This is a genomic window from Pseudomonas sp. VE 267-6A (assembly GCF_024126555.1).
Lineage (GTDB): Bacteria > Pseudomonadota > Gammaproteobacteria > Pseudomonadales > Pseudomonadaceae > Aquipseudomonas > Aquipseudomonas palmensis.
The window spans coordinates 1-57,671 of record NZ_JAMYBY010000010.1 but is presented as its reverse complement, the minus strand read 5'-3'; the positions used below and the strand labels follow the sequence as shown (position 1 = coordinate 57,671).

Below are 57,671 nucleotides of genomic sequence, written 5' to 3'. Positions count from 1 at the left end.
CGAGTGGGTCAGCACCTCCGATTGCAGGGCGTGACGGTCTTCGAGGTTGGAGAGTATCAGCACGCCCACATCGATTTCGCCGCTGACCAGCAGGTGCTCGATGTACGGTCGCTCGTCTTCCATCACGCGGATTTCGACGTTGGGGTAGGCACGCTGGAAGCGCGTGAGCAGGTCGGCCAGGTAGTAACCCGCCACCAGGCTGGTCACCCCCACCACCAGCTGGCCGGCGACCTGGTCGGTGCTCTGCTGCAGGCTGCGCTTGGCGTTGTCCACCGTGGCCAGGATCAGGTGCGCCTGGCGCAGGAACTGATGGCCCTGGTGGGTCAGGTGCATGCCCTTGGCGTGGCGATTGAACAGGCTCACGCCGATTTCCTGTTCCAGCTGCTGGATGGCCAGGGTCAGAGTGGACTGGGAGATGTACACCGCCTGGGCCGCAGCCGAGATCGAACCGGTCTCGGCCACGGCAATGAAGTGGCGGATCTGACGCAGAGTCATCATTGGCATTACCCGGGTACGTTGTTTTTATAGATGCGGGCGAGTGTATATCTTTTTTATCGATGGCTTGGTGAAAACCGCCGCGCCTGCGGTTCAACGTGAAACCGCGTGGTCGGCCCCGGGTGGTTACAAAAAGGTGCGTACTTGTGGGGATCTGGCGCCCGCCCTAGATTGCCCGCCTCAATCACTGGAGTCCCGAGCCATGCGCACCCTGATCATTCTCGCCCACCCCAACCTGGAAAAATCCGTGGTCAACCAGGCCTGGTTGAAAGCCCTTGAAGCCAGCGACATGAACGTCACCCTGCACCGCCTGTACGAGGTGTATCCCCAGGGCGGCGCGCTGGACGTGGAAGCCGAGCAGGCACTGGTTCGCGCCCATGACAGCATCGTGTGGCAGTTCCCGTTCTACTGGTTCAGCACCCCGCCGCTGCTCAAGCAATGGCAGGACGAAGTGCTCACCCACGACTTTGCCTACGGCCACGGCGAAGGGCAGCGCCAGCTGGCGGGCAAACGTGTTGGCATGGCGATTTCTGCCGGCATCAGGCAAGACGATTACAGGGCCGGCGGGCGTTACAGCTACAGCCTGGACGAACTGCTGCGCCCGCTGGAAGTCACCCTCCGCTACATCGAAGCACTGCCGGTACGCCCGTGGGTGTTCTATGGTGCCGAGTACGCCATCGACCCGGCGGAGCTGGAGGCCAACGCCGAAGGTTACCTGGATTACCTGCGCCAATTTGCCCAGGCGGCCTGAGTTCAGCCTTCGGCGGGCGCCGGCGGTGTCTCGGTGGCCAGCGCATTACCTGAATGCAGGGCACCCCACTGGCACATCGCATCGATGATCGGCTGCAAGGTGCGGCCGTGCTCGGTCACCCGATACAGCACCTTGGGTACCTTGCCAGGGAAGGCTTCGCGCTCGACCAGCAGATCGCCCTGCAACTCCTTGAGTTGCTCGGTGAGCACCTTCGACGACAAGGGGCGCATCAGGCGCAGCAGCTCGCCTGTGCGCTTGGGGCCTTCCATCAGGTGGCACAGGATGGAGCACTTCCAGCGCCCGCCGATGGCCTCGATGGTAGCGTCGATGGGAAAGTTGAACACGCGGTTGACCATGTACTTCTCCTGACAAAAGGCGCGTAGCAAAAAGCCCGCAGTTACGCGGGCTTTCGGCTGTAGGTCGCTAGCGGGTTCCGGCGGATGCCGGACGCCCGATCATTCCCACTCGATCGTCGCAGGCGGCTTGCTCGATACGTCGTAGGTGACGCGCGAGATGCCTTCGATCTCGTTGATGATGCGGCCGCTGACGGTTTCCAGCAGTTCGTATGGCAGGTGCGCCCAACGCGCGGTCATGAAGTCGATGGTCTCGACCGCACGCAGCGCCACCACCCAGGCGTAACGACGGCCGTCACCGACCACGCCCACCGATTTCACCGGCTGGAATACCACGAAGGCCTGGCTGACCTTGTGGTACCAGTCGGCCTTGCGCAGCTCTTCGATGAAGATGTGGTCGGCACGACGCAGCAGGTCGGCGTATTCCTTCTTCACTTCACCCAGGATGCGCACACCCAGGCCCGGGCCCGGGAACGGGTGACGGTAGACCATGTCGTACGGCAGGCCCAGCTCCAGGCCCAGACGACGGACTTCGTCCTTGAACAGTTCGCGCAGGGGCTCGACCAGCTTGAGGTTCATTTCCTCCGGCAGGCCACCGACGTTGTGGTGCGACTTGATCACGTGGGCCTTGCCGCTCTTGGCACCGGCCGACTCGATCACGTCGGGGTAGATGGTGCCCTGGGCCAGGTACTTGATGTTGTGCAGCTTGTTCGACTCGGCATCGAACACGTCGATGAAGGTACGACCAATGATCTTGCGCTTCTTCTCGGGGTCCGCTTCGCCGGCCAGGTTGTTCAGGAACTGGTCCTCGGCGTTGGCACGGATCACCTTGACGCCCATGTTCTCGGCGAACATGGCCATCACCTGCTCGCCTTCGTGCAGGCGCAGCAGGCCGTTGTCGACGAACACGCAGGTCAGCTGGTCACCGATGGCCTTGTGCAGCAGCGCCGCAACCACCGAGGAGTCCACGCCGCCGGACAGGCCCAGCAACACGTTGTCGGTGCCGACCTGGGCGCGCACCTGGGCGATTGCGTCTTCGGCGATCTTCGACGGGGTCCACAGTGCTTCGCAGCCGCAGATGTCGAGGATGAAGCGCGACAGGATGCGGCCGCCCTGCTTGGTGTGGGTCACTTCCGGGTGGAACTGCACGCCGTAGTAGCCGCGATCATCGTTGAACATGCCGGCGATCGGGCAGCTTGGGGTGCTGGCCAGGATGTGGAAGTCTTCCGGGATGCGGGTGACCTTGTCACCGTGGCTCATCCACACGTCCAGGCCGAATACGCCGTCAGCGTCGACGTGGTCTTCGATGCCGTCGAGCAGGCGGCTCTTGCCGACCACATCGACACGGGCGTAGCCGAACTCGCGCAGCTCGGAACCTTCAACCTTGCCGCCCAGCTGCTCGGCCATGGTCTGCATGCCGTAGCAGATACCGAATACCGGTACGCCCAGGTCCCATACGGCCTGTGGCGCGCGCGGGCTGTCGGCTTCGTGCACCGACTCGGGGCCGCCGGCGAGGATGATCCCGCGGGGGGCGAATTCGCGAATCGCCTCGTCGTCCATGTCGAACGGGTGCAGTTCGCAGTACACGCCGATTTCGCGCACGCGGCGGGCGATCAGCTGGGTGTACTGGGAACCGAAGTCGAGGATCAGGATACGGTGAGCGTGAATGTCGAGGGCCATGACTCAATCTCGTCAGTGGTAATCGGAAACGACGCGGGGCTGTCGTGAACAGCCCCGCTTACAGGTATTGCCAGGAGCATCAACCTACGCGGTAGTTTGGCGCTTCCTTGGTGATCTGCACGTCATGCACGTGGGACTCGGCCATGCCGGCACCGGTGATGCGCACGAACTCGGGCTTGGTACGCATTTCTTCGATGTTGGCGCTGCCGGTGTAACCCATCGAGGAACGCAGGCCGCCCATCAGCTGGTGGATGATCGCGGTCAGGGTGCCCTTGTACGGCACGCGACCTTCGATACCTTCCGGTACCAGCTTCTCGGCACCGGCCGAGGAGTCCTGGAAGTAGCGGTCCGAGGAACCCTGGGCCTGGGACATCGCACCCAGCGAGCCCATGCCGCGGTAGGCCTTGTAGGAACGACCCTGGAACAGCTCGATCTCGCCCGGGGCCTCTTCGGTACCGGCGAACATCGAACCCATCATCACGGCGCTGGCGCCGGCGACGATGGCCTTGGACAGGTCACCGGAGAAGCGGATGCCACCGTCGGCGATCAGCGGTACGCCGGTGCCTTCCAGCGCGGCAGCCACATTGGCGATGGCGCTGATCTGCGGCACGCCGACGCCGGCGACGATACGGGTGGTGCAGATCGAGCCAGGGCCGATACCGACCTTGACCGCGTCGGCGCCGGCTTCGGCCAGGGCCTTGGCGGCTGCGCCGGTGGCGATGTTGCCGCCGATCACCTGCACGTCGGGGAAGTTCTGCTTGACCCAGCGCACGCGGTCGATAACGCCCTTGGAGTGGCCGTGGGCGGTGTCGACCACCACCACGTCGACGCCGGCAGCAACCAGTGCGGTCACGCGGTCGCCGGTGTCCTTGCCGGTACCCACTGCAGCACCGACGCGCAGGCGACCCTGGTCGTCCTTGCTGGCCAGCGGGTAGGCCTTGGCTTTCTCGATGTCGTTGACGGTCATCATGCCCTTGAGGGCGAACTTGTCGTCGACGATCAGTACGCGCTCGATGCGGTGCTTGTGCAGCAGCTCGCGGGCCTCGTTCTTGTCGGCGCCTTCGCTGACCGTGACCAGACGCTCTTTGGGCGTCATCACTTCACGCACGGTGGCGTCGAGGCGGTTTTCGAAGCGCACGTCACGGGAGGTGACGATGCCGACCAGGTCGCCGTTGTGCAGCACCGGCACGCCAGAGATGTTGTGCAGGCGGGTCAGTTCGAACAGGTCGCGTACGGTGGCGTCGGCCTCGATGGTGATCGGGTCCTTGACCACGCCGGCCTCGAACTTCTTGACCTTGCGCACTTCGGCAGCCTGCTGCTCGATGGTCATGTTCTTGTGGATGATGCCGATGCCGCCTTCCTGGGCCATGGCAATGGCCAGACGGGCTTCGGTCACGGTATCCATGGCGGCGGAAACCAGTGGAATATTCAGCTCGATGCCACGGGTCAAACGGGTCTTGAGACTGACTTCGTTAGGTAGCACCTCGGAGTAACCGGGTACTAGGAGAATGTCGTCGAAGGTCAGGGCTTCTTGGCTGATACGCAGCATCGCGGGGGCTCCCGGGCGGGAAAATGGAAGCGCGCCATTATACTCATGCGCGCCGTGTGACTCAATGTAAAGATGGGCCTTCGGTCAGTTGTCTTGCAGCTTTACCTGCACCACTGCCACCGGCTGGTCGAGCCAGTCGGCAAAGGCATCGATGAAAGACGGCTTGAAACCGGCCTCGCCCCAGTTGTTGAAGATGAACCCCAGGTTGGAAAAGGCACAGGGCTGCAGGTAAAGGAAGCCGTTGATGTCGTCTTCATGGCCGCAGCGCGGGCAGGTGAAGTTGTCGCTGATGCCGGGCATCCACTCTTCCAGGCTGGCGAACAGTTCCACCCCCACTTCCCGGCGGCACTCGGCGCAGCCGGCTTCTTCGAGAAAGCCTTCAGTGGGCGTATAGATGCAGCGCTTGTAGATGACTTCCAGGCCATTGACGGGCTGGCCGTACGGTAGCAGCTGCGGCCGCTCGACCACCTTGCGCGCACCCTCGGCGATGGCATAGCCCATGCGGTTGCCGGTGCGCCCGCAGGTGCTGAGCTGTTCCTCGATCACCTTTTCGCGTACCAGCCAGCGCAGGATCGCGCGGGCGCGCGGCTCGTGCACCGGCACGGTGGAGATCTTGGGGACGATGATGCTCTGGAATGTCATGAAGGCGGCCGAACAGGTTAAAGGTGCCAGTTTACCTCACTCAGGTAGCGCGCGATCAGCGCGATGCCGCTGGCCAGCACCAGCCAGGTGACCAGCCGCACGAAGGTTTCGCGAGACATCTTCAGGGTCAGCCGGCGCCCCACCCACAGGCCGGCGAACATCATCGGCAGCAGGCACAGGGCAAGCAGCAGCAACGGCAGGTCGGCGTACACCCCGGCAATCAGGAACAGGCTCAGGCGCACCACGGTGCTGCAACTGATCAGCGCGCTCTGGGTCGCGCGCACCTGCTCCTTGGCGTCGAGCCGGGCATTGAGGTAGATGGCATAGAGGAAGCCGCCGCTGCCGAACAGCGCACCGAACAGGCCGCCGGTGATGCCCATCGGCACCGACCAGCCGGCATTCAGGCGCGCCGGCTTGACCTTCACCGCCAGGCTGTAGAGCGCATAGGCGCTGATGAACAGGCCCATCAGCAACAGCAGCAGGTCGGACTTGAGGTTGAGCAGGAACACCACGCCCAGGGTGCAGCCGATGGCCATGCACGGCAGCAGGCGCAGCAGTTCGCCGCGCACCACGGCCTTGCGCGCCGGCAGCCAGTTGCCGAAGGCAGCGACGAAGTCCAGCAGCACCAGCAACGGGATGATGCGCGACAGCGGCATGAAGTTGATCAGGACCGGCCCGGCGACCAGTGCGGTGCCGAAGCCGGCGATGCCGAACACGATGTAGGCGACGCCGATGCCAAGCAGTATCGGCAGCCATTGGAGCGCAGTGAAAGGGAGCGAGTCGAGCAGTGTGGAGAGCATGGTGTATGCCTGAGTCGTGAGTGAGGCAGCGTTCAGACCAACTTTAGCCATTGGCCAGCCATGCCGACTAATATGCAATTGCGCCATCAGCCATCTCGAAAAGGCATCCCTCATGATCTCCACCCGACAATTACGCTACTTCGTCGAGATTGCCGAATCCGGCAGTTTCAGTGCTGCCGCCGAGCGCCTGTTCGTCGCGCAGTCGGCGCTGAGCCGGCAGATAAAGGAGCTGGAGAGTCAGCTGGCCACCCCGCTGTTCGAACGCACCGCCCGCCAGCCGCGCCTGACCGCAGCGGGCCTGGCGTTTCTGCCGCGGGCCCGCAACCTGCTGGGCGAGCTGGAGAAGGCCTGCCGCCTGGCCACCGAAATCGGTCAGGGCCTGCGCGGCAGCCTGCGCCTGAGCCATTCGAGCACGGTGCCGCTGACCGGCGCGCTGCTGGATCGGCTCACGGGCTACCTGCAGCACAACCCCGGCGTGTCGATGGACATCGCGCAGCTGTCTTCCGAGGCGCAACTGGAGGAACTGGCCGAAGGTCGCCTGGAGTTCGGCCTGCTGCGCCTGCCGGTGCTGCGCCAGCACGAAGGGCTGTGCGTGCAGCCGCTGTTCGACGAACCGCTGCTGCTGGCGGTGGCCGCAGACCACCCGCTGGCCGATGAGCCCAGCGTGTACCTGGCGCAGTTACGCGACGAGGCGTTCATTTCCATCCCGCACCGCCAGCGCGGTGGCTTGAGCTACCTGTCGGCCGAGCTGTGCATGCGTGAAGGGTTCTTCCCTCGGGCTGCGCGGGTGGTGTCGCGCAAGACCACGCAGTTGCAGTTGATCCAGGCCGGGTTCGGGGTGGCCTTGCTGCCACGGTGCATGCGCGATATCGCGCCAGCGACGCTGCGCTTCGTGCCGCTGGCCGACGCGGGGTGCGTGAGTACGGTGGCGCTGGCCTATCGACGTGATGCCGGGCCGTTGGTGCATCAGTTTGTGGAGCACATGCAGGGCTGAGCCGGCAACGTCGTCTCCTGCAAGAGACCGCGCATGACCTGTAGGAGCCGGCAAGCAGCGCCGCCACCTGCCGGGACTGCAAAGACCGCACGATTCCCTTTATGATGCCCCGCATGATCAGAGACCCTTTCGAAAGACTCGGCCTGGACCGCGAGGTCCTTACCGTCAGCCAGCTCAACGGCCGCGCCCGCGTGCTGCTCGAGGACGTGTTCAGCAACATCTGGGTCGAGGGCGAAATCTCCAACCTCGCCCGGCCCGCCTCCGGCCACGTCTACTTCACCCTCAAGGACAGCGGCGCCCAGGTGCGCTGTGCACTGTTTCGCAACAACGCCGCCCGCGTGCGCCAGGTATTGCGCGACGGCCTGGCGGTCAAGGTGCGTGGCAAGGTCTCGCTGTTCGAGGGGCGCGGCGACTATCAGCTGATCCTCGACACCGTCGAACCGGCCGGTGACGGCGCCCTGCGCCTGGCCTTCGACGCGCTCAAGGAAAAGCTCGGCAACGAGGGCCTGTTCAGCAGTGAACGCAAGCGCGCCCTGCCCGCCCACCCGCAGCGTATCGGCATCGTCAGCTCGCCCACCGGCGCGGTGATCCGCGACATCATCAGCGTGTTCCGCCGTCGCGCCCCGCAGGTGGAGCTGACCCTGATACCCACCGCCGTGCAGGGCCGCGAAGCCATCAACCAGATCGTGCGGGCCCTGCAACGCGCCGATGCGCAAGGCTTCGACGCGCTGATCCTGGCCCGTGGCGGCGGCTCGCTGGAAGACCTCTGGTGCTTCAACGAAGAAGCCGTGGCCCGTGCCATCGCCGCCTGCGTCACGCCCATCGTCAGCGCCGTGGGGCATGAAACCGACGTGTCGATCAGCGACTTCGTCGCCGACGTGCGCGCCCCCACCCCTTCGGCCGCCGCCGAACTGCTGGCCCCCGACAGCAGCGACCTGGGCCGACGCCTGGAAAGCCTGCAACGCCGCCTGCTGCTGCGCATCCAGAACCGCCTGGCCCATGACCGGCTGCGCCTGGACAGCCTGGCGCGGCGTCTGCGCCACCCCGGCGAACGCCTGCGCCAGCAGGCCCAGCGCCTCGACGACCTGGACATGCGCCTGCGCCGCGCCTTCGAGCAGCGCCTGAACCAGCGCCGCGAACGCCTGGCACGCCTGGATACCCGCTTGGCCGCGCAGCACCCCGGGCGTGCCCTGGCGCTGCTCAAGCAACGCCTGGACAACCTCGCCGAGCGCCTGCCGCGAGCCATGCGCCAGACCCTCGCCACCCGCCGCCAGCACCTGCAGGTGCAGGTGCAGACACTGCAGGTGGTCAGCCCGCTGGCCACCCTCAGCCGTGGCTACAGCATCCTGCTCGACGAGCGCGGCCAGGCCATCCGCAGCGCCGCGCAGACCCGCAACGGCCAGCGCCTGACCGCCCGCCTGGGCGAAGGCGAGCTGCAGGTGCGGGTCGAAGACAACCACCTGACCCCGGTCACGCTCTCTCTACTGGACTGACTCATGCCCCGACTGTTTGCCCCGCTGCTCGTCCTCTGCCTGGCCTTCGCCGGCAGCGCCCAGGCCAGCTACATCACCCGCCAGTTGAACAAGCCGGTGCCCGGCGGCGTCGCGGTGGTCGACCTCGGCCCCGCCGCCCAGGCCCCTCAGGCGCGCTTCGACGGCAAGCCAGTGCTGGTGGTACGCGAGCAGGACACCTGGCTGGCCATTGTCGGCCTGCCGCTGACCCAGAAGCCCGGCACCGCCAGCCTGACCCAGGGCGAGCGCACCCTGAGCTTCACGGTCGCCAGCAAGAAGTACCCCGAGCAGCGCATCACCCTGAAGAACCAGCGCCAGGTCAACCCCAACCCGGCCGACCTCAAGCGCATCGACGCCGAGCTGGCCGAGCAGATCAAGGCCTACCGCAGCTTCAGCCCCAACCTGCCGAGCAACCTGCTCCTCGACAAGCCGGTCAACGGCCCGCTGTCGAGCAAGTTCGGCGTGCGCCGCTTCTTCAACGGCGAGGAACGCAACCCGCATGCCGGCCTGGACTTCGCCGTGCCCGCCGGTACCCCGATCAAGACCCCGGCCAACGGCAAGGTGATCCTGATCGGCAACTACTTCTTCAACGGCAACACCGTGTTCGTCGACCACGGCCAGGGCTTCATCAGCATGTTCTGCCATATGTCGAAGATCGACGTGAAACCCGGCCAGCAACTGAGCCGTGGCGCCATCGTCGGACGGGTGGGCTCCACCGGCCGCGCCACCGGGCCACACATGCACTGGAACGTCAGCCTGAACGACGCACGGGTCGATCCGGCGATCTTCATCGGGGCCTTCCAGCCCTGATCAGCGTCTTGCGCCAATCAAAAAGACCGCGCAACTGGCGCGGTCTTTTTGATTGGTCGGCGCTATAAAATCACGACATTCTTCAGTTTTTAAGCATTCCTCTCAATTTTTTTGCAGTGCTTGCCATCGTTCACCCCACTGGTTAGGGTTGAACCCATGAAAACCACGCACACCCTCATCCTGCTTCGCCAACATCGCAGCCTTTGCCTGGTCAGTGCCCGACTACCAAGCTGAATCGCGTCGCCTCGCCCATTCATCACTTGTACGTTCGGCGGGCCCCTTTCAAGGCCGCACAATAAGGATTGCTTTCATGACCATGCTCAAAGACCCTTCGAAAAAATACCGTGCCTTCGCTCAGGTAAACCTGCCTGACCGCACCTGGCCCTCGAAGACCATCACGGCCGCGCCGATCTGGTGCAGCTCGGACCTTCGCGACGGCAACCAGTCGCTGATCGAGCCGATGGATGCGGTCAAGAAGCTGCGCTTCTGGAAGACCCTGGTCAGCGTGGGCGTGAAAGAAATCGAGGCCTCCTTCCCATCGGCCTCGCAAACCGACTTCGACTTCGTGCGCACCCTGATCGAAGACGGCCACATCCCGGACGACACCACCATCCAGGTGCTGACCCAAGCCCGTGAAGACCTGATCGCACGTACCTTCGAATCGCTGCGCGGGGCCAAGAAGGCCATCGTGCACCTGTACAACGCCACCTGCCCGGCATTCCGCCGCATTGTCTTCAACCAGGACAAGCAGGGCGTCAAGGACATCGCGGTGAACGCGGCCAAGCTGTTCGTCAAGTACGCCGCCCAGCAGCCGGAAACCCACTGGACGTTCCAGTACTCGCCAGAGACCTTCAGCGCTACCGAACTGGAGTTCGCCAAGGAAGTCTGCGACGCGGTGATCGAGGTGTGGAACCCGACCCCCGAACACAAGGTGATCCTCAACCTGCCAGCCACCGTGGAAGTTTCCACCCCGAACATCTATGCCGACCAGATCGAGTGGTTCGGGCGCAACGTGTCGCGCCGTGACAGCGTGATCATCAGCCTGCACACCCACAACGACCGTGGCACCGGCGTGGCTGCCACCGAGCTTGGCCTGATGGCCGGCGCCGACCGTGTCGAAGGCTGCCTGTTCGGCAACGGCGAGCGTACCGGCAACGTCGACCTGGTGACCCTGGCCCTGAACCTCTACACCCAGGGCGTGGACCCGGAGCTGGACTTTTCCGACATCGACGGCGTGCGCAAGGTGGTCGAAGAGTGCAACCAGATCCCGGTACACCCGCGTCATCCGTATGTGGGCGACCTGGTGCACACCGCGTTCTCCGGCTCGCACCAGGATGCGATCCGCAAGGGTTTCACCCAGCAGAAAGAAGACACCCTGTGGGAAGTACCGTACCTGCCGATCGACCCGGCCGACATCGGCCGCAGCTACGAGGCGGTGATCCGCGTCAACAGCCAGTCGGGCAAGGGTGGCATCACCTACCTGCTCGAACAGGAATACGGCATCAGCCTGCCGCGTCGCATGCAGATCGAGTTCAGCCAGGTGGTACAGGGCGAGACCGACCGCCTGGGCCTGGAAATGACCGCCCAGCAGATCTACAAGCTGTTGCAGAGCGAGTACCTGCAAGCCAACGCCCCGTATGCGCTGGTCAGCCATCGCCTGCAGGAAGAGAACGGCCACAGCGCCGTGGAAGTGGAAGTGGCCGGTGAAGGCGAAACCACCCTGCACTGGCGCGGCAAGGGCAACGGCGCCCTCGAGGCCCTGGTGGCCGGCCTGCCGGTAGCCGTGGAAATCATGGACTACAACGAGCACGCCATCGGTGCCGGTACCCACGCCAAGGCGGCGGCCTACATCGAACTGCGCGTGGCTGGTGGTCGTCCGGTGCACGGCGTGGGTATCGATGAAAACATCACCACCGCCAGCTTCAAGGCGCTGTTCAGCGCACTGAACCGCTCGCTGAGCCAGCAGGCTGCTAAGGCGGCGTAAACGCCAACTGACACGCTGCTGCATGCAATGCCCGCCTCTGATACGGAGGCGGGCATTTTTTTTGGTTGTGCGAAAGCCTGCGGGGCGCTGGCGTGCTCGGTATACTGCCGGCCTCATTATTTTTGCCACACCTGTAAGGACACTCAATGAGCCACTACCTGGAACGGGCACTCACCAGCCTGCGCACCATCGGCATCAACTTCATCCAGCCCGTTCAGGATGCCCCGGTTCTGGTACTGCTGGACCGCGTGGCCCACTACGACACCACCAAGGTCACCTCCATCGCCACCGTGCTGCAGCAGGCCACCAGCTTCAACAGCATGGTGCGCGAGCAGATCGAAGGCATGGACATCTCCACGCGCTTCATGGACATCACGCAGAGCTTCACCTCCATCCGCGAGGACGCCGCCGCCATGGCCGGCTGGATGGATGACGGGCGCCTGGACGCGATGGAAAAGATCAAGCTGACCTGGATGAACGTGCGTCGCGGCTCCATCCCCAGCCGCTTTGCCGATATCCGCGAAAACTACCTGAAGGTGTGCAAGTCGGCCAACGACCAGATCGCCCGCGAGAGCGTGATCCTGGAGTCGTACATGGACTTTCGCATGGCCATGAAAGCCGCCGAGGTGGAAGCCCAGCAGGTGCTGGCCATCGCTGGCGAGGCCCTGCAGCAGCGCACCCTGGCCCTGAACGAGGCCAACGCCCGGGTCGCCGACGCCGAAAGCGCCGAGCCCGCCGCACGCGCCGCGCTGGAACTGGGCCGTGATGAAGCCGTGCGCGCCCTGCAGGACGAAGACAAGCGCTACCAGATCATCAAGGACATCGCCGATGACCTGAAGGTCGGCTACAACACCGCCGAAATGGTCTTTGCACGCATCAATCAGGTGCACGTGATCAAGGAGCGTCAATACCAGCGCATGGTGTCGTTCTTTTCCACCAACGAAGTGGTGCTCACCGGGCTTGCCGTGTCGTTCACCGCCAACAGCGGCCTGGCCGAAGCCACCCACACCCTCAATGCCACCACCGACGGCATCAGCCAGGGCCTGGAGTCGCTGGGCAGCACCGGCAACCAGCAGCTCGAAGCCGCGGTCAAGGCCAGCTATGGCTCGACCATCAAGGTCGACTCGGTGCGCGCCCTGGCTGACGCCACGCTGTCGTTCCAGACCGACATGAAGCAGATGGCCGACACCTACCGCGCAGAGTCGAGCAACGCCGCCCGGGATATCGCCGAAGCCGTCGAAGAGGCCAAGCGCAAGTTCGCCGCCCTGCTGACCAAGGCCGCCTGATGAGCAGTGTTCCTCTGTCCGAACAGCTGGGCGCGATGGCGGTGGTCGACCAGCTGCGCCATCAGCAGATGCAGGTGCAGGAGCACCTGAACCTGCCGCAGCGCCGCGCTGAAGTCGCCGAGCGTATCCGCACCTACTACCAGGCCCAGGGCATCGCCTATGACGATGCGCTGATCGAACAGGGTGTGCGGGCGTTCTTCGCCCGGCGCCTGGCCTTCGAGGCGCCCGAACAGACCGCATTGCAACGCCTGACCACGCGCCTGCTGCTCAACCGCAGGAAGCTCATGCGCATCCTGCAACTGATCGTCGTCGCGCTGCTGGCCGTACAGTGCACCCGGGTGGTGAACGACACCGCCAAGACCTCCAAGGTGCAGGACAACGTCCGTACGGCCGAGTATCGCAGCAGCGATCTGAGCGCCGACCTTGCGCAGCACCAGTCGCGCCTCGATGCGCTGCAGCAAGCCGTCGCGCAACAGCCCGAGCCCGCGGCCACGCGCCTGCTGGGGCCGCTTGCCGAGCGGCTGACGCAGGTTCAGACACTGCTGACGCACCGACCGTGGCCGCAACTGATCGACAGCGACAACCGCGACAGCGTGCAGCAGGACCTCGATACCTACGAACGCAACACCCAGTCGGCGCGCGCGCAACTGAGGCAGGCCGACAAGGGCCTGAGTAACGTCCAGGTCATTATCGATGCCCGCAGCCGCCTGCAGGCCGTACTGCACAACCCGGCGTTCACCGCAGGCGCCAAGCGTTTCGGGGTGATGGCGCAGCAGGCCCGGGTGGCCGACCAGGCCATCGGCAACGCCGACACCCAGGGCATCGAGGTGGTCGACCGTGAGGTCGGTGAGCTCGAAAGCCAGCTCGATCGCATTCAGCAGGTCCAGCCGCTGATCCGGCGCCTGGACGAAATCGAGCAGCAGTTGCCCGCCCTGCGCCTGCCGCCGAACGACCTGCGGGTGGTGCGTGCCCAGGCCGCCCAGGTCGACAAGGCCATCGACGCCCTGCAGGCACGCCAGGCCAGCGACCACCTGTCGACGCTTGACAGCCTGCTGGTGTTCGCCCGTCAGGCACTGGAGCTGCGGGTGGTGGACCGCTACGGCGTCAAGTCGGGGGTCGAGCGCTGCTATGACCAGGCGCTGTGCAACCAGGGCGGTGACTCCCTGCAGGGCAAGAGCTGGTACCTGGTGGTCGAGGCCGTGGACGCCGCCGGCAACCCGATCAGCGTGCCGGTCACCAGTTCGGAAACCGGCGAATCGCGCTGGGCGTCCTACTTTGGTGTGCGGGTCAGCCAGGCCGAGTACCTCAAGGTCAAGGAAGACAAACTCAGCGACGGCCACATCGACGACCTCGCCATGGGCAGCAAGCCTGCCAACATGCTGAGCCTGAAATTCAACCAACGTGTCGCCAAACCCGACATGATCCTGGACTGGTGATGACATGAGACCCAGCAAGCTCATCGGTATCGTCGCCGACAATGCACGCAGTTTCGAGCACGTGCTGCGCGACGCAGAACAACAACTGGCCAGTGCCACCGAGCGCCAGATGGCGCTCGAACAGGACATCCTGACCCGCCTGCGCAGCATCGCGACCCTGCAGCTGGAGCACGCCCCGTCGCTGCAGGACGAGGTGGTTCAGGCCCTGCACGAACGCCAGCTGGCCCAGGGGCAGTTGCGCCAGCAACTGCTGGAGGTCGAGCAGCAGATCGCCCAGTCGCTGGAGGAGACCGCGCAGGTACAGGAGCGCCTCGACGACCTCGACCGCCAGGCCCGCGACCAACTGGCCCAGGACCCGACCTACACGGCGCAGATGCACCAGCTGGAACAGGCCATCGCCGCCAACCTCGAAACCGTCACCGGGTATGCCGACATACGCCAGGAGTGTGCCGACAAGCTGCCGATGTTCGGCCGCAACCCGATCTACCACTTCCTGCGTGATCGCGATTTCGGCACCGAACAGTATCGGTTGGGCCGCATCAGCCGCTGGCTCGATGGTTGGCTGGCCAGGCAGGTCGACTACAGCGGCAACCGCAGCAACGAGCTGAACCTGCTCAACATGCAGCAGCGCAACGAGGCACTGCAGCTCGAACGCGACGCGCACATTGCCGCGCTGGAGCAAAGCACCGGCCAGCAACTGGCCGACGCCCAGCAGCAGGCAGGCATGGAGCCGCTGCGCGAAGCGCACAAGGCGTTGTACAAGCAGACCGTGGCCAGCAAGCAGCAGGCCAACGACATTCACGCGCAACTGACCGCATTCACCCACAACCAGGACCCGCACTACCTGCGTGCCCGCCAGTGGCTCACCGACCAGTTGCAGGCCAAGAGCATCGAGCAACTGCTCGAGCAGGTGAAGAAGACCCCCGATACCGCAGACGACCAGATCGCCTTGCAGCTGCAGCGGCTGTACCCGCAGGTCGACGGCGTGGAACGGGCACTGGCCGAGGCGCGCCAGACCCATGGCCTGGCCCAGCAGTCCTATGACCGGGCCAAGGAGCTGGAGCGCGCGCTGCGCACCGACTTCTTCCGTGACGACGGCTATCAGTACAAGGCAACGCTGGGCATCGAACGTCTGCTGTCGGACTACATGACCCGCGATGTCACCCTGGGCTATCTGGTCGGGACCATCCGCGAACACCGCGAACTGGTGCCGCGCGTCGCCGTCGAGCGCAACTCGTACAGCAGTAGCAGCTCGGGGTCGAGCTGGAGCAGCTCCAGTTCCAGCAGTTCGAGCAGCAGCTCCAGCAGCAGTGGCGGCTTCTCCAGCTCCGACAGCAGCGGGGGCGGCGGCTTCAGGACCTCGGACAGCTTCTGATGGCATGCCCGCTGGCCTGCCGACGCAGGCCAGCGCGGCGCATCACCCGCGCGGGTAGCGCTCGTTCACGCTGAAATCGAAGCGCCAGCAGCCCGCGTTCTTCCGGGAACTGTAGTGCTCGAACAACACCTTTTTCTGCAGTTCGTCCCAGCCGAGCGGGTCCACCGAGGCCTCCTCCAGCACCGTGACCAGCGTGTCGGTGGCAACCGACGACAGGTAGATCAGGTCTTCGCGCATCACCTGCGCGTCGGCATCGAGAATCGGCAGCACCTTGTTGTGCTCGAAGTAGTAATCGATCTCCGACGCGCCCATCACACAGTGTGCGTACAGGATGTGCACCTGATAGGCATAGAACACCCCGGGGCCGACCAGCTTGCGGGTATGCTTCTGGGTGGTGGAGTCGTTCCAGCTTTGCGCAGCCTGGAACGATACCCGGACCTCTGAACTCACCCCCACGCCCTTGAATTCCAGCTGCACGCCACCAGACACTTCGGTGGTACGGCTGAAGCTTCGGGTAAAGCCATGGGTGACCTCGAAGGTGCGTTCATCCTCGCCGTTGCTCGGTACCTGGACGGTGCCGACATGCTCCACGTAAGCGGCAACCGGCACCGAATACATGTCCCACCAGCGCTTGCCGTCGAACATCTGGCCGAACTCGGTGGCATCCTTTATCCAGCAGGCCTGGCGTACCTTGTCACCGCCAAAGAGGTACTTGTCGATGTGGTAGCTCCCGCGCTGTGCGGGGGAGTCGGCGCCAAACACGTTGTCTTCACTCATGACGGTTCCCTCAGTACTTGTAGTGAATCTTCTGGCTTGCGGAAAAATCGAACGACCAGGCGCCGGCATTGCATTCAACCTCGTAACCTTCGGTCAGCACCTTGCGCTGCAGGGCATCCCAGGCAATCGGAGGGGTGGCCGCGGCATCGGCCACCGCCACATACACGGCCGTGCTGATGGCCGACAGGAAGTACAGGTCGGTACGCCCCTGCGTGGCCAGCGTCTTGCTGGTGCGAAACGCCTTGCTCAGCTGTCCGGCCGAGGTCGCGCAATGGGCATACACCAGGTTCATCTGGTAGATGGCGAACACCCCGCTGCCGGGCAGCAGCAGCGTCAGGCGGTTGTCGTTCGGCGCCCCCCAGGCGATGTCGTCGACAAAGCCGGTGTGCAGGCTGGAGAGGATATTGACCCGCTCGATGGCCGACGACACCGAATAGGGCGCGTCCACTTCACGGATGAACTGCTTGCTGTGGCCCTGGGCAAAGGTGATGGCATGGCGCTGGTTGCTCAGGCCGTTGAGCCGCAGGGTATCCACCGCTGACAGGTAGGCGAACACCGGTCGGGTGTAGGTGGCCCAGGCACTGGAGCCAATGCGGATATCGCCGTAGACGGTCTTGCCGTTGACCCAGCAGCCGGGTGCCAGGCGCTTGCCGCCGATCAGGTGGCGCTCGAGCGAATAGGACCCGGTCTTGACCGCGTAGCCGCTGAGTCGCGGATTTGTAGCGTGTTCGATTTCGTCGTCCAAGGTATGCACTCCCTGCAGAAAACCCATGAGTTTTCGATACTAGGGAGGCCGCGACAGGCTCGGCAGCGGGACGTGCTTCCTGGATGGGCAGCGGCCTTGCCGGTCAATGGCGCCGGCAAAAAAAAAGGTGCGCCGACCAAGCGCACCTCAAAGCCGTACAGCACACAACGAATTCTCTAGTCCAGCAACGCCAGCGCCTGGGCACTGCACGCCTGCACGCGTGCCCACTCGCCGTTCTTGATCCAGCTGCTGTCGAGCATCCAGGTTCCGCCCACGCACATCACATTGGCCAGGGCCATGTACTGCTTGACGTTGCCCGGGTTGACCCCGCCGGTGGGGCAGAAACGCACCTCGCCGAACGGCCCGCCGAATGCCTTGATCGCCGCCGCCCCGCCGCTGATCTCGGCCGGGAACAGCTTGAAGCGCCGATAGCCCAGCGCGTAGCCCATCATGATCTCCGAGGCGCTGCTGATGCCCGGCAACAGTGGCAACGGGCTCTCGACCCCCGCCTCCAGGATGTCCTGGGTGCACCCCGGCGTGACCACGAACTGCGCACCGGCCTGTTCCACCGCCGCCAGCATGCTGCGGTCGAGCACCGTACCGGCTCCGACGCACAGCTCCGGGCGCTGTTCGCGCAGCAGGCGGATGGCGGTCAGGCCGTGTTCGGAACGCAGCGTCACCTCGAGCGTCTTCAGCCCCCCGGCCGCCAGCGCATCGGCCAGCGGCAGGATGTCCTGCTCGCGGGCGATGGTGATCACCGGCAGAATGCGCGCCTGGCCGCAGATGCGGTCGATCAGGGCAATCTTGTCGGCCATGGAAATGCCCGGCTGTGAAGGTTCAAGGGTTGTCATAACGGCGTGTCCTTGGTTCATGGGCACCAGTAGATTTCCAGGGGGTCTTGAAGAAAGGCGCGAATCGGCATCTGCGCCGGGTCGTCACCGCCCAGCGCGGCGCGCAGGGTAGCGAGTTTGCCCGGCCCTTGCACCGACAACAGTGTCGCACCTGCACCGGCCAGCACACGCCGGGTCAGGGTCAGGCGCTGATGCGGCACGCTCGGCGCCAGCATCGGCAGTACCCGGCGCTGGCTCTGGGCCTGCAGGCCCTCGGCCAGGTTGGGGCTGCCCGGAAACAGCGAGGCGGTGTGACCGTCATCGCCCATGCCCAGCACCAGCACATCGATCGGCGGCAGCTGGGCAAGCGCCTGGTCCGCCTGCTCGGCAGCGGCTTCGAGGCTCGCGGCGGGACGGTACAGGCCGACGAACCGCGCCTTGGCGGCCTCGCCCTGCAACAGGTGCTGCGCCACCAGGCCGGCATTGCTGTCGGCATGTTCCACCGGCACCCAGCGCTCGTCCGCCAGGCTGACCACCACCCTGGACCAGTCCAGCGGCTGCCTGGCCAGGCGCTGGAAGAACGCCACCGGGCTGCGCCCGCCCGACACCACCAGGGTGGCCTGGCCGTTTTCGTCCATCGCCGTGCGCAACCGCTGCGCCACATCCACAGCCAGGCCCTCGGCCAGGCGCGCCGCATCGGCAAACTCATGTGCCGTCACGCTCGCCGGCAGTTGCAGTTCAGATATCGCCATACCATGCCCTCCCATCGCGGGTAATCAGTGCTATCGAGCTCATCGGCCCCCAGGTGCCCGCCGCATACGGCTTGGGCGCATCACCGGCGTGTTTCCAGCCGGCGATCAACTGGTCGCACCATTTCCACGCATATTCGATTTCATCCTTGCGTACAAACAGGTTCTGGTTGCCGCGCATCACTTCCAGCAGCAGGCGCTCGTAGGCATCCGGAATGCGTGCGCTGTGCCAGGTATCGGAAAAATTCAGCTGCAACGGGCCGCTGCGCAGTTGCATGCCCTTGTCCAGGCCCTGCTCCTTGGTCATTACCCGCAACGAAATGCCTTCGTCCGGCTGCAGGCGGATGATCAGCTTGTTGCCGATCTGCAAACGTTGTTCCGCCGCGAAGATGTAGTGCTGCGGCTCCTTGAAATGGATGACGATCTGCGACAGTTTCTGCGGCATGCGCTTGCCGGTGCGCAGGTAGAACGGCACCCCGGCCCAGCGCCAGTTGCGGATATCGGCCCGCAGCGCGACGAAGGTTTCGGTGTCGCTCTGGGTATTGGAGTTGTCTTCCTCGAGGTAGCCGGGCACAGCCCGCCCCTCGCTGTAGCCCGCTATGTACTGGCCACGCACCACCTGGGTGCTCAGGCCCTCGCCGCTGATCGGTGCCAGTGCCTTGAGCACCTTGACCTTCTCGTCGCGAATGCTGTCGGCCGAGAGGTCGCTGGGCGGGTCCATGGCGATCAGGCACAGCAACTGCAGCAGGTGGTTCTGGATCATGTCGCGCAGTTGCCCGGCCTTGTCGAAGTAGCCCCAGCGGCCCTCGATGCCGACCTTCTCGGCCACGGTGATTTCCACGTGGGAGATGGAGTTCTGGTTCCACTGGGTTTCGAACAGGCTGTTGGCAAAGCGCAGGGCAATGAGGTTCTGCACCGTCTCCTTGCCCAGGTAATGGTCGATGCGATACACGCGGTTTTCGGGGAAGTACTGCGCCACCGCGTCATTGACCCTGCGCGACGACTCCAGGTCATGGCCGATGGGCTTTTCCAGCACCACGCGGGTGCGCTCGCTCAGGCCGACCTTGTCGAGGTTCTCGCAGATGCCGCCGTACACCGCCGCGGCGGTGGCGAAATAGGCGATCAGTGGCGCGTCGGGTTGTACCTGTTCGAGCAGCGCCGGGTAGTCCTGAGCCTGAAGAAAATCCACATGCAGGTAGCTCAGGCGCGCCATGAAGCGCTGCAGGGCCAGGGCTTCGATATCGCTGCCCACGTGCTTGTGCAGGTGCGCCTCGATCGTCGCCAGGTGCTCCTGCGGGCTGCCGGCTTCGCGGGCCAGTGCCAGCACGCGGGTCTGCTCATTCAGCAGGCCCGCGCGATCGAGCTGGTACAGCGCCGGGAACAGCTTGCGCAACGCCAGGTCGCCCAGGGCGCCGAACAGGGCAAAGGTGCAGGGTTCAACGGTGATCGAAGCCATGATGTTGGTTCTTTTATCAAGTTGACGTAGAAATACCGGTTTCAATCGCAGTTTTCAAGGGCTAATGTAGTAAAACTAACAACATATTGCCGTGTATACAGAATCAAGTGGTGCGCCAACCGTGCCATCAGTACGATAGGCCACCGCGTAAAAAGCCGTCTGCCCGTGGCAGCCGGCGGCCTCCCCGACCCAAGGACATACCCCCATGGACCGCGTGCGAAACCTCCTGGAGCAGATCCAGGGCCGCCTCGACGAGCTGAACAAGGCTGAGCGCAAAGTCGCCGAAGTCATCCTGGCCAACCCGCAGCAAGCCACCCGCTTCAGCATCGCGGCGCTGGCCCAGGCAGCCAAGGTCAGCGAACCCACCGTCAACCGCTTCTGCCGTTCGTTCGGCGTCAGCGGCTACCCCGAGCTCAAGCTGCAACTGGCGCAGAGCCTGGCCAGCGGCGCCGCCTATGTCAGCCGTGCGGTAGAAGCCGACGACGACCCTGCATCCTATACCCAGAAGATCTTCGGCAGCGCCATCGCCTCGCTCGACAGTGCCTGCCAGCAGCTCGACCCGCAACTGGTCAGCCGCGCCGTCGACATGCTGATCCAGGCGCGTCAGATCCACTTCTTCGGCCTGGGCGCCTCGGCCCCGGTGGCACTGGACGCACAGCACAAGTTCTTCCGCTTCAACCTCGCCGTGTCGGCGCATGCCGACGTGCTGATGCAGCGCATGCTGGCCTCGGTGGCCCATACCGGCGAGCTGTTCGTGATCATCTCCTACACCGGGCGCACCCGCGAACTGGTCGAAGTGGCGCGCCTGGCGCGGGAAAACGGCGCTTCGGTGCTCGGCCTCACCGCTGCCGACTCGCCACTGGCCAAGGCCAGCAGCCTGAGCCTGAACATCCCGCTGCCTGAAGACACCGACATCTACATGCCGATGACCTCGCGCATTATCCAGCTGACCGTGCTCGACGTGCTGGCCACCGGCATGACCCTGCGCCGTGGCGTGGACTTCCAGCCGCACCTGCGCAAGATCAAGGAAAGCCTCAACGCCAGCCGCTACCCGATCGACGACGAACTCAATTGAGCGAATGCGCCTGCAACTGCAGGTGCGCCCGCTCCCCCGGCGCTAGGCTGAGGCTGTCGCTGCTGCCACTGGCGGCCTCGACGCAGATGAAGCCCTGGGTCTCGCTGCCGCTCACGCCCATCAGCGGCCGGCTGCCTGGATGCCACACCACGGTGTCGTCGCTGTCGCCGGTATCGATGCACAGCTGACGCTGCCAGGCCGGGTCGTTGACCTGCAGGGTCGCAGCATTCTGGAACACCCGCTGACAGCCGCCCTGCACTTTCAAGGCGCCCTTCTGCTGGCATGCCTGACGCCTCAGATGATCGTACCCCCTCGCATTCTCGAGCCCAGATAGCGCTATCTCGGAAACGTCACTAATACGCCAGTAGGCCAGCAGAGCATGACTCAACTGGCATGGCAGGCTGTCCTGGTGCTCGGTGCTCAGTTGCAACTGCATGCGCTGGCCCAGGTTGGCCACCAGGTCGACCTGCCAGTCGCACAGTTGCAGGCGCCACGTGAGGGTCACACCCTCGTCGCTTTCGCTGCTGTCGATCAGTTTCCAGTCGAGCAGGCGCGCCCAGCCGTGGGCCGGCCACATGTCTTCACTGGGGTGACGGCCGTACCAGGGCCAGCACACCGGCACACCGCCACGAATGGCGCCGACCTGCGGCCACTGCGCCGCGCACCACAGCCACGGGCGTTCGCCACGGGGCTGGAAGTGCAGCAGTTGCGCGCCCTGGCGACTGAACACCGCCTGGCACTGTGGGTGATCGATGATCAGCACGTCGCGCTGCTGGTAACGCTCCCACTCGAAGGTCGGTCGCGGCCGCTGCGAGGTGAAGAAGCGTTGAAGCGGGTGCTCGGACATGTTTCGGGACTCTTGTTGTTAGGGGGGCCTGTTCGCCGGCAACGCCGGCTCCTACAGAAGTCGACCTTGCCGGCAAAACGCCGAATTGGCGTAAATTTACAACATATCCCCTCAGAACGACGACTGAATCTTCAGCCCGGCGACGACCGCGTTGTCCACCTCGCTCACCCCGCCCGGGTGACGGATGTACTGAAGGTTGGGGCGCACGGTCAGCCAGTTGGTCACGTGCACGCCGTAGTACAGCTCGGCGTTGTACTCGGTACGCTGGATCGGCACGAAGCCCATGTCGTTGTAGTCATCGATACCGCTGACCCCATTGAGCTGCTGCGCACGCTTCTTCACGTCATCGTTGACATGAATGCGCGCCACGCCGAAGCCGATGTCGTCCTTGGGCCGCGAATCGAAGGCGCCCTTGTACACCATGCCCACCTGCTGGTAGTTGTCGACCACGTTGGTGGCCTTGTCGTGCACGGTAAAGTTGGCGAACAGGCTCAGGCCGCGATTGGCATCGCCGTTGTGCGCAGTAACCTGCTGCTGCGCCACCACCCACCAGCCATGCTTGCTCGAATGCGACTTGGGGTCTGCGCCAGTCAGGCCCTGGGGTTGGCCATTGACGTCCTCGTAGATGTCATCGGCCTTGGCAGTGCTGTAGTAGTAACCCAGGCGGTACTCGCCGGGCAGGCCGTTGACCCTGGGGGCCCACACCAGCTCCACCGGCAGGATCATGCCCTTGGTGCCGCTGCCGCTGAGCTTGAAGCCATTGCCCGTCTCAAGGTTCGAAGGGTTCTGCTCGAACACCCCGACCTGGGCGAAGAACTCCGGCGTGAGGTTGTACTTGGCGCGCAACGCCCACTGGCTGACCGGCCAGTTGTACCAGATGCTGCCCACCCAGTTGCCCACCTGCGAGCCGCAGAAGGCCAGGTTCTGGAAATCGCAGGGGAAGCTGTTGAACTCCTCGCCCGGGCCGAAGCGCCCCGCCTTGAGGTCGAGCTTGCCGTCGAGGTAGGTCTGCTTGACCCACATCTGGGTCAGGCGCCAGGTCTGCCCGCGGCCCCACACCTCCTGCACCGAGCTGAACTGCCCGGCCCGAGGGTCGCTGATGCGGTCGTTGGACAGGTTGCGCCCGCTGCGCTCGGTGATCGCCAGCTTGAACTCGGCGTCGTGCCAACCCAGGATCTTCTCCAGGTCCATCTTCACACCCAGGGCGAACTGGTCGCTGTAGCGCGCCGTCTTGTCGTTGTTGTAGCCACCCTTCAGGTTGCCGGCAACCTCGCCCACGTAATCCAGCGAAAAATCGTAGCCCTTGTCCAGCAACTCGGTGCGTGTGCCGCCCCAGTCGCCACTCATCCACTTCGACTCCGGGTCGAAGGCGCCGGCAGCGTGCGCCCCGCAACTGACCCCGAAGGCCGCCAGCAGGGTCATGCAGCCCCGCGGCAAAACACGTTTGAAATGATCCATCCCCTGTGTCCTCGTCTTATTGTTTTCGATGGTGTCCATGCTTTACAACGAATTCAGCGGCCCCTGAATTGGGCAATGTTGTCGGTGCCGACCGTATCGAGCGGTGCACGCCCGCGCCCCAGCCGTTCGCCCGTTTCTGCATCGAACAGCAGCACCCGCGCAGGATCGAACTGCAAGCTCAGGCTTTCGCCGACCTGCGGCGCGAACTCCGGTGCCAGTCGGCAGCACACCTTGGTCTGGTTGAGGGTCACGAACACCAGGGTGTCCGGCCCGGTCGGCTCGGTGACCTGCACCTGGGCGCGAATGCTCGGCAGGCCATTGCCTTCGACCGCCGCCAGGCTGATCTGCTCCGGGCGGATGCCCAGGATCACCTCGCGCGCCTCCAGCCCCGCCTCGCCGATGCCCAGCGGCAGTTCGCAGCGCCCCTGGCCGCTGTCGAGCAGGGCCAGCAGGCGACCCTCCTGGCGTTGCAGGCGCAAGGGTATGAAGTTCATCGGCGGCGAGCCGATGAAACTCGCCACGAACAGGTTGGCCGGGTCGTTGTAGATCTGCTGCGGGGTGCCGAACTGCTGGATCAGCCCATCCTTCATCACCGCCACCTTGTCGCCCAGGGTCATGGCCTCGATCTGGTCGTGGGTCACGTACACCGTGGTGGTCTTCAGGCGCTGGTGCATCAGCTTGATCTCGGTGCGCATCTCCACCCGCAGCTTGGCGTCGAGGTTGGACAGCGGCTCGTCGAACAGGTAGATCCTGGGCCGGCGTGCCAGCGCCCGGCCCATGGCCACGCGCTGCTGCTGCCCACCGGACAGCTGGCCGGGCTTGCGCCCCAGCAGGTGCTCGATCTGCAGCAGCTTGGCCACCCGCGCCACCTCCTCGTCGATGGCCGCCGGGGTCATCTTGCGAATCTTCAGGCCGAAGGCGATGTTGTCGCGCACGTTCATGGTCGGGTACAGCGCATACGACTGGAACACCATGGCGATGTCGCGATCCTTGGGGCTCATGCCACTGATGTCGGCGTCGTCCACCAGAATCGCCCCGCCGCTGATCTGCTCCAGCCCCGCGATGCAGTTCATGAGGGTGGATTTGCCGCAGCCCGAGGGGCCCACCAGGATCAGGAACTCGCCCGAGCCGATCTTCAGTTCGATGTTCTTCAGCGTGTCCGGCAGGCCGCTGCCGTAGGTCTTGTTGACGTTGCGCAATTCAAGCGTTGCCATGTTCTACCCCTTGACCGCGCCGGCGGTGAGCCCACGCAGGAAATACTTGCCAGCCAGCACATAGACCAACAGGGTCGGTAACCCGGCGATCATCGCCGCCGCCATGTCGACGTTGTATTCCTTGGCCCCGGTGCTGGTGTTGACCAGGTTGTTGAGGGCCACGGTGATCGGTTGCGCGTCGCCACTGGCGAACACCACGCCGAACAGAAAATCGTTCCAGATCTGGGTGAACTGCCAGATCAGGCACACCATGATGATCGGGATCGACATGGGCAGCAGGATGCGCCCGAAGATGGTGAAGAACCCCGCGCCATCCAGCCGCGCCGCCTGCACCAGGGCCTGGGGCACGCTGGTGTAGTAGTTGCGGAAAAACAGCGTGGTGAAGGCCAGGCCGTACACGATGTGCACCAGCACCAGGCCGGTGGTGGTACTGGCCAGGCCCAGCTTGCCGAGGGTGAACGAGGCCGGCAGCAGCACCGTCTGGAACGGCAGGAAGCAGCCGAACAGCAGCAGCCCGAAGAACAGCTGCGAGCCGCGAAAGCGCCACATCGACAGCACGTAGCCGTTGAGCGCTCCCACCAGGGTGGAGATCAGCACCGCCGGCACGGTGATCTTCACCGAGTTCCAGAAATAACCGCCCACCGCGTCCCAGGCCTTGACCCAGCCGATGCCGGTGATCACCTCGGGCCAGCTCAGCAGGTTGCCGGTGCGGATGTCGTCGGGGCTCTTGAAGCTGGTCAGCAGCATCACGATCAGCGGCACCAGGTACACCAGGCAGGCCGCGATCAGGGTGGCGTAGACCGCCAGGCGGCTCAGGCTCGGTCGACGAGCAGCAAGTGAACTACTCATGGCGCTTGCTCCTGAGTTCCGAATACAGGTACGGCACCAGGATCGCCAGGATCGCACCCAGCATCAGGATCGCGCTGGCCGAGCCCATGCCCATCTGGCCGCGGCTGAAGGTGAACGAATACATGAACATCGCCGGCAGGTCCGAAGCGTAGCCCGGGCCACCGGCGGTCATTGCCGCCACCAGGTCGAAGCTCTTGATCGCGATGTGCGCCAGGATCATCAATGCACTGAAGAACACCGGGCGCAGGCTGGGCAGCACGATGCGCAGGTAGATGGTCGGCAGGCTCGCGCCATCGACCTGGGCGGCGCGGATGATCGACGGGTCGACCCCGCGCAGCCCGGCCAGAAACAGCGCCATGACGAACCCCGAGGCCTGCCACACGGCAGCAATCACCAGGCAGTACACCACGCGATCGGGGTCGACCAGCCAGTCCAGGCGAAAGCCTTCCCAGCCCCAGTCGCGCAGCATCTTGTCCAGGCCAAGACCGGGGTTGAGCAGCCATTTCCAGGCGGTGCCGGTGACGATCATCGACAGCGCCATGGGGTACAGGTAGACGGTGCGGATAAAGCCTTCGCGGCGGATACGCTGGTCGAGCAGCACCGCCAGCAGCACGCCGACCACCAGGCTGATGCCGATGAACATGCCGCCGAACAGCAGCAGGTTCTTGCTGGCGACCCACCAGCGGTCGTTGTCCATCAGGCGGGCGTACTGGGCCAGGCCCACCCACTTGTAGCTGGGCATGAAGCTTGAATTGGTGAATGACAGGACGAAGGTCCACAGGATGTAGCCGTAGAAGCCCACCAGCACGATCAGCATGCTCGGCGCCAGTACCAGTCGGGGCAGCCAGCGTTGCAATGCATCGAGGGGTGAGGCCTTGTTGAGGACGGCGATAGTGCTCATCGGAAGGTTCTCGGTTGGAAAGGCGGCGCGTTGCGCCGCATCGCGGGTCAAGCCCGCTCCCACAAAGTCATCGCAGTACCTGTGGGAGCGGGCTTGACCCGCGATGAGGCCCGGTAGATTCAGCGGATCATTTAGCCGACTTGATCGCCGAATCCAGCTGCTTGACCGCCTTGGCCGGGTCGGCCTTCGGGTCGTTGAGGAAGTTGGTCACCACATCGAAGATGGCGCCCTGCACCGCCAGGCTGGTGGCCATGTTGTGCGCCATGCTCGGTTGCAGGCCATCGCCCTGCTCGGCCGCCTTGAAGTCCGCGGCGGACTTTTGCGTGCAGGCATCGAACGGGCCCATGTCCATGTCCTGGCGTACCGGCAGCGACCCCTTGTTCTGGTTGAACACGGTCTGGAACGCCGGCTCCAGCGCCACCTTGGCCAGGTCGTTCTGGGCCTTGATGTCGTTCTCGTCCTTGAGCCTGAACATCACCAGCGAGTCGATGTTGTAGGCAAAGCTGCCCTGGGTACCGGGGAACGCTACGCACTCGTAGTCCTTGCCGGCGATCTTGCCCGCAGCGGTCCATTCGCTCTTGGCCCAGTCGCCCATGATCTGCATGCCGGCCTTGCCGTTGATGACCTCGGCGGCCGCAACGTTCCAGTCACGCCCGGCACGGTTGGGGTCCATGTAGGTACCCAGGCGCTGCAAGGTGCTGAACGCCTCGATCATCTGCGCACCGGTCAGGGTCTTTTCATCCAGTTCGACAAAGGCTGCGTGATAGCCCTTGGGCCCGAGAATGCTCAGCACCACGTCCTCGAACACGGTACTGTCCTGCCACGGCTGGCCGCCGTGGGCCAGGGGCACGAAGCCGGCAGCCTTGAGCTTGTCGGCGGCGGCGAACAGTTCGTCCAGGGTGGTCGGCACCTTGGCCCCGGCCTTGGCGAACACCTGCGGGTTGATCCACAGCCAGTTGACCCGGTGGATGTTCACCGGCACGGCCACGTAATGACCGTCGTACTTCATGATGTCGGCAACCTTTCTGGGCAGCAGCGCGTCCCAGTCGTTGGCCTTGGCCACATCGTCCAGGTTGGTCAGCAGGCCCAGCGCGCCCCAGTCCTGGATGTCCGGGCCCTTGACCTGGGCAGCGGCTGGCGGGTTGCCGGCCACCGCGCGGCTCTTGAGCACGGTCATGGCGGCCGCGCCGCCGCCCCCGGCCACAGCGTTGTCCTTCCACACAAAGCCGTCCTGTTCGATCTGCTTGCGCAGCGTGTCCACGGCCGCCTTCTCGCCACCGGACGTCCACCAGTGGGTCACCTCGACCGTGCCGGGCTCGGCAGCCAGGGCGCTCAATGGCAACAGGGAAGCAAGGGAAACAACGGCGGCGAGGCGATTGATCGCATTCATCAAGGGAAACCTTTCTTGTTGTTATGCCGGTGCAAGTCATGCTGCTTGCGCGTGAATCGAAGTCTAGCCACCCACTGGGGCGGCAGAAGTAACGAAGGGATGCGCGAATGTCACCGACCTGTGACATTCACCCGCTGGCCCGCACTGCGCGGCAGGCTCAGGGTGACCCGCAGGCCGCCTTCGCGCAGGTTGCGCAGGCTCACCTCGCCCCCGTGGCTGTGGGCGATGTTGCGCGCGATGCCCAGCCCCAGCCCGTAGCCCTGCTGCTGGCCGGCCAGGCGCACATGTGGCTCGAACACCTGTTCCTGGCGCTGCTCCGGCACGCCGGGGCCCTCGTCGTCCACCTGCAGCACGAAGCCGGTGGCACTGTCGATGATGCGCAGGTGCGCACGCTCGCCGTACTTGAGCGCGTTGTCGATCAGGTTGCCGATGCAGCGCTTGAGCGCCAGCGGCTTGCCCGGATACGCCGCCAGCGCCCTGCCCTGCACGGTGACGCGCGCACTGGCCAGGTAGGGCTCCACCAGGCAGTCGAGCACCTGGTTGAGGTCGATGGGTTCGATGTTCTCGTGGATGTCGGTGTCCTTCACGCACTGCAGGGCGCCCTTGACCAGCAGCTCCAGCTCGTCCAGGTCACGGCCGAACTTGTGTTGCAGCTGTTCATCCTCCAGCAGCTCGACGCGCAGGCGCAGGCGCGTGATCGGCGTGCGCAGGTCGTGGGAGATCGCGCTGAACAGTTGGCTGCGCTCGGTCAGGTAGCGGCTGATGCGTTCGCGCATGGCATTGAAGGCGCGCCCCACCTCCACCACTTCGCTGCCGCCGCCCTCCACCTCCGGCGGCGCGTCGGCGCCCAGCGACAGCTCCCGCGCCGCGCGTGCCAGGCGCTTGAGCGGACGGGTCTGCCAATGCACCAGCAGGCCGATGAACAGCAGCAGAAAGAAACTGGTCAGTGCGATGAACCCCACCTGCTGGCGCGGCAGGCCCTCGGCCTCGAGGCTGGTGTAGGGCTCGGGCAGCAGCGAGGCGATGTACAGCCATTCGCCCTCGCCCAGGCGGATCTGGGTCACCAGCACCGGCGGGTTGACCGGCTCCAGGGTCAGCGAGTAGTGCGCCCAGGAGCGCGGCAGTTCATCGAGCTTGAGCCCGCTGTTGAACAGACGCAGTTGCTCGGGGCCGACGAACTCCACCGAGATTTCCATCTGCTCGCCCAGGCGCTCGTGCAGTACCTGCTCGAACGCCTCGATCACCGCCTGCTTGCGCGGGGTCACCGGCAGCACCTGCATGTCCAGCGGCCGGTCATTGAGCGACACCACGAAGCGCGTGCCCCCCATGCTGCGCAGCTGGTCCAGCACCAGCGGCCGGTAGGCCAGCGGCAGCGAACGGAAGTAACTGACACTGGCGGTCATCGAATGCGCCAGGCTGCGCGCGCTGGCCAGCAGCCCTTCGAGCTGGCTGGCGCGCAACTGCGACACCCAGATCACGCTGGACAACCCCTGGGCCGCCGTCACCACCAGCAGGGTCAGCAGCAGCATGCGCCCCAGCAGTGAGCGTGGCAGCGGCAGGCGCCAGCGCCGCTCAGTGCGCGGGCGCAACACTGGCCGCCAGCAGGTAGCCGCTGCCGCGCACGGTGCGGATCAGTCGCGGAGGTTTTTCGGTATCGCGCAGACGCTGGCGCAGGCGGCTGACCGCCATGTCGACGATACGGTCCAGCGGCATCGGCTCGCGACCACGGGTGGCATTGCCGATGGTGTCGCGGTCGAGGATCTGTTGCGGGTGGTCGAGGAACAGCTTGAGCAGGGCGAAATCGGCGCCAGACAGGATCACCTCTTCGCCGTCGCGGTGGAACAGGCGGTGGCTGACCGTATCCAGGCGCCACTCGTCGAAGGTCAGCACGTCACCGCCGGGGCGTTCATGCATGAAGCCGGCGCGGCGCAGCAGGGCCTTGATGCGGGCTTGCAGCTCGCGGGGGCTGAAGGGTTTGCCCAGGTAATCGTCGGCGCCCAGTTCCAGGCCGATGACGCGATCGGTTTCGTCGGAACTGGCGGTGAGCATGATGATCGGCACCCGCGCCTGACGCGGGTGCTGTCGCACCCAGCGGCACAGGCTGAAACCGTCTTCGTCGGGCAGCATCACATCGAGGATCACCAGGTCGGCGCCGTGTGTGTCCAGGGCCTGGCGAAAACCCTGGCCATCGGCCTGGGCCTGCACCTGGAAGCCGCATTTGCTCAGGTAGGCCTGCAGCAGTTCACGGATGTCCTGGTCGTCATCGACCAGCAGAATCGACTTGGTCACGGTTGTTGTCCTTGTCAGTGCATTCCTTGGCGGCCCCATCGCGGGTCAAGCCCGCTCCCACAGGTACGGCATCGAACCTGGTGGGAGCGGGCTTGACCCGCGACAGGGCCCGGCCAGTCACTCCAACTCAGGCGTGCTGGGCCAGTGCCTGCTGCAACGCCACTCCCGCCCCTTCCAACCCGGAATACTCCGCCGTCACCAGCCACACCGGCACCCCTTCAAGGTAGGCGCTCATGCAGCCCTTGTCGGCAAAACTCGCGGCAAAGCCGCTGCGCAGGAACAGCTCGGCAAAGCGCGGAATCACTCCGCCCACGATGAACACCCCGCCACGCCCGCCCAGGGTCAGCACATTGTTGCCGGCCACCCGCCCCAGAAAGCGGCAGAACTGCTCGATCACCTCCAGCGCCACCGGGTCGTCGTGCAACGCCGCGTCGGTGATCTGGGCCGGCGTGCCCAGCGTGGGGGCATGCCCGTCCAATGCACAGATGGCGTGGTACAGGCGCAGCAGCCCGCCGCCGCTGAGCACGGTTTCGGCGCTGACGTGGCCGGTGTCCTGCGCGATCGTCTGGCGAATCGCCGCCTCGCGCGCACTGCCCACCGGCAGGTCGACATGCCCGCCCTCACCCGGCAGCGCCAGCCAGCGCTGCTCGCCCAGGCCAAGCAAGGTCCCTACACCCAGGCCGGTACCCGGCCCGATCACCACCGCCGGACGGGTGGTGTCCGGCGTGCCGGCGCACACATTGCGCACTTCATCCGGCTGCAGGCGGGTCATGCCCAGTGCCATGGCGGTGAAGTCGTTGATCAGCAGCAGGTGCTCGACCTGCAGGTTGGCGCAGAATGCCTTGCGGCTCAGACGCCAATGGCTGTTGGTGAAACGAAACTCATCGCCGCTGACCGGCCCGGCCACCGCCAGGCACACCGCCGCCACCTCGCCCTTGACCAGGCCCTGCGCGGCCAGGTACACGCCGATGGCCTGCTCGGGGCTGGTGTAGTCAGCCGTGGGGAACACCTGCACCGCGTGCAGCGCGTTGTCGCGCCACAACGCGAAGCGGGCATTGGTGCCGCCTATGTCACCGACCAGTGCGACCTTCATTTGAAGTTCTCCAGGGCCGAGGTGAAGGCGCTGGCGCCCTGCTCGGCCGAGCTCAGCGCCACGCGCAGGAAGCCGAACAGCTCGCGCCCGCAGCCCAGGTCATTGCCCAGCGGCGCTGCCGGCAGTTCGCGAGCGGCCAGTTCGGCCGGCTCGACGCGCACCTGCAAGGTGCCGGCCACGCCGTCCACGCGCACGATGTCGCCATCGCGCACCCGCGCCAGCGGGCCGCCATCGAACGCTTCCGGGCACACATGAATGGCCGCCGGAATCTTGCCCGAAGCTCCCGACATGCGCCCGTCGGTCACCAACGCGACCTTGAAGCCGCGGTCCTGCAGCACACCCAGGAACGGGGTCATCTTGTGCAGTTCGGGCATGCCGTTGCAGCGCGGGCCCTGGAAGCGCACCACGGCGACGAAATCGCGCTCCAGCTCGCCGGCCTTGAACGCATCGGCCAGTTCCTGCTGATCGTGGAACACCCGCGCCGGGGCTTCGACCACCTGGTGCTCGGCCGCCACCGCAGACACCTTCATCACCCCACGGCCAAGGTTGCCTTGCATCACCCGCAGGCCGCCCTCGGCGGAGAACGGTTTGGCCACCGGACGCAGGATGCTTTCGTCAAGGCTGGCCTCGGGGCCTTCGCGCCACACCAGCCTGCCGTTGTCCAGGAACGGCTCCTGGGTATAACGGCGCAGGCCGGGGCCAGCCACGGTGTTCACGTCCTCGTGCAGCAACCCGGCATCGAGCAGCTCGCGGATCAGGAAGGCCATGCCGCCCGCCGCCTGGAAGTGGTTGATGTCGGCCTTGCCGTTGGGGTACACGTGCGACAGCGTTGGCACCACCTCGGACAGGTCGGCCATGTCCTGCCAGGTCAGCTGGATGCCGGCCGCCTGGGCAATCGCCGGCATGTGCAGAGTATGGTTGGTGGAGCCGCCGGTGGCGTGCAGCGCGACGATGGAGTTGACCAGCGACTTCTCGTCGACGATCTCGCCCAGCGGCATGAAGTTGCCACTGGCCCTGGTCAGGCGCGTGACCTGCTGCGCGGCCTCTACGGTGAGCGCATCGCGCAGCGGCGTGTACGGGTTGACGAACGAGGCACCGGGCAGGTGCAGGCCCATCACTTCCATCAGCAACTGGTTGGTATTGGCCGTGCCGTAGAAGGTGCAGGTACCGGGGCTGTGGTAGGACTTCATTTCCGACTCCAGCAGCTCTTCGCGACTGGCCTTGCCCTCGGCGTAGCGCTGGCGCACGTCGGCCTTTTCCTTGTTGGAGATACCCGAGGGCATCGGCCCGCCCGGCACGAACAGCTGGGGCAGATGGCCAAAGCGCAGCGCCCCCATCAACAGGCCCGGCACGATCTTGTCGCAGATACCCAGCAGCAGCGCCGCGTCGAACATGTTGTGCGACAGCGCAATCGCGGTGGACATGGCGATCACTTCACGGCTGGCGATGCCCAGCTCCATACCCGGCTCACCCTGGGTGACACCGTCGCACATGGCCGGCACCCCGCCGGCAAACTGGCCCACCGAGCCGATTTCGCGCAGCGCCTGCTTGATCTGCTGGGGGAAGTGCTCGTAGGGCTGGTGCGCCGAGAGCATGTCGTTGTAGGCCGAGACGATGGCGACGTTGGCCGCGTTCATCATGCGCAGGCTGTGCTTGTCGTCGCTGCCGCAGCCGGCCACGCCATGGGCGAAGTTGGCGCATTGCAGCTTGGCGCGCATCGGGCCGTCGCTGGCCGCCCCGCGAATCAACTGAAGGTAGCGCTCGCGGGTAGGACGGCTACGGGCGATCAGCCGTTCGGTGACCTCAAGAATGCGCGGATGCATGTACTGGACTCCAGGCTAAGGGGCAGCAACCTCTGCGGCGGTTTCCCTTACAAACGATTGCGACCTAGGCTCAAGGCAGGGGCGCGAATGTCGGTGGGTAACGGCTTGGCCGGTCACTCGTTGTAGATTGAACAAAATACTGCCAGCAAAAAGGCTTGTTTTCTATTTTTTTACGAATAATCTTGTAATTCCAACAACAAAATCAGATTCAGGCTCTTTCCGGGGCTCAGACAGTCTGCCAGAGGTAGCTCCATGACATTACGTATCGCAATCAATGGTTTTGGCCGCATCGGCCGCAACATTCTTCGCGCACTGTATACCCAAGGCTACCGTCAGGACCTGCAGGTCGTCGCCATCAACGACCTGGGCGACAGCTCGATCAATGCGCACCTGCTCAAGTACGACAGCGTGCACGGGGCATTCGATGCACAGGTTCACAGCGATGGCGAGAGCATCACGGTCAACGGCGACCGAATTGCCGTCAGCGCGATTCGCAACCCTGCCGAGCTGCCGTGGCAGGCGCTGGGTGTGGACGTGGTGTTCGAATGCACGGGCCTGTTCACCGAGCACACCCGGGCCGCGGCCCATCTTACTGCCGGGGCACGCAAAGTCATCATCTCGGCCCCTGGCAAGGGCGTGGACGCAACGGTGGTGTACGGGGTCAACCACGACATCCTGCGCCCCTCGCACCAGATCATCTCCAGTGCTTCGTGCACCACCAACTGCCTGGCGCCGGTGGCGCAGGTACTGCACCGCGAACTGGGCATCGAACAGGGCCTGATGACCACCATCCATGCCTACACCAACGACCAGAGCCTGACCGACGTGTACCACAGCGACCCGTACCGGGCACGGGCGGCCACCCAGTCGATGATCCCGAGCAAGACCGGCGCAGCCGAGGCCGTGGGCCTGGTGTTGCCGGAACTGGCCGGCAAGCTGACCGGCATGGCGGTGCGGGTGCCGGTGATCAACGTTTCGCTGGTGGACCTGACCCTGAACGTGACACGCGAGGCCAGCGTGGAAGAGGTCAATGCGCTGATGAAAGAGGCCAGCCAGCACTCGAAGATCCTCGGTTACAACACCCTGCCGCTGGTGTCGTGCGACTTCAACCACAACCCGCTTTCGTCGATCTTCGACGCCAATCACACCAAGGTGGCCGGCAAGATGCTCAAGGTGATGGCCTGGTACGACAACGAATGGGGCTTTTCCAACCGCATGCTGGACAACTGCCTGGCGCTATGGGAGGCGCGATAGTCTCAAGCCGCAAGCTTCAGGCGGCAGGCAAGCCGGGGGGTAAGCCTGCTTTTCCTCCTGCCGCCTGGCGCTGAAAGCTTGCCGCTGCTTTTCCCCCTTGACCAACAGCATTGATGATAAGCATTATCATTCGCTGAAATCCCGGTCAGGTATCGCTGTGAGTCAGTCCCACTTCAACGCCGTCTTCCTCGCCCAGCGGGTCACCCTGCTACGCACCCTGCAGCGCATGGTCGACAACCCCAGCACCGCCGAAGACCTGCTTCAGGAAACCTACCTGCGCGTCACCCGCGCCCTGGGCGAACGCCCCATCGAGCACCTCGAACCCTTCGTGTTCCAGACCGCCCGCAACCTCGCCCTGGACCACCTGCGCGCCCGCCGCGTGCAAGCCCGCACCCTGCTCGACGATGTGCCCGAGGCGGTGCTGCACAACGTGGCCGCCAGCCACGGCAGCGCCGAGGACGCCACCCACGCGGAGCAGTTGCTGCGCCGCCTGAGCACCTCGCTGGGCGAGCTCAGCGCCCGCCAGCAGCGCATCTTCATCCTCAGCCGATTGCACGGCGCCAGCTATCTGGAAATCGCCGAACAACTGAAGGTGTCCGCCAGCACGGTTCAGAAGGAACTGAAACTGATCATGGCCATCTGTGTAGGCGTAGCCGATCGTCTCAATCGCGATTGAGCCTGCTTGCCTCACATGCCGATACACTTGATCATTACCTGATACACAAGCATGCCAAGGACCCTCCGTGACCGACAGTGCCCCTGACCGCCCTGCGCCGCCAGACCCGGCTGCCTGCGACAGCGCCATGGACCAGGCGCTGGACTGGCTGATACGCCTGCAATGCGCCACGCCCGAAGACACCCGGGCCTTCGAGGCCTGGCTCGAGGCCGACCCGGCCAATGCCCCGGCCTACGTGCAGGCCGAAGCCCTGTGGCACGGCGACAGCGTGCGCGCCGCCGCGCTGCAGCTGCAGCAACGTCAGCGCCCCTCACGCCTGGCCCGCCTGCGCCCGCACTGGAAGCCGCTGGCCACCGCCGCGGTGCTGCTGGTGGGTGTGTTCACGGTCGGCAACCTGCCCATGCGCCTGCAGGCCGATCACCTGACCGTGGTCGGCGAGCGCCAGCGCCTGGAACTGCAGGACGGCTCCAAGGTACTGCTCAATACCAATTCGGCGTTCTCCAGCAACATCAACGACCGCCAGCGCATCGCCCGGCTGTACCAGGGCGAAGCTTACTTCCAGGTCCCCGGCGGGCAGCAGCCCTTCGAGCTGCGCGCCGGGCCGTTGCGCGCCAGCGTGCGCGACACCGATTTCGCCGTGCGCTACCTCGACGGCCAGGCACAGGTGCGGGTGCAGCGCGGCGACGTCGACCTGCTGGGCAACAGCGACCAGCGCATCCGCCTGTCGGCCGGCGACAGCATCAGCCTCGGCCCCAACGGTTTCAGCCAGCGCGAGCGCCTGGACGGGCAAAAGGACCTGGCCTGGATCGAGGGCCGGCTGGTGTTCGAGAACTGCCCCCTGAGCCAGGTGCTGGCCGAGTTGGGGCGCTACTACCCGGGCTGGATCATCAACACCAGCGAGCGCCTGCAGAACGTCGCCGTCACCGGCAACTACCGCCTCGACCAACCCCTCGAAGCGGTGCGCTCGCTGGCCCACATCACCTCCGCACGCCTGCAGGAGTACCCGGCGCTGGTGATTCTGAACTGAATCGGAATCTTTTTTTACGCGATGCCCCGTGGTCACACGTCTCGTTATAGCCAATGCAACTGATTCTTATTTTTGAATCGGCCGCACCTATAACATTCGCGCGACAGGGAGCGCTTTCGATGTCCAGAGGTTTCACTCGCCGGTCTACCGTCTCCACCCGCACAGCGGGCCTGCAACGTTGCACGCTGTCGCTGCTGACCCTGGCCATGCTGGCCGGCGGCGTCTGCAGCCTGCCGGCGCTGGCCGCCGAGCCCGCCCAGGCAGCCAACCCGCGCATGGGTGACTACCGCTTCGCCATTGCCCAGCAGCCGCTGGTGTCGGCGCTCAACGCGTTTACCGCCGTCACCGGCTGGCAGGTGGGGTTGTCCGCCGAGCTGGCCGAAGGTGTCGCCTCGCCAGGCGTGCGCGGCTCGATGCCGCCCGAGCAGGCCCTGCGCCAGATGCTCGCCGGCACCCAGCTGAACTACCGCAAGCTCAGTGCCGGCAATGTGGTGATCGAGCGCGCCGCCTCCAACGCCATCACCCTGCAGCAGGTGACCGTCAGCGCCACCCGTACCGCGCAGGACGTGAACCAGGTGCCAAGCACGGTGAGCGTGCAGACCCGCGAGCAGCTGGACCGCAGCAACGTCAACACCATCAAGGACCTGGTGCGCTACGAGCCAGGCGTCTCGGTCAGCGGCGTCGGCCAGCGCAGCGGCCTCAACGGCTACAACATCCGCGGCATCGATGGCGAGCGCGTACTGACCCAGATCGATGGCGTGTCGATCCCCGACAGCTACTTCTACGGCCCCTACGCCCAGACCCAGCGCAACTACGTCGACCCCGAGATCGTCAAGCGCGTGGAGATCCTGCGCGGCCCGGCCTCGGTGCTGTACGGCAGCAACGCCATCGGCGGCGCGGTCAGCTACTTCACCCTCGACCCGGACGACATCATCAAGCCGGGCAAGGACGTGGGCGCACGCCTCAAGGCCGGCTACAGCTCGGCCGACGAGAGCTGGCTGACCTCGGCCACCGTGGCCGGGCGCGAGGGCGACTTCGACGGCCTGCTGCACCTGAGCCAGCGCAACGGCCACGAGACCGAGTCCTACGGCAGCCACAGCGGCGATGGCCTGGCGCGCACCGAGGCCAACCCGCAGGATGCGCGCACCACAAACGTGCTGGCCAAGCTGGGCTGGAACTACGCCGACGACGCGCGGCTGGGCCTGACCTACGAGCGCTACAAGGATGATCGCGATACCAACCAACTGAGCGCCGTTGGCGGGCCGTTCATTCCAGGTTTTCCCGCGATGAATTCCTATCGCGCACGCAGCGGCAACGACACCGTCAGCCGCGAGCGTTTCGGCCTCAACCATGAGCTTGCCCTGGACAGCCTGCTGGCCGACAACATGAAGTGGAGCCTGAACTATCAGGTCGGCAAGACCGATCAGCGCACTGACGAGCTGTATGTGGCCGGTGGGCGCGAAGTGGCGCGCGATCGCAAGACGCTCTACCAGGACCGCCAATGGATACTCGACGCCCAGTTCGACAAGGCCTTCACCCTGGGCAGCACCGAGCACCTGCTGACCTACGGCACCACACTCAAGCAGCAGAAGGTCACCGGGTCGCGCAGCGGCACCGCCACCTGCCTGAATGCCGGGGGCACTTGCGGCGCCATCGGCGATGCCAGCCCGCGCGACGCCCAGGTCAAGGTCAGCGACTTCCCGGACCCAACCATCAATACCTACAGCCTGTTCGCGCAGGACGAGATCCGCTGGAACGACTGGACCTTCCTGCCGGGTGCGCGCTATGACTACACCCAGCTCAAGCCGCACCTGACCGACGAGTTCCTGGCCACCCTGCCTACCGGGCCGACCACCACCGTCAACGACAAGCAGAAGAACTGGCACCGCGTGTCGCCCAAGTTCGGCGTGACCTATGCCTTCAACGACAACTACACCTGGTACGGCCAGTACGCCGAGGGCTTCCGCACCCCGACGGCCAAGGCACTGTACGGGCGCTTCGAGAACCTGGCCGGCAACTACGTGGTCGAGCCCAACCCCGACCTGGAGCCGGAGAAGAGCAAGGGCTACGAGACCGGCCTGCGCGGCAACTTCGACGCGGGCAACTTCGCCGTCGCGGTGTTCTACAACAAGTACCGCGACTTCATCAACGAAGACGCCCTGGTCAACGGCAAGGACGCGATGGACTTCCGTGCCGAGAACATCAAGCACGCCACCATCAAGGGCGCCGAATTCAAGGGCCGCCTGAACCTGGACCACTTCGGTGCACCGCAGGGCCTGTACACCCAGGGCTCGGTGGCCTACACCTACGGGCGCAACAACGACACCGGCGAGCCGCTCAACAGCATCAACCCGCTGACCGGCGTGGTTGGCCTGGGCTACGAGCAGGAAAGTTACGGCGGCCTGCTGAGCTGGACACTGGTCAAGCGCAAGACCCGTGTCGACGACAACCAGTTCAAGGCGCCCGATGGTGCCAGCAGCCACTTCCGTACCCCCGGCTACGGCGTTCTGGACCTGAGCGGCTTCTACAAGGTGAGCAACGACGTGACGATCAACGCAGGCATCTACAACCTGGCCGACAAGAAATACTGGCAGTGGGATGACGTTCGTGCCTACGACGGTGTCGGCGAGGCATCGGTGACCCAGCCGGCCAACATGGACCGCCTGACCATGCCGGGGCGCAACTTCGCCATCAACCTGGTGTGGGATATCTAGACGCTACGCCGGCAAGGCCGGCTCCCACAGGGAGCTGGCCTGCCGGCGAATGGCGCGCAACCTTTTTTACTATTTCCACGCCCCTCATTCGTCTAGTTACTAACGTCTAGTCACCCGCTCACCATTTCCCAAGGATGCCCCATGACCGCAACCGCCGAACGCCCTGCCCTGCGCTCGCAGCGCCTCAACCAGCTCACCCATGCGCCGCACAGCGAGCTCGATGCGCTGGTCAAGTCCCATGCCCCCTTCGACACCCGCGAAAGCTTCGCCCGTTTCGTGGTCGCCCAGTACCTGTTCCAGTCCGAACTCCAGGCGCTGTACAACGACCCGCAACTGATCGCCATCGTGCCCGACCTGGCCGAGCGCTGCCGCGCCGAACAGGCCCGCCTCGACCTCGCCGACCTCGACACCGCAGTACCGGCCGCCTTCCCCGGCGCCGTGCACAAGCCGAGCCTGGGCGCCGCCATGGGCTGGATATTCGTCTCCGAAGGCTCCAAACTCGGCGCCGCGTTCCTGATCAAGCGCGCCGTCGGCCTGGGCCTGTCGGACAGCTTCGGTGCCCGTCACCTGGGCGAGCCGGCCGGTGGTCGCGCCGAGGGCTGGAAGCAGTTCACCCGCATCCTCGACGGTCTGGAGCTCAGCGCCGAAGAAGAAGCGGCCGCTGAACAAGGCGCCGTGGCTGCGTTCGAACGTTTTACCGAGTTGCTCAAACACGCCTACGCCACCGCGCCCAAGGCCGAGCTGGCCTGATGCGTGCCGGGCCGGCCAGCCGCGCTGGCAGCCGGCCCTCACCTGTGCAGTCAATGGACCCCATGACCCGCCCATCCACCTCCAAGCTGTCCCGCGTGCTGTTCGGCCTGCTTGCCTATGTAAGCCTGGGCATCGGCCTGGTGGCCATCGTGATCCCCGGCCTGCCGACCACCGAGTTCATCCTGCTCGCGGCCTGGGCTGCCACGCGCAGCTCGCCGCGCCTGAGCGCCTGGTTGGAAAACCACCGGTTGTTCGGGCCGATCCTGCACAACTGGCGCAACGGCAAGGTGATTCAGCGCCGGGCCAAGGTCAGCGCCACGCTCAGCATGCTGCTGTGCGCCGGCCTGATGCTGGTGTTCATCGGCCTGCGCTGGCCGGTAGGGCTCGCCATCGGCGGCATGGCCCTGGGCAACCTGTGGATCTGGTCGCGCCCCGAGCGCGTGCCTGCCGCCCCGCATTTGACCAATCAGCCCTGATGGTCTGCAATGGCCCACCAACGGGAGGGCCAACCATGAGTCATGTTCTCAACAGCATCGTCAGCGCCCTGGGGCTTGCCCAGGATGCGCTTGAGCACCTGCACCTGCACACTGCAGGAGCCCTGCCATCGACCTTCGAAGTCACCGAACTGGCCAGTGCCAGCATTGCCGCCACGGGCCTGGCCATTGCCGACCTGCTCGCCGGCCAGACCGGCACGCGCCCCGGGGTGCAGGTGGACCGACGTCTGAGTTCCCTGTGGTTCGCCACCAGCATTCGCCCCCAGGGCTGGAGCCTGCCGCCGCTGTGGGACGCCGTGGCAGGCGATTACCCGACCCGCGATGGCTGGATCCGGCTGCACACCAACGCCGCGCATCACCGCGCCGCTGCCGAACGGGTGCTGGGAGCGGTACACGACCGCGATCAGATGGCCCGGCGGGTTGCCGGGTGGGAGGCAGAGGCGCTGGAAACTGCCGTGGTGGCTGCGGGCGGATGTGCCGCGCAGATGCGCAGCTGGCAGCAATGGTCGGCGCACCCGCAGGGCATGGCGGTCAATGCCGAGCCGCTGATCGATCGCAAGGTTGGGCCGGCTGGCGAACTCAAGGGCTGGACCGGCACCGCGGCGCAGCCGCTCAAGGACGTACGCGTGCTGGACCTGACGCGCATTCTTGCCGGGCCCGTTGCCAGCCGCCTGCTGGCGGGGTTCGGTGCCGACGTGTTGCGCATCGATCCGCCGGGCTGGGAGGAGCCCTCGGTGGTGGCCGAGGTGACCTTGGGCAAGCGCTGCGCGCGCCTGGACCTGCATGCTGCAGAGGACCGCGCGGTGTTCGAAGGCCTGCTGGCAGGTGCCGATATCCTCCTGCACGGCTACCGCGCCGACGCGCTGGAGCGCCTCGGCTATGGCGCCGAACAACGGCGCAGGCTCAACCCCGGGCTGATCGATGTCAGCCTCAATGCCTATGGCTGGAGCGGCCCGTGGCAGCATCGTCGCGGCTTCGACAGCCTGGTGCAGATGAGCAGCGGGATCGCTCGCGAGGGCATGCGCTGGCGTCAGGGCGAGCGGCCGGTGCCGTTGCCGGTGCAGGCCCTGGACCATGCCACCGGCTACCTGATGGCGGCTGCCGCGATCCGTGCACTGGATGAGCGGCTGCGCAGCGGCTGTGGCGGCTCGGCGCGTCTGTCGCTGGCGCGCACGGCCAAGCTGCTGGTGGACCAGGGCACGGTGATCGAGGACTTGCCGTTGGCCGGCGAAACCGAGGCAGACCTGGCCCCGGCCGTGGAGCAGACGCCGTGGGGGCCGGCCAGGCGCCTGCAGGCGCCGTTGCAGGTGCAAGGCGCGCCGCTGGTATGGGCGCGGGGGGCTTGCGAGCTGGGGTCGGCCGAGCCTCGCTGGTGACCGCCAGAGGCTCTTCGCCGGCAAGGCCGGCTCCTACAGAAGGTCGCACCAACCTGTAGGAGCCGGCCTTGCCGGCGAACACCTCGACACCGCTCTAAAGCGTCAACCACCCCGCATACAACGCATACGCCGCCACCCCCGCCCCCACCAGCACCGCCGCGAAAATCAGCTTCTCCCACCCGGTGAACAGCGGCTGCCCCTGCTCGTGCTTGGCGCGGTAGAACAGGATCACCCCCGGCGCGTACAACAGCGCCGACAGCAGCAGGTACTTCAGCCCCCCGGCGTAAAGCAGCCAGATCGCATACACCAGCGCCACCCCGGCCACCAGCAGGTCCTTGCGCCGCGCCCCGGGGTGGCGCTCATAGGTTTCCCCGCGCAGGGCCAGCAGAAACGCATAGGCCGCCGACCACAGGTACGGCACCAGGATCATCGACGACGCCAGGTAGATCAGGCTGGTGTAGGTGCCCGCCGAGAACAGCGTGATCAGCAGGAACAGCTGGATCATGCAGTTGGTCATCCACAGCGCATTGACCGGCACATGATTGGCATTCTCGCGGGTCAGAAACCGCGGCATGGTCTTGTCGCGGGCGGTGGCGAACAGGATCTCGGCACACAGCAACGCCCACGACAGCAGCGCCCCCAGCAGCGACACCGCCAGCCCCAGGCTGATCAGCAGCCCGCCCCAGGGCCCGACGATATGCTCCATCACCGAGGCCAGCGACGGGTTCTGCAAGCCGGCAAGCTCCGGCTGGGTCATCACCCCCAGCGAAAGCACGTTGACCAGCACCAGCAGCGCCAGCACCCCGAGAAAGCCGATCACCGTGGCCTTGCCCACGTCCGAACGCCTTTCGGCACGGGCCGAATACACGCTGGCGCCCTCGATGCCGATGAACACGAACACGGTCACCAGCATCATGTTGCGCACCTGGTCCAGCACCCCGCCGAACTTGGGGTTGCTCAGCCCCCAGATGTCGCGGGTGAAGATATCGGCACGAAACGCCACCGCCGCGATCACGATGAACATCACCAGCGGCACCACCTTGGCCACGGTGGTCACCAGGTTGATGAACGCCGCCTCCTTGATGCCGCGCAGTACCAGAAAGTGCACCGCCCACAGCAATAGCGAAGCGCAGGCGATGGCGATCGGCGTGTTGCCCTCCCCGAACACCGGAAAGTAGAAGCCCAGGGTGCTGAACAGCAGCACGAAGTAGCCCACGTTGCCCAGCCAGGCGCTGATCCAGTAACCCCAGGCCGACGAAAAGCCCATGTACTCGCCAAACCCGGCCTTGGCATAGGCATATACACCCGAATCGAGCTCGGGCTTGCGGTTGGCCAGGGTCTGGAACACGAACGCCAGCGCCAGCATGCCGACGGCGGTGATGCCCCAGCCGATCAGCACGGCGCCGACGTCGGCCCGCGCGGCCATGTTCTGCGGCAGCGAGAAGATACCGCCACCGATCATCGAGCCCACCACCAGCGCGACGAGCGCACCCAAGCGCAGTTTCTGTCCTGGTTCGGACATGCAGTTCCCCTTTTCGTCCCGCGTTGTCATGGTGCTGTTACACACTAGGCCTAAATATAAGCACAGCCCTGACGTTTATAGTGGATTGTCTTCAAAACTATAACCTTCATAACTAGTACGTCTATGCCGAGGCGAACTAAACAGTGAGTTTTGCGTACCCCATCTACTTCATCAAGCAAACAAGATCTTTTCTCGTCAAAAATTTGCTAAACCCGTAAAAGCGACTAGCTTCAAATCTCGCAGCCATTCAGAGCGAATGCTCTAGAAAAAGGCTGGAGGTGCCATTGCACAAGGCTTGCGGGGTGTCGGCGAGGCGCCGGCTGCAGCGCTTCAAGTCCTTCAACAACAATGGAATGTATCAATGAACTGACCTGAATCAGCTCTCGTCACGCTTGCTGGATTTATTCTGGCATCTCTCTTCTCCTGGAATGGAGTTATCCAATGTCAGACACTCCCGGAAAACTACGACTGGGTGCGTTAGTCGCACTTGTAGTGGGTTCCATGATCGGCGGCGGTATCTTCTCGCTGCCGCAGAACATGGCCGCCAGCGCCGATGTCGGCGCCGTGCTGATCGGCTGGGGCATCACCGCCATCGGCATGCTGACCCTGGCCTTCGTGTTCCAGACCCTGGCCAATCGCAAACCTGACCTGGACGGCGGCGTATACGCCTACGCCAAGGCCGGTTTTGGCGACTACATGGGCTTTTCGTCCGCCTGGGGCTACTGGATCAGTGCCTGGCTGGGCAACGTGGGCTACTTCGTACTGCTGTTCAGCACCCTGGGCTACTTCTTCCCGATCTTCGGCGAAGGCAACACCCCGGCGGCGATCATCGGTGCCTCGATCCTGCTGTGGGCAGTGCACTTTCTGGTGCTGCGCGGCATCAAGGAAGCAGCGTTCATCAACCTGGTCACCACCGTGGCCAAGGTCGTGCCACTGGCGCTGTTCATCCTGATTGCCCTGTTCGCGTTCAAGCTGGACATCTTCACCGCCGACATCTGGGGCACGATGAACCCGGACCTGGGCAGCGTGATGAACCAGGTGCGCAACATGATGCTGGTCACCGTGTGGGTGTTCATCGGCATCGAGGGCGCCAGCATCTTCTCGGCCCGCGCCGAAAAACGCTCCGACGTGGGCAAGGCCACCGTGATCGGCTTCATCACCGTGCTGCTGTTCCTGGTACTGGTGAACGTGCTGTCGCTGGGCATCATGACCCAACCGGAACTGGCCAAGCTGCAGAACCCGTCGATGGCCGCCGTGCTGGAGCACGTGGTCGGTCACTGGGGCGCGGTGCTGATCAGCGTCGGCCTGATCGTCTCGCTGCTGGGGGCCCTGCTGTCGTGGGTACTGCTGTGCGCCGAAATCATGTTCGCCGCAGCCAAGGACCACACCATGCCGGAGTTCCTGCGCCGCGAGAACGCCAACCACGTGCCGGCCAACGCCCTGTGGCTGACCAACGCCATGGTGCAGATCTTCCTGGTCATCACGCTGTTCTCGGCCAGTACCTACCTGTCGCTGATCTATCTCGCCACCTCGATGATCCTGGTGCCCTACCTGTGGTCGGCGGCCTATGCGTTCCTGCTGGCACTGCGCAGCGAAACCTATGAACAGGCCCTGGCCGAACGCAAGAAAGACCTGATCATCGGCGGTATCGCACTGCTCTATGCCATCTGGCTGCTGTACGCCGGTGGCGTCAAGTACCTGCTGCTCTCGGCCCTGCTGTATGCCCCTGGCGTGGTGCTGTTCGCCAAGGCCAAGCGCGAGGTGGGCCAACCGATCTTTACCAACGTGGAGAAGCTGATCTTCGCCGCCGTAGTCATCGGCGCCCTGGTGGCGGCCTATGGCCTGTACGACGGCTTCCTGACTCTGTAACCCCCCGTATTCGCAACTTGGAGGAAATGAACCATGTCCACGGAAAAAGCTAAGTACGGCGTACATTCCGAAGCCGGCAAACTGCGCAAAGTGATGGTTTGCTCCCCAGGCCTGGCTCACCAGCGCCTGACCCCGAACAACTGCGACGAACTGCTGTTCGACGACGTACTCTGGGTCGCCCAGGCCAAGCGCGACCACTTCGACTTCGTGACCAAGATGCGCGAGCGCGGCATCGAAGTGCTGGAAATGCACAACCTGCTGACCGACATCGTCGCGATGCCCGAAGCACTGGACTGGATTCTGGAGCGCAAGGTCACCGCCGACTCGGTGGGCCTGGGCCTGATCAACGAAGTGAAATCCTGGCTGCGCAGCCTGGAGCCGCGACACATCGCCGAGTACCTGATCGGCGGCGTCTCGGCCGATGACCTGCCCGACAGCTTCGGTGGCAAGACCATCCAGATGTTCCGCGACTTCCTGGGCCACTCCAGCTTCATCCTGCCGCCGCTGCCCAACACCCAGTTCACCCGCGACACCACCTGCTGGATCTACGGCGGCGTGACGCTGAACCCGATGTACTGGCCGGCGCGTCGCCAGGAGACCCTGCTGACCACCGCCATCTACAAGTTCCACCCGCAGTTCACCAATGCCGATTTCGAGATCTGGTACGGCGACCCGGACAAGGACCACGGCAACTCCACCCTCGAAGGCGGCGACGTGATGCCTATCGGCAACGGCGTGGTACTGATCGGCATGGGCGAACGCACGTCGCGTCAGGCCATCGGCCAACTGGCGCTGAACCTGTTCAAGAACAAGGCCGTGGAACGCGTGATCGTGGCCGGGCTGCCGAAGTCCCGCGCTGCGATGCACCTGGACACCGTGTTCAGCTTCTGCGACCGCGACCTGGTCACGATCTTCCCCGAAGTGGTGAACCAGATCGTCGCCTTCACCCTGCAACCCGACGAAAGCAAGCAGGGCGGCATCGACATCCGCCGCGAAGAAGCCAGCTTCCTCGATGTGGTGGCCAAGGCCCTCAAGCTGCCCAAGCTGCGCGTGGTTGAAACCGGTGGCAACAGCTTCGCCGCCGAACGCGAGCAGTGGGACGACGGCAACAACGTGGTGGCCGTGGAGCCGGGCGTGGTCATCGGCTACGACCGCAACACCTACACCAACACCCTGCTGCGCAAGGCCGGTGTCGAGGTCATCACCATCAGTGCCGGCGAACTGGGCCGCGGACGTGGGGGCGGCCACTGCATGACCTGCCCGATCGTGCGCGACCCAATCGACTACTAAAACGACCATCGTCCGGCCGTGCCCACAAGGCGCCGGCCGGGCCGATCAGCCCTTTGCGTTCTAAAAGAACAGGAGCAACATCATGGCGTTCAACATCCACAACCGCAGCCTGCTGAGCCTGGAACACCACACCCCGCGCGAGCTGCGCTACCTGCTGGACCTGTCCCGTGACCTCAAGCGTGCCAAGTACACCGGCACCGAGCAGCAGCACCTCAAGGGCAACAACATTGCGCTGATTTTCGAGAAGACCTCGACCCGCACCCGTTGCGCCTTCGAAGTGGCCGCCTATGACCAGGGCGCCAACGTCACCTACATCGACCCCAACTCCTCGCAGATCGGCCACAAGGAGAGCATGAAGGACACCGCCCGCGTGCTCGGGCGCATGTACGATGCCATCGAGTACCGTGGCTTCAAGCAGGAAGTGGTCGAGGAGCTGGCCAAGTTCGCCGGCGTACCGGTGTTCAACGGCCTCACCGACGAATACCACCCCACCCAGATGATCGCCGACGTGCTGACCATGCGCGAGCATGCCGACAAGCCGATCCACGACATCAGCTACGCCTACCTGGGCGATGCGCGCAACAACATGGGCAACTCGCTGCTGCTGGTCGGCTCCAAGCTGGGCATGGACGTGCGTATCTGTGCGCCCAAGGCCCTGTGGCCGCATGACGACCTGGTGGCACGCTGCAAACAGTACGCAGAGGAAAGCGGTGCCCGCATCACCCTCACCGAAGACCCGAAAGCTGCGGTCAAGGGCGTGGACTTCATCCACACCGACGTGTGGGTATCGATGGGCGAGCCGGTCGAAGCCTGGGGCGAACGCATCAAGCAACTGCTGCCATACCAGGTCAACGCCGAGCTGATGAAGGCCACCGGCAACCCACGCACCAAGTTCATGCACTGCCTGCCGGCGTTCCACAACTCCGACACCAAGGTCGGCAAGCAGATCGCCGAGCAGTACCCGCACCTGGCCAACGGCATCGAAGTGACCGATGACGTGTTCGAGTCGCCGGCCTGCATCGCCTTCGAGCAGGCGGAAAACCGCATGCACACGATCAAGGCGATCCTGGTGTCGACCCTGGCCGACCTGTAACCCCGCCGGGAGCCGGCGCTGCCGGCTCCTGCACCCTAGAAAGGACATCATCATGCGTATCGTTGTTGCATTGGGCGGCAACGCCCTGCTGCGCCGCGGCGAGCCCCTTACCGCCGACAATCAGCGCGCCAACATCCGTATCGCCGCCGAACAGATCGCCAAGATCCACCCCGGCAACGAACTGGTCATCGCCCACGGCAACGGCCCGCAGGTCGGCCTGCTGTCGCTGCAGGCGCAATCCTACAAACCCGACGAAGCCTACCCGCTGGACGTGCTCGGTGCCGAAACCGAAGGCATGATCGGCTACATCATCGAACAGGAGCTGGGCAACCTGCTGGACTTCGAGGTGCCCTTCGCCACCCTGCTGACCCAGGTGGAAGTGGACGCCAACGACCCTGCCTTCAAGGACCCGACCAAGTTCATCGGCCCGGTCTACGGCAAGGAAGAAGCCGAGCGCCTGGCCAAGGAAAAAGGCTGGGTGGTCAAGGCCGACGGCGACAAGTTCCGCCGCGTGGTGGCCAGCCCCAAACCCAAGCGCATCTTCGAGATCCGCCCGATCAAGTGGCTGCTGGAAAAGAGCAGTATCGTGATCTGTGCCGGGGGTGGCGGCATCCCCACCATGTATGGTGAGAACGGCAAGCTGCAGGGCATCGAGGCGGTGATCGACAAGGACCTGTGCTCGTCGCTGCTGGCCGAACAGCTGGACGCCGACCTGCTGGTGATTGCCACGGACGTGAACGCGGCGTATGTCGACTTCAACAAGCCGACCCAGAAAGCCATCGCCCAGGCCCACCCGGACGAACTGGAGCGCCTGGGCTTTGCCGCAGGCTCCATGGGGCCGAAGGTGCAGGCCGCTTGCGACTTTGCCCGGCACACCGGCAAAGTAGCGGTTATCGGCTCGCTGGCCGATATCGAAGACATCGTCAAGGGCACTGCCGGCACTCGGGTGAGTACGTCCAAGCCGGGTATCGACTACCGTTGATGCAGTTGGGCGGATCTGCAGGTCCGCCCGTTTCAACCTTCCAGAGGAGCCGCCATGGCCATATTCGAACCCGGTCATCTGCACATCGAGCGCCATGCGCTGAACAAGGCCGATTACAGCTACAACCTGTGCATCGACTACAAGGTTGAGCAGGATCCCAAGGAAGGCAAAGGCATGAGTTTTCGCATGCATGGCACCATCGAGGACAAGCCGATGGACGAAACCTTCTTCATGCCCAAGGACCAGGCCTTCGACTTCGCGCGGCAGGCCTCGATCATCGCGCAGAAGTACGGCATGCCCAAAACCGCCAGCATCAGCTCGCTGCACAAGATCTACGACATGATGTTCGAGGATGTGCGCGCACAGCTCGATGTGAAATCGGGCGACCCGGTCAAGCCCGAGCACCTGGGCTAGCTCACCACGACCTCATCGCGGGTCAAGCCCGCTCCCACAAAAATCACCTGCGCCTGTGGGAGCGGGCTTGACCCGCGATTCGACCGCACCACGCCCGCCAAGGCATACTTGCCATCCCGGCAAGCCAGAACATCCCCCCATGCGTATCCACGTCAGCTTCATCGACCGCGTCGGCATCACCCAGGAAGTGCTGGCCCTGCTCGGTGCCCGCCACCTCAACCTGGACGCCGTGGAGATGGTGCCGCCCAACGTCTACATCGACGCCCCGACCCTGAGCCCCGACGTGCTCGAAGAGCTGCATGACGCGCTGTTCAACGTGCACGGCGTGCAAAGCGTGAAAGTGGTCGACATCCTCCCCGGACAGCGCCGCCACCTGCAACTCGATGCCCTGCTCGCCGCCATGAGCGACCCGGTCCTGGCCCTGGACAGCGCCGGCCATGTGCTGCTGGCCAACCCCGCATTGATCGCCCTGTGCGGCCAGGACCCGGAGGGCCGCTCGGTGGGTGAGCTGTTCGGCGACCCGCAACTGCTCGATGCGCTGATCGAACAGGGTTTCCACCTGCCCCTGCGCGAAGTCACCCTCAACGGCCAGACCCTGCTGCTCGACGCCACCCCGATCACCAACGCCGGCGCCCTGCTGACGCTGTACCAGGCCAACCGCATCGGCGAACGCCTGTCGGCCCTGCACCACGACCATGCCGAAGGCTTCGACGCGCTGCTCGGCGACTCGCCGCCCATCCGTACCCTCAAGGCCCGCGCCCTGCGTGTGGCGGCGCTGGATGCGCCGCTGCTGATCCACGGCGAGACCGGCACCGGCAAGGAACTTGTAGCCCGTGCCTGCCACGCCATCAGCAGCCGCCACAACGCACCCTTCCTGGCACTGAACTGTGCGGCGCTGCCGGAGAACCTGGCCGAGAGCGAGCTGTTCGGCTACGCCCCCGGTGCCTTCACCGGCGCGCAACGCGGCGGCAAGCCGGGGCTGATGGAGCTGGCCAACCAGGGCACGGTGTTTCTCGATGAAATCGGCGAGATGTCGCCTTACCTTCAGGCCAAGCTGCTGCGGTTTCTGAGCGATGGCAGCTTTCGCCGCGTGGGCGGTGATCGCGAGGTCAAGGTCAACGTGCGCATCCTCAGCGCCACCCACCGCGACCTGGAAAAGATGGTTGCCGAAGGCAGTTTTCGCGAAGACCTGTTCTACCGCCTGAACGTGCTCAACCTGGAAGTGCCGCCGCTGCGCGAGCGTGGCCAGGACATCCTGATGCTGGCCCGTGCCTTCATGCGCCAGGCCTGCACGCAGATCCAGCGTCCGCTGTGCCGGCTGGCGCCGGGCACCTACCCGGCGTTGCTGGGCAACCGCTGGCCGGGCAACGTGCGCCAGTTGCAGAACGTGATCTTTCGCGCTGCGGCCATCTGCGAGAGCAGCCTGGTGGATATTGGTGACCTGGACATTGCCGGCACCTCGGTGGCGCGCCAAAGCGATGGTGAAGTGGCCAGCCTGGAGCAGGCCGTGGAGAACTTCGAGCGTGGCCTGCTGGAAAAGCTCTACGCCACCTACCCCTCCACCCGCCAGTTGGCCAGCCGCTTGCAGACTTCGCACACGGCTATCGCGCATCGGCTGCGCAAGTATGGCATTCCCGGAAAGGAAACCCTTCCGTAGCGAATTCGATACACCGTATCGATTTCGCTACATCGCCCGTTTGCCACTGTAATGCAAGGTTTTGATCCCTCTGCGCTTTTTCAATACTCGACAGGTGTAGCGATTTCGCTACGACCTGCATAACGAGCACCGCTGACAAATACATAACCAATTGATTTGTAAGCATTTTTTATAAATGGCCACGAACTTGCTAAGGAGATGTCAGTTCCGGGCTGGCCTGATGGTGAGCCCTACCGCCCCCCTGAGGAGTTCCCATGAGCGAGTTGCGTTTTACCGAAGATCACGAATGGCTGCGCGCCGAAGCCGACGGCAGCGTCACGGTCGGGATCACCGCCTTTGCCCAGAACGCATTGGGTGACGTGGTCTATGTGCAACTGCCGGAACTGCAAACCTACGAAGCCGGGGCCGAAGCCTCCACCGTCGAATCGGTCAAAGCCGCCAGCGGCGTGTACATGCCGCTGACCGGTGAAGTGGTGGCAGTCAACGAACAGTTGCAGGACAGCCCCGAGCTGGTCAACGAAGATCCGCTGGGCGAAGGCTGGTTCTTCCGCTTCATCCCGGCCGATGCCGGCGCCGTCGCGCAACTGCTCGACCAGGACGCCTACGACCGTCTGATCAAAGCCAACGCCGACGCCTGAGGAAATCACCATGACCATCAACCTCGGCACCGCCAATCAGTTCATCGCCCGTCATATCGGCCCGCGCGACACCGACGAGCAGGCCATGCTCGCCACCCTGGGCTTCGACTCGCTGGAGGCCATGAGCGCCGCCGTGATCCCCGACAGCATCAAGGGCACCAGCGTGCTCGAGCTCGGTGACGGGCAGAGCGAAGCCGATGCCCTGGCCTCGCTCAAGGCCATCGCCGGCAAGAACCAGCTGTTCAAGAGCTTCATCGGCCAGGGCTACTACAACACCCACACCCCGGCACCGATCCTGCGCAACCTGCTGGAAAACCCGGCCTGGTACACCGCCTATACCCCCTATCAGCCCGAGATTTCCCAGGGCCGCCTGGAAGCGCTGTTGAACTTCCAGACCCTGATCAGCGACCTCACCGGCTTGCCGATCGCCAACGCCTCCCTGCTCGACGAAGCCACGGCCGCCGCCGAAGCCATGACGTTCTGCAAGCGCCTGAGCAAGAACAAGGGCAGCCACGCCTTCTTCGCCTCGGTGCATTGCCACCCGCAGACCCTCGACGTGCTGCGCACCCGTGCCGAGCCGCTGGGCATCGAGGTGGTGGTGGGCGACGAGCGCGAGCTGGGCGACGTGAGCGCCTTCTTCGGCGCCCTGCTGCAGTACCCGGCCAGCAACGGCGAGGTGTTCGACTACCGCGAACTGGTGGAGCGCCTGCACGCCGCCAACGCGCTGGTGGCGGTAGCCGCCGACCTGCTGGCGCTGACCCTGCTGACCCCGCCGGGTGAGTTCGGCGCCGACGTGGCCATCGGCAGCGCCCAGCGCTTCGGCGTGCCGCTGGGCTTCGGCGGCCCGCATGCGGCGTACTTCTCCACCCGCGATGCGTTCAAGCGCGACATGCCCGGGCGCCTGGTCGGCGTGTCCATCGACCGCTTCGGCAAGACCGCCCTGCGCCTGGCCATGCAGACCCGCGAGCAGCACATCCGCCGCGAGAAGGCCACCAGCAACATCTGCACCGCCCAGGTACTGCTGGCCAACATCGCCAGCATGTACGCCGTGTACCACGGCCCGCAGGGCCTCAAGCAGATCGCCCAGCGCACCCACCAGCTGACCGCGATCCTGGCCAGCGGCCTCAAGGCACTGGGCGTGAGCGTGCAGAACGCCGCGTTCTTCGACACCCTGACCCTGGCCACCGGTGGCGCGACTGCCTCGCTGCATGAACAGGCGCGCGCCCGCCAGCTCAACCTGCGCCAGATCGATGCCGAGCACCTGGGCCTGTCGCTGGATGAAACCAGCACCCAGGCCGATGTCGAGGCCCTGTGGCAGCTGTTCGCCAATGGCCAGGCCGTACCGGACTTCGCCGCGCTGGCCGCTGCCACGCCAGCACGACTGCCGACCGCCCTGCTGCGCCAGTCGGCCATCCTCGAACACCCGGTGTTCAACCGCTACCACAGCGAAACCGAACTGATGCGCTACCTGCGCAAGCTGGCCGACAAGGACCTGGCGCTGGACCGCACCATGATCCCGCTGGGCTCGTGCACCATGAAGCTCAATGCCGCCAGCGAAATGATCCCGGTGACCTGGGCCGAGTTCGGCAACCTGCACCCCTTTGCCCCCGCCGAGCAGAGCCAGGGCTACCAGCAACTGACCGACGAGCTGGAGGCCATGCTGTGCGCCGCCACTGGCTATGACGCCGTGTCGTTGCAGCCCAACGCCGGTTCGCAGGGCGAATACGCCGGCCTGCTGGCGATCCGCGCCTACCACCAGAGCCGGGGCGATGCCCGCCGCGATATCTGCCTGATTCCCTCCTCGGCCCACGGCACCAACCCGGCCACCGCACACATGGCCGGCATGCGCGTGGTGGTCACTGCGTGCGATGCCCGTGGCAACGTCGACATCGACGACCTGCGCGCCAAGGCCATCGAGCACCGCGACCAGTTGGCCGCGCTGATGATCACCTACCCGTCCACCCACGGCGTGTTCGAGGAGGCCATCGGCGAGATCTGCGCGATCATCCACGACAACGGCGGCCAGGTGTACATCGACGGCGCCAACATGAATGCGATGGTCGGCCTGTGCGCACCGGGCAAGTTCGGCGGCGACGTGTCCCACCTGAACCTGCACAAGACCTTCTGCATCCCCCACGGCGGTGGCGGCCCGGGCGTCGGCCCGATCGGCGTCAAGGCGCACCTGGCGCCGTTCCTGCCGGGCCATGCGCACCTGCACAACCCCCAGGGCGCGGTATGCGCGGCGCCGTTCGGCAGTGCCAGCATCCTGCCGATCACCTGGATGTACATCCGCATGATGGGCGGCGCCGGGCTCAAGCGTGCGTCGCAGATGGCGATCCTGAATGCCAACTACATCGCCCGCCGCCTGGAAGAGCACTATCCTGTGTTGTACACCGGCGGCAATGGCCTGGTGGCGCACGAGTGCATCCTGGACCTGCGCCCGCTCAAGGACAGCAGCGGCATCAGCGTCGACGACGTGGCCAAGCGCCTGATCGACTTCGGCTTCCATGCCCCGACCATGTCGTTCCCGGTGGCCGGCACGTTGATGATCGAGCCGACCGAGAGCGAGGCCAAGGAGGAACTGGACCGCTTCTGCAACGCCATGATCTGTATTCGCGAAGAGATTCGCGCAGTGGAGAACGGCAGCCTGGACAAGGACGACAACCCGCTGAAGAACGCCCCGCACACCGCCGCCGAGCTGGCCGGCGAATGGCCCCACGGCTATAGCCGCCAGCAGGCGGTGTACCCGCTGCCATCGCTGGTGGAGGCCAAGTACTGGCCACCCGTGGGGCGTGTCGACAACGTGTTCGGCGACCGCAACCTGATCTGCGCCTGCCCGTCGATCGAAAGCTATCAGGACGCCTGAGGGCCTCTTCGCCGGCAAGGCCGGCTCCTGCAGGGCCCGCGCGCATCTGTAGGGGCCGGCCTTGCCGGCGAAGCTTTTCAACCTGCACGAGGGTACGACCATGTCACTCAGCGTCTTCGACCTGTTCAAGATCGGCATCGGCCCCTCCAGCTCCCATACCGTCGGGCCGATGCGCGCAGCCGCGCGTTTTGCCGAGGGCCTGCGCCGCGACGACCTGCTGGCCAGTACCGCCAGCGTCAAGGTCGAGCTGTACGGCTCGCTCGGCGCCACCGGCAAGGGCCACGGCAGCGACAAGGCGGTGCTGCTGGGGCTTGAGGGCGAACACCCCGACAGCGTCGACACCGACACCATCGCAGCGCGCCTGCAGGCGATCCGCAGCAGCGGGCAGCTCTACCTGCTGGGCGAGCACGCCATCGAGTTCAACGAAAAACAGCACCTGGCGATGATCCGCAAGCCGCTGGCCTTTCACCCCAACGGCATGATCTTTCGTGCCTTCGACGCCGCCGGCCTGCAGGTACGCAGCCGCGAGTACTACTCGGTGGGCGGTGGTTTCGTGGTCGACGAAGGCGCTGCGGGGGCCGATCGTATCGTCGAGGACAGCACCACACTGCCCTACCCGTTCAAGACGGCCCGGGAACTGCTTGGCCACTGCACCACGCATCACCTGAGCATCAGCCAGGTGATGCTGGCCAACGAATCGGCCTGGCGCCCCGAGGCCGAGACCCGCAGCGGCCTGCTGCACATCTGGCAAGTGATGCAGGGCTGCGTGGCCGCCGGCTGTCGCAACGAGGGCATTCTGCCCGGCGGGCTCAAGGTCAAGCGCCGCGCGGCGGCCCTGCACCGCCAGCTGTGCGCCAACCCCGAGGCGAGCCTGCGCGATGCGCTGTCGGTACTCGACTGGGTCAACCTCTATGCCCTGGCGGTCAACGAAGAAAACGCCTCCGGCGGTCGCGTGGTCACCGCCCCCACCAATGGCGCTGCCGGCATCGTGCCGGCGGTGCTGCACTACTACATGCGCTTCATCGGGGGTGCCAGCGAAGACGGCGTGGTGCGCTTTCTGCTCACCGCCGCTGCCATCGGCATCCTGTACAAGGAAAACGCCTCGATCTCGGGGGCCGAAGTGGGCTGCCAGGGTGAGGTCGGGGTGGCCTGTTCGATGGCAGCCGGGGCCCTGTGCGAGGTGCTGGGCGGCAGCGTGCAACAGGTCGAGAACGCCGCCGAAATCGGCATGGAACACAACCTGGGACTGACCTGCGACCCGATTGGCGGGCTGGTCCAGGTGCCCTGCATCGAACGCAATGCCATGGGCTCGGTCAAGGCGATCAACGCGGTGCGCATGGCCTTGCGCGGCGACGGGCAGCACTTCGTCTCGCTCGACAAGGTGATCCGCACCATGCGCCAGACCGGCGCCGACATGAAAAGCAAATACAAGGAGACCGCCCGCGGCGGTCTGGCCGTCAACATCATCGAGTGCTGACAACCTCAAGCCTCTAGAAGGAGTCATCAATGTCCACCGACACACTGCTGCAAACACCGCTTCATGCCCTGCATCTGGAACTGGGCGCGCGCATGGTGCCGTTCGCCGGCTACGACATGCCCGTGCAGTACCCGCTGGGGGTGCTCAAGGAGCACCTGCACACCCGCGAACAGGCCGGCCTGTTCGACGTGTCGCACATGGGCCAGATCCGCCTGGTGGGCGCCGATGCCGCCAAGGCCCTGGAAACCCTGGTGCCGGTCGACATCATCGATTTGCCGGTGGGCATGCAGCGCTACGCGATGTTCACCAACGAACAGGGCGGCATCCTCGACGACCTGATGGTGGCCAACCTGGGCAACGACGAACTGTTCCTGGTGGTCAACGCCGCCTGCAAGGACCAGGACCTGGCCCACCTGCGCCAGCACATCGGCACGCTGTGCCAGGTGCAGCCGCTGTTCGAAGAGCGTGCCCTGCTGGCCCTGCAGGGCCCGGCGGCGGTCAAGGTGCTGCAGCGCCTGGCCCCCGAGGTGGCGGACATGACCTTCATGCAGTTCAAGCCCGTGGTGTTGCTGGGCGTGGACTGCTACGTGAGCCGTTCGGGCTACACCGGTGAAGACGGCTTCGAGATCAGTGTGCCCAGCGCCAGCGCCGAGGCCCTGGCCCGTCACCTGCTGGCCGAGCCGGAAGTGGCCGCCATCGGCCTGGGCGCGCGCGACTCGCTGCGCCTGGAAGCCGGCCTGTGCCTGTACGGGCATGACATGAATGCCCACACCACGCCGATCGAGGCGAGCCTGCTGTGGGCCATCTCCAAGGTACGCCGCGCCGATGGCTCGCGGGCGGGAGGCTTCCCCGGCGCTGCTGCGATCTTCGCCCAGCAGCACAGCGGCGTGGCGCGCAAGCGCGTCGGCCTGCTGCCGCAGGAGCGTACCCCGGTGCGAGAAGGGGCCGAGATCGTCGATGAGGCCGGCACGGTGGTCGGCAGCATCTGCAGCGGAGGCTTCGGGCCCACACTGGGCGCGCCAGTGGCGATGGGATATGTGGACCAGGCCCATGCAGCGCTCGATACACCGCTGTGGGCCATCGTGCGCGGCAAACGGGTGGCGATGAAAGTCAGTAAGATGCCGTTCGTTGCCCAGCGCTACTATCGCGGCTGAAACAGCGCAATTGAAACAAGGTGTCATGGCGCGTTCGGGATATTCGTTTTCGAACGCGTTTTACAACTTTCGAACACGCCCGACAGCGGCCCGCAAACAGCCCCGGAAATTTCCCGCCAGGCCCCGTGGTGCGGCGCTCTGCGGGACTTGTTTTTGCAATCGAAATGAGTGTAGATTCACTGCACTGTGTTTGCATGGGTCGCTATGGTTCGTGACCTGGGCAGTAGCGCCGAGTTTTGCTACAACCCGTTCGACGTCTCTTACTTTCCTGCAACCCAGCCCAGTACTCTTTCAATGAAAGAAACTGTTACTAATTCTAAGTTTCAAAGGAAATAAGACAATGTCCCAACGTCAGAGCGGTACCGTCAAGTGGTTTAACGACGAGAAAGGTTTTGGTTTCATCACTCCAGAAAGCGGTCCGGATCTGTTCGTACACTTCCGCGCTATTCAGGGCAACGGCTTCAAGAGCCTGAAAGAAGGCCAGAAAGTGACCTTCGTTGCTGTGCAGGGCCAAAAAGGCATGCAAGCCGACGAAGTTCAAGCCGAAGCCTGATCTTCATCAACGAAAGAGCCCCTGCTGGCAACAGCAGGGGCTTTTTTGTGCGCGCAATTCCGTAGAATGGGCGCTTTGTCACCCGGAGCCTGAGCGCATGCCCAAGCAACTTCTTCAACCACAGGGCGAGTTCCCCGTGGTCGGCCTGGGCCGTCGCCTGGCCGCAATGTTCTATGACTTCCTGTTGTGCACCGCCCTGCTGATGGTGACCACGCTGGTGTACAAGATGGTGCAGATGGCGATCATCGGCGAGACGCGCATGCGCACCCTGACCGAGGCGGGGGCGCTGGATGGCGATCCATTGCTGTCGACCGTTCTGCTGTTCATGCTGTTCGGCTTCTTCGCCAAGTTCTGGACCCACGGCGGCCAGACCCTTGGCATGCAGGTATGGGGCATCCGCGTGCAGAATGCCGACGGCAGTGCCATCAGCCTGTGGCAGGCACTGCTGCGCTTTGTGGTGTCGATTGCGTCGTGGCTGTGCCTGGGCCTGGGGTTTCTGTGGTCGCTGGTGGACAAGAAAAAACGCGCCTGGCATGACATGTACTCGGAAACCCAGCTGGTGCGGATTCCCAAGCGCAAGAAGTAGAACCGCAGCGCACCGTTCGCCGGCACAGGCAATGTCTAGTCCTGAAATAGGTTTACACCTGTTCAGGTAGGCCGATAGGCCTCAAAACGCCCGATGCACCGCATCGGGCGTTTTGTT

Annotated in this window: 50 protein-coding genes (1 of these 50 running past the window's edge); 28 read left to right on the top strand and 22 right to left on the bottom strand. The window is 64.8% G+C overall.

Annotated elements, in window-relative coordinates:
- On the bottom strand, positions 1-498 hold the 5' portion of the coding sequence (locus NJH59_RS13445; RefSeq protein ID WP_078480109.1) for a LysR family transcriptional regulator. Its footprint begins 417 nt before the window's first position; 498 of the gene's 915 nt are visible here — the first part of the coding sequence; it begins with the start codon at positions 496-498; the stop codon falls past the left edge of the window.
- Positions 499-697: 199 nt separating this feature from the next.
- Here NJH59_RS13445 and NJH59_RS13440 point away from each other — a divergent pair, with 199 nt between their 5' ends.
- On the top strand, positions 698-1,246 hold the full coding sequence (locus tag NJH59_RS13440; RefSeq protein WP_043860649.1) for an NAD(P)H-dependent oxidoreductase: 549 nt from the start codon (positions 698-700) through the stop codon (positions 1,244-1,246).
- Between the two features lie 2 nt (positions 1,247-1,248).
- On the opposite strand, the gene NJH59_RS13435 is transcribed toward NJH59_RS13440, so the two are convergent.
- The 5 genes from NJH59_RS13435 to NJH59_RS13415 all read right to left on the bottom strand — a co-directional run bounded on the left by NJH59_RS13435 (position 1,249) and on the right by NJH59_RS13415 (position 6,258).
- Positions 1,249-1,602, bottom strand: a complete 354-nt coding sequence (locus NJH59_RS13435) for a helix-turn-helix domain-containing protein (protein WP_043860650.1) — start codon at positions 1,600-1,602, stop codon at positions 1,249-1,251.
- 99 nt (positions 1,603-1,701) lie between these two features.
- Complete coding sequence (gene guaA / locus NJH59_RS13430; RefSeq protein WP_043860651.1) at positions 1,702-3,279, bottom strand: glutamine-hydrolyzing GMP synthase; 1,578 nt, start codon at positions 3,277-3,279, stop codon at positions 1,702-1,704.
- A 79-nt stretch (positions 3,280-3,358) separates the two neighbouring features.
- A complete protein-coding gene (gene guaB / locus NJH59_RS13425) occupies positions 3,359-4,828 on the bottom strand; it encodes an IMP dehydrogenase (RefSeq protein WP_043860652.1) in 1,470 nt (489 codons plus the stop codon).
- A gap of 84 nt (positions 4,829-4,912) precedes the next feature.
- Positions 4,913-5,470 (bottom strand): hypothetical protein, encoded by a 558-nt coding sequence (locus NJH59_RS13420; RefSeq protein WP_054915068.1) that lies wholly within the window; start codon positions 5,468-5,470, stop codon positions 4,913-4,915.
- A 17-nt stretch (positions 5,471-5,487) separates the two neighbouring features.
- Positions 5,488-6,258 carry a sulfite exporter TauE/SafE family protein gene (locus tag NJH59_RS13415; protein ID WP_043860657.1) on the bottom strand — a complete coding sequence of 257 codons (771 nt, stop codon included), beginning with the start codon at positions 6,256-6,258 and terminating at the stop codon, positions 5,488-5,490.
- A gap of 124 nt (positions 6,259-6,382) precedes the next feature.
- On the opposite strand from NJH59_RS13415, the gene NJH59_RS13410 reads away from it, so the two are divergent.
- From NJH59_RS13410 to NJH59_RS13380, 7 genes are all read left to right on the top strand, one after another.
- Positions 6,383-7,264: a LysR substrate-binding domain-containing protein gene (locus NJH59_RS13410; protein ID WP_088514574.1), complete on the top strand. Its 882-nt coding sequence runs from the start codon at positions 6,383-6,385 to the stop codon at positions 7,262-7,264.
- Positions 7,265-7,377: 113 nt separating this feature from the next.
- Positions 7,378-8,757: an exodeoxyribonuclease VII large subunit gene (gene xseA, locus NJH59_RS13405; RefSeq protein WP_253086875.1), complete on the top strand. Its 1,380-nt coding sequence runs from the start codon at positions 7,378-7,380 to the stop codon at positions 8,755-8,757.
- Positions 8,758-8,760: 3 nt separating this feature from the next.
- Positions 8,761-9,585, top strand: coding sequence for a M23 family metallopeptidase (locus tag NJH59_RS13400; RefSeq protein ID WP_088514575.1), 825 nt, complete (start codon positions 8,761-8,763; stop codon positions 9,583-9,585).
- A gap of 310 nt (positions 9,586-9,895) precedes the next feature.
- A complete protein-coding gene (gene leuA, locus NJH59_RS13395) occupies positions 9,896-11,569 on the top strand; it encodes a 2-isopropylmalate synthase (protein ID WP_043860402.1) in 1,674 nt (557 codons plus the stop codon).
- Positions 11,570-11,715: 146 nt separating this feature from the next.
- Positions 11,716-12,855, top strand: a complete 1,140-nt coding sequence (locus tag NJH59_RS13390) for a hypothetical protein (protein ID WP_043860401.1) — start codon at positions 11,716-11,718, stop codon at positions 12,853-12,855.
- Positions 12,855-14,291, top strand: coding sequence for a DUF6384 family protein (locus tag NJH59_RS13385; RefSeq protein WP_253086874.1), 1,437 nt, complete (start codon positions 12,855-12,857; stop codon positions 14,289-14,291). Before NJH59_RS13390 ends, NJH59_RS13385 begins: the two co-directional genes overlap by 1 nt.
- Before the next feature lie 4 nt (positions 14,292-14,295).
- Complete coding sequence (locus NJH59_RS13380) at positions 14,296-15,666, top strand: hypothetical protein (RefSeq protein ID WP_253086873.1); 1,371 nt, start codon at positions 14,296-14,298, stop codon at positions 15,664-15,666.
- 42 nt (positions 15,667-15,708) lie between these two features.
- Here NJH59_RS13380 and NJH59_RS13375 read toward each other — a convergent pair whose 3' ends face one another.
- The 5 genes from NJH59_RS13375 to zwf all read right to left on the bottom strand — a co-directional run bounded on the left by NJH59_RS13375 (position 15,709) and on the right by zwf (position 20,223).
- Positions 15,709-16,443, bottom strand: a complete 735-nt coding sequence (locus NJH59_RS13375; RefSeq protein WP_253086872.1) for a monalysin family beta-barrel pore-forming toxin — start codon at positions 16,441-16,443, stop codon at positions 15,709-15,711.
- 10 nt (positions 16,444-16,453) lie between these two features.
- Positions 16,454-17,188: a monalysin family beta-barrel pore-forming toxin gene (locus tag NJH59_RS13370; protein WP_157811420.1), complete on the bottom strand. Its 735-nt coding sequence runs from the start codon at positions 17,186-17,188 to the stop codon at positions 16,454-16,456.
- 176 nt (positions 17,189-17,364) lie between these two features.
- Positions 17,365-18,039, bottom strand: coding sequence for a bifunctional 4-hydroxy-2-oxoglutarate aldolase/2-dehydro-3-deoxy-phosphogluconate aldolase (locus tag NJH59_RS13365; RefSeq protein WP_043860397.1), 675 nt, complete (start codon positions 18,037-18,039; stop codon positions 17,365-17,367).
- Between the two features lie 17 nt (positions 18,040-18,056).
- Positions 18,057-18,770 carry a 6-phosphogluconolactonase gene (pgl, locus tag NJH59_RS13360; RefSeq protein ID WP_054915075.1) on the bottom strand — a complete coding sequence of 238 codons (714 nt, stop codon included), beginning with the start codon at positions 18,768-18,770 and terminating at the stop codon, positions 18,057-18,059.
- Positions 18,757-20,223: a glucose-6-phosphate dehydrogenase gene (gene zwf, locus NJH59_RS13355; protein WP_043860395.1), complete on the bottom strand. Its 1,467-nt coding sequence runs from the start codon at positions 20,221-20,223 to the stop codon at positions 18,757-18,759. Before zwf ends, pgl begins: the two co-directional genes overlap by 14 nt.
- A 214-nt stretch (positions 20,224-20,437) precedes the next feature.
- Here zwf and hexR point away from each other — a divergent pair, with 214 nt between their 5' ends.
- Positions 20,438-21,298 carry a DNA-binding transcriptional regulator HexR gene (gene hexR, locus NJH59_RS13350; RefSeq protein WP_173925072.1) on the top strand — a complete coding sequence of 287 codons (861 nt, stop codon included), beginning with the start codon at positions 20,438-20,440 and terminating at the stop codon, positions 21,296-21,298.
- On the opposite strand, the gene NJH59_RS13345 is transcribed toward hexR, so the two are convergent.
- The 10 genes from NJH59_RS13345 to edd all read right to left on the bottom strand — a co-directional run bounded on the left by NJH59_RS13345 (position 21,291) and on the right by edd (position 33,162).
- Positions 21,291-22,145 carry a D-hexose-6-phosphate mutarotase gene (locus NJH59_RS13345; protein ID WP_043860393.1) on the bottom strand — a complete coding sequence of 285 codons (855 nt, stop codon included), beginning with the start codon at positions 22,143-22,145 and terminating at the stop codon, positions 21,291-21,293. The two genes, hexR and NJH59_RS13345, sit on opposite strands and share 8 nt — an antisense overlap.
- 111 nt (positions 22,146-22,256) lie before the next feature.
- On the bottom strand, positions 22,257-23,603 hold the full coding sequence (locus NJH59_RS13340) for a carbohydrate porin (protein WP_253086871.1): 1,347 nt from the start codon (positions 23,601-23,603) through the stop codon (positions 22,257-22,259).
- Positions 23,604-23,656: 53 nt separating this feature from the next.
- Positions 23,657-24,817: an ABC transporter ATP-binding protein gene (locus NJH59_RS13335; protein WP_058541443.1), complete on the bottom strand. Its 1,161-nt coding sequence runs from the start codon at positions 24,815-24,817 to the stop codon at positions 23,657-23,659.
- Positions 24,818-24,820: 3 nt separating this feature from the next.
- Positions 24,821-25,666, bottom strand: coding sequence for a carbohydrate ABC transporter permease (locus NJH59_RS13330; protein WP_043860390.1), 846 nt, complete (start codon positions 25,664-25,666; stop codon positions 24,821-24,823).
- Entirely contained in the window at positions 25,659-26,567 is a 909-nt protein-coding gene (locus tag NJH59_RS13325) for a carbohydrate ABC transporter permease (RefSeq protein ID WP_043860389.1), read from the bottom strand. The genes NJH59_RS13330 and NJH59_RS13325 overlap by 8 nt, the downstream gene beginning before the upstream one ends.
- 127 nt (positions 26,568-26,694) lie before the next feature.
- Positions 26,695-27,957: an ABC transporter substrate-binding protein gene (locus tag NJH59_RS13320; RefSeq protein WP_054915078.1), complete on the bottom strand. Its 1,263-nt coding sequence runs from the start codon at positions 27,955-27,957 to the stop codon at positions 26,695-26,697.
- Positions 27,958-28,067: 110 nt separating this feature from the next.
- Positions 28,068-29,486: an ATP-binding protein gene (locus NJH59_RS13315; protein WP_078479989.1), complete on the bottom strand. Its 1,419-nt coding sequence runs from the start codon at positions 29,484-29,486 to the stop codon at positions 28,068-28,070.
- Positions 29,487-29,529: 43 nt separating this feature from the next.
- Entirely contained in the window at positions 29,530-30,285 is a 756-nt protein-coding gene (locus NJH59_RS13310; protein ID WP_054915080.1) for a response regulator transcription factor, read from the bottom strand.
- Positions 30,286-30,373: 88 nt separating this feature from the next.
- Complete coding sequence (locus NJH59_RS13305; RefSeq protein WP_253086870.1) at positions 30,374-31,339, bottom strand: glucokinase; 966 nt, start codon at positions 31,337-31,339, stop codon at positions 30,374-30,376.
- Positions 31,336-33,162: a phosphogluconate dehydratase gene (gene edd / locus NJH59_RS13300; protein ID WP_058541439.1), complete on the bottom strand. Its 1,827-nt coding sequence runs from the start codon at positions 33,160-33,162 to the stop codon at positions 31,336-31,338. The genes NJH59_RS13305 and edd overlap by 4 nt, the downstream gene beginning before the upstream one ends.
- Positions 33,163-33,414: 252 nt before the next feature.
- On the opposite strand from edd, the gene gap reads away from it, so the two are divergent.
- From gap to NJH59_RS13265, 7 genes are all read left to right on the top strand, one after another.
- Positions 33,415-34,416 carry a type I glyceraldehyde-3-phosphate dehydrogenase gene (gene gap, locus NJH59_RS13295; RefSeq protein WP_253086869.1) on the top strand — a complete coding sequence of 334 codons (1,002 nt, stop codon included), beginning with the start codon at positions 33,415-33,417 and terminating at the stop codon, positions 34,414-34,416.
- Between the two features lie 157 nt (positions 34,417-34,573).
- Positions 34,574-35,092, top strand: coding sequence for a sigma-70 family RNA polymerase sigma factor (locus tag NJH59_RS13290; protein ID WP_043860382.1), 519 nt, complete (start codon positions 34,574-34,576; stop codon positions 35,090-35,092).
- A 67-nt stretch (positions 35,093-35,159) separates the two neighbouring features.
- Positions 35,160-36,119: a FecR domain-containing protein gene (locus NJH59_RS13285; protein WP_054915084.1), complete on the top strand. Its 960-nt coding sequence runs from the start codon at positions 35,160-35,162 to the stop codon at positions 36,117-36,119.
- Positions 36,120-36,238: 119 nt separating this feature from the next.
- Positions 36,239-38,833, top strand: a complete 2,595-nt coding sequence (locus NJH59_RS13280) for a TonB-dependent receptor (RefSeq protein WP_054915085.1) — start codon at positions 36,239-36,241, stop codon at positions 38,831-38,833.
- Positions 38,834-38,974: 141 nt separating this feature from the next.
- On the top strand, positions 38,975-39,583 hold the full coding sequence (locus tag NJH59_RS13275) for a biliverdin-producing heme oxygenase (protein ID WP_104571859.1): 609 nt from the start codon (positions 38,975-38,977) through the stop codon (positions 39,581-39,583).
- Positions 39,584-39,645: 62 nt separating this feature from the next.
- A complete protein-coding gene (locus tag NJH59_RS13270) occupies positions 39,646-40,059 on the top strand; it encodes a YbaN family protein (protein WP_043860378.1) in 414 nt (137 codons plus the stop codon).
- 35 nt (positions 40,060-40,094) lie between these two features.
- Positions 40,095-41,453, top strand: coding sequence for a CoA transferase (locus NJH59_RS13265; protein WP_104571860.1), 1,359 nt, complete (start codon positions 40,095-40,097; stop codon positions 41,451-41,453).
- Positions 41,454-41,547: 94 nt separating this feature from the next.
- Here the strand turns inward: NJH59_RS13265 and arcD (NJH59_RS13260) are convergent, their stop codons facing one another.
- Entirely contained in the window at positions 41,548-42,975 is a 1,428-nt protein-coding gene (arcD, locus tag NJH59_RS13260) for an arginine-ornithine antiporter (protein WP_054915087.1), read from the bottom strand.
- A gap of 441 nt (positions 42,976-43,416) precedes the next feature.
- On the opposite strand from arcD (NJH59_RS13260), the gene arcD (NJH59_RS13255) reads away from it, so the two are divergent.
- The 12 genes from arcD (NJH59_RS13255) to NJH59_RS13200 all read left to right on the top strand — a co-directional run bounded on the left by arcD (NJH59_RS13255) (position 43,417) and on the right by NJH59_RS13200 (position 57,554).
- Complete coding sequence (arcD, locus tag NJH59_RS13255) at positions 43,417-44,844, top strand: arginine-ornithine antiporter (RefSeq protein ID WP_054915088.1); 1,428 nt, start codon at positions 43,417-43,419, stop codon at positions 44,842-44,844.
- Between the two features lie 33 nt (positions 44,845-44,877).
- A complete protein-coding gene (arcA, locus tag NJH59_RS13250) occupies positions 44,878-46,134 on the top strand; it encodes an arginine deiminase (RefSeq protein ID WP_043862423.1) in 1,257 nt (418 codons plus the stop codon).
- 82 nt (positions 46,135-46,216) lie between these two features.
- Positions 46,217-47,227, top strand: coding sequence for an ornithine carbamoyltransferase (locus NJH59_RS13245; protein ID WP_043862424.1), 1,011 nt, complete (start codon positions 46,217-46,219; stop codon positions 47,225-47,227).
- A gap of 52 nt (positions 47,228-47,279) precedes the next feature.
- Entirely contained in the window at positions 47,280-48,209 is a 930-nt protein-coding gene (gene arcC / locus NJH59_RS13240) for a carbamate kinase (RefSeq protein WP_043862425.1), read from the top strand.
- 54 nt (positions 48,210-48,263) lie between these two features.
- Entirely contained in the window at positions 48,264-48,623 is a 360-nt protein-coding gene (locus tag NJH59_RS13235; RefSeq protein ID WP_043862426.1) for a DUF5064 family protein, read from the top strand.
- Between the two features lie 139 nt (positions 48,624-48,762).
- Positions 48,763-50,280, top strand: coding sequence for a sigma-54-dependent transcriptional regulator (locus NJH59_RS13230; protein ID WP_043862427.1), 1,518 nt, complete (start codon positions 48,763-48,765; stop codon positions 50,278-50,280).
- A gap of 254 nt (positions 50,281-50,534) precedes the next feature.
- Positions 50,535-50,918: a glycine cleavage system protein GcvH gene (gene gcvH, locus NJH59_RS13225; protein ID WP_043862428.1), complete on the top strand. Its 384-nt coding sequence runs from the start codon at positions 50,535-50,537 to the stop codon at positions 50,916-50,918.
- 10 nt (positions 50,919-50,928) lie between these two features.
- Positions 50,929-53,784 (top strand): aminomethyl-transferring glycine dehydrogenase, encoded by a 2,856-nt coding sequence (gene gcvP, locus NJH59_RS13220; RefSeq protein ID WP_253086868.1) that lies wholly within the window; start codon positions 50,929-50,931, stop codon positions 53,782-53,784.
- Between the two features lie 100 nt (positions 53,785-53,884).
- Positions 53,885-55,261 (top strand): L-serine ammonia-lyase, encoded by a 1,377-nt coding sequence (locus NJH59_RS13215; RefSeq protein ID WP_054915096.1) that lies wholly within the window; start codon positions 53,885-53,887, stop codon positions 55,259-55,261.
- A gap of 29 nt (positions 55,262-55,290) precedes the next feature.
- Complete coding sequence (gcvT, locus tag NJH59_RS13210; protein WP_253086867.1) at positions 55,291-56,415, top strand: glycine cleavage system aminomethyltransferase GcvT; 1,125 nt, start codon at positions 55,291-55,293, stop codon at positions 56,413-56,415.
- A 340-nt stretch (positions 56,416-56,755) separates the two neighbouring features.
- Positions 56,756-56,968: a cold shock domain-containing protein gene (locus NJH59_RS13205; RefSeq protein WP_003175786.1), complete on the top strand. Its 213-nt coding sequence runs from the start codon at positions 56,756-56,758 to the stop codon at positions 56,966-56,968.
- A 97-nt stretch (positions 56,969-57,065) separates the two neighbouring features.
- A complete protein-coding gene (locus NJH59_RS13200; protein WP_253086866.1) occupies positions 57,066-57,554 on the top strand; it encodes an RDD family protein in 489 nt (162 codons plus the stop codon).
- Positions 57,555-57,671: the final 117 nt, after the last annotated feature.

What these genes read in the sequence shown, in the direction of transcription:
- NJH59_RS13440 (WP_043860649.1), top strand. Translation starts at nt 698, where the DNA reads ATGCGCACCCTGATCATTCTCGCCCACCCCAACCTGGAAAAATCCGTG.
- NJH59_RS13435 (WP_043860650.1), bottom strand. Translation starts at nt 1,602, where the DNA reads ATGGTCAACCGCGTGTTCAACTTTCCCATCGACGCTACCATCGAGGCC.
- guaA (WP_043860651.1), bottom strand. Translation starts at nt 3,279, where the DNA reads ATGGCCCTCGACATTCACGCTCACCGTATCCTGATCCTCGACTTCGGT.
- guaB (WP_043860652.1), bottom strand. Translation starts at nt 4,828, where the DNA reads ATGCTGCGTATCAGCCAAGAAGCCCTGACCTTCGACGACATTCTCCTA.
- NJH59_RS13420 (WP_054915068.1), bottom strand. Translation starts at nt 5,470, where the DNA reads ATGACATTCCAGAGCATCATCGTCCCCAAGATCTCCACCGTGCCGGTG.
- NJH59_RS13410 (WP_088514574.1), top strand. Translation starts at nt 6,383, where the DNA reads ATGATCTCCACCCGACAATTACGCTACTTCGTCGAGATTGCCGAATCC.
- xseA (WP_253086875.1), top strand. Translation starts at nt 7,378, where the DNA reads ATGATCAGAGACCCTTTCGAAAGACTCGGCCTGGACCGCGAGGTCCTT.
- NJH59_RS13400 (WP_088514575.1), top strand. Translation starts at nt 8,761, where the DNA reads ATGCCCCGACTGTTTGCCCCGCTGCTCGTCCTCTGCCTGGCCTTCGCC.
- leuA (WP_043860402.1), top strand. Translation starts at nt 9,896, where the DNA reads ATGACCATGCTCAAAGACCCTTCGAAAAAATACCGTGCCTTCGCTCAG.
- NJH59_RS13390 (WP_043860401.1), top strand. Translation starts at nt 11,716, where the DNA reads ATGAGCCACTACCTGGAACGGGCACTCACCAGCCTGCGCACCATCGGC.
- NJH59_RS13385 (WP_253086874.1), top strand. Translation starts at nt 12,855, where the DNA reads ATGAGCAGTGTTCCTCTGTCCGAACAGCTGGGCGCGATGGCGGTGGTC.
- NJH59_RS13380 (WP_253086873.1), top strand. Translation starts at nt 14,296, where the DNA reads ATGAGACCCAGCAAGCTCATCGGTATCGTCGCCGACAATGCACGCAGT.
- NJH59_RS13375 (WP_253086872.1), bottom strand. Translation starts at nt 16,443, where the DNA reads ATGAGTGAAGACAACGTGTTTGGCGCCGACTCCCCCGCACAGCGCGGG.
- NJH59_RS13365 (WP_043860397.1), bottom strand. Translation starts at nt 18,039, where the DNA reads ATGACAACCCTTGAACCTTCACAGCCGGGCATTTCCATGGCCGACAAG.
- pgl (WP_054915075.1), bottom strand. Translation starts at nt 18,770, where the DNA reads ATGGCGATATCTGAACTGCAACTGCCGGCGAGCGTGACGGCACATGAG.
- zwf (WP_043860395.1), bottom strand. Translation starts at nt 20,223, where the DNA reads ATGGCTTCGATCACCGTTGAACCCTGCACCTTTGCCCTGTTCGGCGCC.
- NJH59_RS13345 (WP_043860393.1), bottom strand. Translation starts at nt 22,145, where the DNA reads ATGTCCGAGCACCCGCTTCAACGCTTCTTCACCTCGCAGCGGCCGCGA.
- NJH59_RS13340 (WP_253086871.1), bottom strand. Translation starts at nt 23,603, where the DNA reads ATGGATCATTTCAAACGTGTTTTGCCGCGGGGCTGCATGACCCTGCTG.
- NJH59_RS13335 (WP_058541443.1), bottom strand. Translation starts at nt 24,817, where the DNA reads ATGGCAACGCTTGAATTGCGCAACGTCAACAAGACCTACGGCAGCGGC.
- NJH59_RS13330 (WP_043860390.1), bottom strand. Translation starts at nt 25,666, where the DNA reads ATGAGTAGTTCACTTGCTGCTCGTCGACCGAGCCTGAGCCGCCTGGCG.
- NJH59_RS13325 (WP_043860389.1), bottom strand. Translation starts at nt 26,567, where the DNA reads ATGAGCACTATCGCCGTCCTCAACAAGGCCTCACCCCTCGATGCATTG.
- NJH59_RS13320 (WP_054915078.1), bottom strand. Translation starts at nt 27,957, where the DNA reads ATGAATGCGATCAATCGCCTCGCCGCCGTTGTTTCCCTTGCTTCCCTG.
- NJH59_RS13315 (WP_078479989.1), bottom strand. Translation starts at nt 29,486, where the DNA reads ATGCTGCTGCTGACCCTGCTGGTGGTGACGGCGGCCCAGGGGTTGTCC.
- NJH59_RS13310 (WP_054915080.1), bottom strand. Translation starts at nt 30,285, where the DNA reads ATGGGGCCGCCAAGGAATGCACTGACAAGGACAACAACCGTGACCAAG.
- NJH59_RS13305 (WP_253086870.1), bottom strand. Translation starts at nt 31,339, where the DNA reads ATGAAGGTCGCACTGGTCGGTGACATAGGCGGCACCAATGCCCGCTTC.
- edd (WP_058541439.1), bottom strand. Translation starts at nt 33,162, where the DNA reads ATGCATCCGCGCATTCTTGAGGTCACCGAACGGCTGATCGCCCGTAGC.
- gap (WP_253086869.1), top strand. Translation starts at nt 33,415, where the DNA reads ATGACATTACGTATCGCAATCAATGGTTTTGGCCGCATCGGCCGCAAC.
- NJH59_RS13280 (WP_054915085.1), top strand. Translation starts at nt 36,239, where the DNA reads ATGTCCAGAGGTTTCACTCGCCGGTCTACCGTCTCCACCCGCACAGCG.
- NJH59_RS13275 (WP_104571859.1), top strand. Translation starts at nt 38,975, where the DNA reads ATGACCGCAACCGCCGAACGCCCTGCCCTGCGCTCGCAGCGCCTCAAC.
- NJH59_RS13270 (WP_043860378.1), top strand. Translation starts at nt 39,646, where the DNA reads ATGACCCGCCCATCCACCTCCAAGCTGTCCCGCGTGCTGTTCGGCCTG.
- NJH59_RS13265 (WP_104571860.1), top strand. Translation starts at nt 40,095, where the DNA reads ATGAGTCATGTTCTCAACAGCATCGTCAGCGCCCTGGGGCTTGCCCAG.
- arcD (WP_054915087.1), bottom strand. Translation starts at nt 42,975, where the DNA reads ATGTCCGAACCAGGACAGAAACTGCGCTTGGGTGCGCTCGTCGCGCTG.
- arcD (WP_054915088.1), top strand. Translation starts at nt 43,417, where the DNA reads ATGTCAGACACTCCCGGAAAACTACGACTGGGTGCGTTAGTCGCACTT.
- arcA (WP_043862423.1), top strand. Translation starts at nt 44,878, where the DNA reads ATGTCCACGGAAAAAGCTAAGTACGGCGTACATTCCGAAGCCGGCAAA.
- NJH59_RS13245 (WP_043862424.1), top strand. Translation starts at nt 46,217, where the DNA reads ATGGCGTTCAACATCCACAACCGCAGCCTGCTGAGCCTGGAACACCAC.
- arcC (WP_043862425.1), top strand. Translation starts at nt 47,280, where the DNA reads ATGCGTATCGTTGTTGCATTGGGCGGCAACGCCCTGCTGCGCCGCGGC.
- NJH59_RS13235 (WP_043862426.1), top strand. Translation starts at nt 48,264, where the DNA reads ATGGCCATATTCGAACCCGGTCATCTGCACATCGAGCGCCATGCGCTG.
- NJH59_RS13230 (WP_043862427.1), top strand. Translation starts at nt 48,763, where the DNA reads ATGCGTATCCACGTCAGCTTCATCGACCGCGTCGGCATCACCCAGGAA.
- gcvH (WP_043862428.1), top strand. Translation starts at nt 50,535, where the DNA reads ATGAGCGAGTTGCGTTTTACCGAAGATCACGAATGGCTGCGCGCCGAA.
- gcvP (WP_253086868.1), top strand. Translation starts at nt 50,929, where the DNA reads ATGACCATCAACCTCGGCACCGCCAATCAGTTCATCGCCCGTCATATC.
- NJH59_RS13215 (WP_054915096.1), top strand. Translation starts at nt 53,885, where the DNA reads ATGTCACTCAGCGTCTTCGACCTGTTCAAGATCGGCATCGGCCCCTCC.
- gcvT (WP_253086867.1), top strand. Translation starts at nt 55,291, where the DNA reads ATGTCCACCGACACACTGCTGCAAACACCGCTTCATGCCCTGCATCTG.
- NJH59_RS13205 (WP_003175786.1), top strand. Translation starts at nt 56,756, where the DNA reads ATGTCCCAACGTCAGAGCGGTACCGTCAAGTGGTTTAACGACGAGAAA.
- NJH59_RS13200 (WP_253086866.1), top strand. Translation starts at nt 57,066, where the DNA reads ATGCCCAAGCAACTTCTTCAACCACAGGGCGAGTTCCCCGTGGTCGGC.